The 55,855-nt window shown below is 67.9% G+C and carries 54 protein-coding genes and 2 tRNA genes (2 of these 56 only partly in view); 32 read left to right on the forward strand and 24 right to left on the reverse strand.

The genetic code is table 11. The features are described from left to right. A protein-coding gene (gene pknB, locus BN1193_RS15980; RefSeq protein WP_195907886.1) for a Stk1 family PASTA domain-containing Ser/Thr kinase crosses the window boundary here: on the forward strand, positions 1–404 show its 3' end. It extends 1,309 nt beyond the left edge of the window; 404 of the gene's 1,713 nt are visible here — the last part of the coding sequence; its start codon lies off the left edge, out of view; it ends in the stop codon at positions 402–404. Positions 405–411: 7 nt separating this feature from the next. On the opposite strand, the gene BN1193_RS15985 is transcribed toward pknB, so the two are convergent. The 6 genes from BN1193_RS15985 to BN1193_RS16005 form a co-directional block, all read right to left on the reverse strand. Then, entirely contained in the window at positions 412–1,056 is a 645-nt protein-coding gene (locus BN1193_RS15985) for an anthranilate synthase component II (RefSeq protein ID WP_040167934.1), read from the reverse strand. Beyond that, entirely contained in the window at positions 1,040–1,195 is a 156-nt protein-coding gene (locus tag BN1193_RS18200; RefSeq protein WP_040167935.1) for a hypothetical protein, read from the reverse strand. Before BN1193_RS18200 ends, BN1193_RS15985 begins: the two co-directional genes overlap by 17 nt. Further along, on the reverse strand, positions 1,195–1,980 hold the full coding sequence (locus tag BN1193_RS15990; RefSeq protein WP_040167936.1) for a class E sortase: 786 nt from the start codon (positions 1,978–1,980) through the stop codon (positions 1,195–1,197). The genes BN1193_RS18200 and BN1193_RS15990 overlap by 1 nt, the downstream gene beginning before the upstream one ends. 67 nt (positions 1,981–2,047) lie before the next feature. Then, a complete protein-coding gene (locus BN1193_RS15995; RefSeq protein WP_040167937.1) occupies positions 2,048–2,281 on the reverse strand; it encodes a cell division protein CrgA in 234 nt (77 codons plus the stop codon). A 137-nt stretch (positions 2,282–2,418) separates the two neighbouring features. Then, positions 2,419–3,318: a rhomboid family intramembrane serine protease gene (locus BN1193_RS16000; protein WP_040167939.1), complete on the reverse strand. Its 900-nt coding sequence runs from the start codon at positions 3,316–3,318 to the stop codon at positions 2,419–2,421. A 7-nt stretch (positions 3,319–3,325) separates the two neighbouring features. Then, entirely contained in the window at positions 3,326–3,883 is a 558-nt protein-coding gene (locus BN1193_RS16005; protein WP_040167941.1) for a peptidylprolyl isomerase, read from the reverse strand. A 114-nt stretch (positions 3,884–3,997) separates the two neighbouring features. On the opposite strand from BN1193_RS16005, the gene BN1193_RS16010 reads away from it, so the two are divergent. The 3 genes from BN1193_RS16010 to BN1193_RS16020 all read left to right on the forward strand — a co-directional run bounded on the left by BN1193_RS16010 (position 3,998) and on the right by BN1193_RS16020 (position 6,588). Next, complete coding sequence (locus BN1193_RS16010) at positions 3,998–4,519, forward strand: hypothetical protein (RefSeq protein ID WP_040167942.1); 522 nt, start codon at positions 3,998–4,000, stop codon at positions 4,517–4,519. Then, complete coding sequence (locus BN1193_RS16015) at positions 4,516–4,998, forward strand: aminoacyl-tRNA deacylase (protein WP_040167944.1); 483 nt, start codon at positions 4,516–4,518, stop codon at positions 4,996–4,998. The genes BN1193_RS16010 and BN1193_RS16015 overlap by 4 nt, the downstream gene beginning before the upstream one ends. Positions 4,999–5,307: 309 nt before the next feature. Next, positions 5,308–6,588, forward strand: coding sequence for a malic enzyme-like NAD(P)-binding protein (locus BN1193_RS16020; protein ID WP_040167946.1), 1,281 nt, complete (start codon positions 5,308–5,310; stop codon positions 6,586–6,588). Positions 6,589–6,680: 92 nt separating this feature from the next. Here BN1193_RS16020 and BN1193_RS16025 read toward each other — a convergent pair. Then, positions 6,681–6,753, reverse strand: a tRNA-Ala gene (locus BN1193_RS16025). A gap of 12 nt (positions 6,754–6,765) precedes the next feature. Further along, positions 6,766–6,839, reverse strand: a tRNA-Ile gene (locus tag BN1193_RS16030). Positions 6,840–6,955: 116 nt separating this feature from the next. Between BN1193_RS16030 and BN1193_RS16035 the strand changes: the two genes are divergently transcribed. Then, positions 6,956–7,672 carry a VIT1/CCC1 transporter family protein gene (locus tag BN1193_RS16035; RefSeq protein ID WP_040167947.1) on the forward strand — a complete coding sequence of 239 codons (717 nt, stop codon included), beginning with the start codon at positions 6,956–6,958 and terminating at the stop codon, positions 7,670–7,672. Between the two features lie 45 nt (positions 7,673–7,717). On the opposite strand, the gene BN1193_RS16040 is transcribed toward BN1193_RS16035, so the two are convergent. The 7 genes from BN1193_RS16040 to dnaA form a co-directional block, all read right to left on the reverse strand. Continuing rightward, positions 7,718–8,119 (reverse strand): DUF3566 domain-containing protein, encoded by a 402-nt coding sequence (locus tag BN1193_RS16040; RefSeq protein WP_040167951.1) that lies wholly within the window; start codon positions 8,117–8,119, stop codon positions 7,718–7,720. Continuing rightward, the gene (gene gyrA / locus BN1193_RS16045; protein ID WP_040167953.1) at positions 8,119–10,683 is read right to left on the reverse strand and encodes a DNA gyrase subunit A; all 2,565 of its coding nucleotides are present in this window, start codon (positions 10,681–10,683) and stop codon (positions 8,119–8,121) included. Before gyrA ends, BN1193_RS16040 begins: the two co-directional genes overlap by 1 nt. A 39-nt stretch (positions 10,684–10,722) precedes the next feature. Continuing rightward, positions 10,723–12,774 (reverse strand): DNA topoisomerase (ATP-hydrolyzing) subunit B, encoded by a 2,052-nt coding sequence (gene gyrB / locus BN1193_RS16050; protein ID WP_040167955.1) that lies wholly within the window; start codon positions 12,772–12,774, stop codon positions 10,723–10,725. 119 nt (positions 12,775–12,893) lie between these two features. After that, on the reverse strand, positions 12,894–13,370 hold the full coding sequence (locus BN1193_RS16055; protein ID WP_040167956.1) for a DUF721 domain-containing protein: 477 nt from the start codon (positions 13,368–13,370) through the stop codon (positions 12,894–12,896). Continuing rightward, entirely contained in the window at positions 13,363–14,514 is a 1,152-nt protein-coding gene (gene recF / locus BN1193_RS16060; RefSeq protein WP_040167957.1) for a DNA replication/repair protein RecF, read from the reverse strand. The genes BN1193_RS16055 and recF overlap by 8 nt, the downstream gene beginning before the upstream one ends. 90 nt (positions 14,515–14,604) lie before the next feature. Then, positions 14,605–15,744, reverse strand: coding sequence for a DNA polymerase III subunit beta (gene dnaN, locus BN1193_RS16065; protein ID WP_040167958.1), 1,140 nt, complete (start codon positions 15,742–15,744; stop codon positions 14,605–14,607). A 583-nt stretch (positions 15,745–16,327) separates the two neighbouring features. Further along, on the reverse strand, positions 16,328–17,740 hold the full coding sequence (gene dnaA, locus BN1193_RS16070; RefSeq protein WP_040167959.1) for a chromosomal replication initiator protein DnaA: 1,413 nt from the start codon (positions 17,738–17,740) through the stop codon (positions 16,328–16,330). 318 nt (positions 17,741–18,058) lie between these two features. Between dnaA and rpmH the strand changes: the two genes are divergently transcribed. The 10 genes from rpmH (at position 18,059) to BN1193_RS16120 (ending at position 25,934) form a co-directional block, all read left to right on the forward strand. After that, positions 18,059–18,196: a 50S ribosomal protein L34 gene (gene rpmH, locus BN1193_RS16075; protein WP_056123502.1), complete on the forward strand. Its 138-nt coding sequence runs from the start codon at positions 18,059–18,061 to the stop codon at positions 18,194–18,196. A gap of 8 nt (positions 18,197–18,204) precedes the next feature. Next, positions 18,205–18,540 carry a ribonuclease P protein component gene (rnpA, locus tag BN1193_RS16080; protein ID WP_040167961.1) on the forward strand — a complete coding sequence of 112 codons (336 nt, stop codon included), beginning with the start codon at positions 18,205–18,207 and terminating at the stop codon, positions 18,538–18,540. Beyond that, positions 18,537–18,902, forward strand: coding sequence for a membrane protein insertion efficiency factor YidD (gene yidD, locus BN1193_RS16085; RefSeq protein ID WP_052460877.1), 366 nt, complete (start codon positions 18,537–18,539; stop codon positions 18,900–18,902). Before rnpA ends, yidD begins: the two co-directional genes overlap by 4 nt. Positions 18,903–18,907: 5 nt before the next feature. Next, positions 18,908–20,026, forward strand: coding sequence for a membrane protein insertase YidC (gene yidC, locus BN1193_RS16090; RefSeq protein ID WP_268259563.1), 1,119 nt, complete (start codon positions 18,908–18,910; stop codon positions 20,024–20,026). Continuing rightward, positions 20,023–20,517 (forward strand): Jag family protein, encoded by a 495-nt coding sequence (locus BN1193_RS16095; protein WP_040167965.1) that lies wholly within the window; start codon positions 20,023–20,025, stop codon positions 20,515–20,517. The genes yidC and BN1193_RS16095 overlap by 4 nt, the downstream gene beginning before the upstream one ends. 1 nt (position 20,518) lies before the next feature. Beyond that, complete coding sequence (gene rsmG / locus BN1193_RS16100) at positions 20,519–21,148, forward strand: 16S rRNA (guanine(527)-N(7))-methyltransferase RsmG (RefSeq protein WP_040167967.1); 630 nt, start codon at positions 20,519–20,521, stop codon at positions 21,146–21,148. A gap of 2,114 nt (positions 21,149–23,262) precedes the next feature. Further along, positions 23,263–24,177: a ParA family protein gene (locus tag BN1193_RS16105; RefSeq protein WP_040167969.1), complete on the forward strand. Its 915-nt coding sequence runs from the start codon at positions 23,263–23,265 to the stop codon at positions 24,175–24,177. Further along, entirely contained in the window at positions 24,177–25,202 is a 1,026-nt protein-coding gene (locus tag BN1193_RS16110) for a ParB/RepB/Spo0J family partition protein (protein ID WP_040167971.1), read from the forward strand. Before BN1193_RS16105 ends, BN1193_RS16110 begins: the two co-directional genes overlap by 1 nt. Positions 25,203–25,244: 42 nt before the next feature. Then, positions 25,245–25,583 carry a hypothetical protein gene (locus BN1193_RS16115; protein ID WP_040167973.1) on the forward strand — a complete coding sequence of 113 codons (339 nt, stop codon included), beginning with the start codon at positions 25,245–25,247 and terminating at the stop codon, positions 25,581–25,583. A gap of 30 nt (positions 25,584–25,613) precedes the next feature. Next, the gene (locus BN1193_RS16120) at positions 25,614–25,934 is read left to right on the forward strand and encodes a cupin domain-containing protein (protein ID WP_040167975.1); all 321 of its coding nucleotides are present in this window, start codon (positions 25,614–25,616) and stop codon (positions 25,932–25,934) included. A 58-nt stretch (positions 25,935–25,992) separates the two neighbouring features. On the opposite strand, the gene trxA is transcribed toward BN1193_RS16120, so the two are convergent. From trxA to BN1193_RS16140, 4 genes are all read right to left on the reverse strand, one after another. Continuing rightward, positions 25,993–26,316 carry a thioredoxin gene (gene trxA, locus BN1193_RS16125; RefSeq protein WP_040167976.1) on the reverse strand — a complete coding sequence of 108 codons (324 nt, stop codon included), beginning with the start codon at positions 26,314–26,316 and terminating at the stop codon, positions 25,993–25,995. 64 nt (positions 26,317–26,380) lie between these two features. Continuing rightward, positions 26,381–27,337, reverse strand: a complete 957-nt coding sequence (gene trxB / locus BN1193_RS16130; RefSeq protein WP_040167977.1) for a thioredoxin-disulfide reductase — start codon at positions 27,335–27,337, stop codon at positions 26,381–26,383. 69 nt (positions 27,338–27,406) lie between these two features. After that, on the reverse strand, positions 27,407–29,026 hold the full coding sequence (gene murJ, locus BN1193_RS16135) for a murein biosynthesis integral membrane protein MurJ (RefSeq protein WP_040167978.1): 1,620 nt from the start codon (positions 29,024–29,026) through the stop codon (positions 27,407–27,409). Continuing rightward, on the reverse strand, positions 29,019–31,136 hold the full coding sequence (locus tag BN1193_RS16140; RefSeq protein WP_141396712.1) for a DUF6049 family protein: 2,118 nt from the start codon (positions 31,134–31,136) through the stop codon (positions 29,019–29,021). The genes murJ and BN1193_RS16140 overlap by 8 nt, the downstream gene beginning before the upstream one ends. 98 nt (positions 31,137–31,234) lie before the next feature. Here BN1193_RS16140 and BN1193_RS16145 point away from each other — a divergent pair, with 98 nt between their 5' ends. The 8 genes from BN1193_RS16145 to BN1193_RS16180 all read left to right on the forward strand — a co-directional run bounded on the left by BN1193_RS16145 (position 31,235) and on the right by BN1193_RS16180 (position 39,927). After that, on the forward strand, positions 31,235–32,761 hold the full coding sequence (locus tag BN1193_RS16145) for a DUF7059 domain-containing protein (RefSeq protein ID WP_040167982.1): 1,527 nt from the start codon (positions 31,235–31,237) through the stop codon (positions 32,759–32,761). Beyond that, positions 32,758–33,186, forward strand: coding sequence for a hypothetical protein (locus tag BN1193_RS16150; RefSeq protein ID WP_052460878.1), 429 nt, complete (start codon positions 32,758–32,760; stop codon positions 33,184–33,186). The genes BN1193_RS16145 and BN1193_RS16150 overlap by 4 nt, the downstream gene beginning before the upstream one ends. A gap of 27 nt (positions 33,187–33,213) precedes the next feature. Beyond that, positions 33,214–34,215, forward strand: coding sequence for a phosphotransferase (locus BN1193_RS16155; RefSeq protein WP_040167986.1), 1,002 nt, complete (start codon positions 33,214–33,216; stop codon positions 34,213–34,215). A gap of 44 nt (positions 34,216–34,259) precedes the next feature. Then, the gene (locus tag BN1193_RS16160) at positions 34,260–34,904 is read left to right on the forward strand and encodes a GNAT family N-acetyltransferase (RefSeq protein ID WP_040167988.1); all 645 of its coding nucleotides are present in this window, start codon (positions 34,260–34,262) and stop codon (positions 34,902–34,904) included. Positions 34,905–34,952: 48 nt separating this feature from the next. Then, positions 34,953–36,380, forward strand: coding sequence for a CCA tRNA nucleotidyltransferase (locus BN1193_RS16165; protein ID WP_040167990.1), 1,428 nt, complete (start codon positions 34,953–34,955; stop codon positions 36,378–36,380). 24 nt (positions 36,381–36,404) lie between these two features. Beyond that, on the forward strand, positions 36,405–37,391 hold the full coding sequence (locus tag BN1193_RS16170) for a malate dehydrogenase (RefSeq protein WP_040167992.1): 987 nt from the start codon (positions 36,405–36,407) through the stop codon (positions 37,389–37,391). A gap of 79 nt (positions 37,392–37,470) precedes the next feature. Next, positions 37,471–38,529 (forward strand): magnesium and cobalt transport protein CorA, encoded by a 1,059-nt coding sequence (locus BN1193_RS16175; RefSeq protein ID WP_040167994.1) that lies wholly within the window; start codon positions 37,471–37,473, stop codon positions 38,527–38,529. A gap of 78 nt (positions 38,530–38,607) precedes the next feature. Further along, positions 38,608–39,927, forward strand: coding sequence for a GAF domain-containing protein (locus BN1193_RS16180; RefSeq protein ID WP_040167996.1), 1,320 nt, complete (start codon positions 38,608–38,610; stop codon positions 39,925–39,927). 20 nt (positions 39,928–39,947) lie between these two features. Here the strand turns inward: BN1193_RS16180 and yczR are convergent, their stop codons facing one another. Beyond that, a complete protein-coding gene (gene yczR / locus BN1193_RS16185) occupies positions 39,948–41,342 on the reverse strand; it encodes a MocR-like transcription factor YczR (RefSeq protein ID WP_040167998.1) in 1,395 nt (464 codons plus the stop codon). Positions 41,343–41,436: 94 nt separating this feature from the next. Between yczR and yczE the strand changes: the two genes are divergently transcribed. The 3 genes from yczE (at position 41,437) to BN1193_RS16200 (ending at position 44,300) form a co-directional block, all read left to right on the forward strand. Beyond that, positions 41,437–42,102 carry a membrane protein YczE gene (gene yczE, locus BN1193_RS16190; RefSeq protein WP_052460879.1) on the forward strand — a complete coding sequence of 222 codons (666 nt, stop codon included), beginning with the start codon at positions 41,437–41,439 and terminating at the stop codon, positions 42,100–42,102. A gap of 182 nt (positions 42,103–42,284) precedes the next feature. Continuing rightward, positions 42,285–43,829, forward strand: a complete 1,545-nt coding sequence (gene exaC, locus BN1193_RS16195; protein WP_040168000.1) for an acetaldehyde dehydrogenase ExaC — start codon at positions 42,285–42,287, stop codon at positions 43,827–43,829. Positions 43,830–43,907: 78 nt separating this feature from the next. Next, the gene (locus tag BN1193_RS16200) at positions 43,908–44,300 is read left to right on the forward strand and encodes a DUF779 domain-containing protein (RefSeq protein WP_040168002.1); all 393 of its coding nucleotides are present in this window, start codon (positions 43,908–43,910) and stop codon (positions 44,298–44,300) included. Positions 44,301–44,385: 85 nt separating this feature from the next. Here the strand turns inward: BN1193_RS16200 and BN1193_RS16205 are convergent, their stop codons facing one another. After that, positions 44,386–45,516 (reverse strand): hypothetical protein, encoded by a 1,131-nt coding sequence (locus BN1193_RS16205; protein WP_040168004.1) that lies wholly within the window; start codon positions 45,514–45,516, stop codon positions 44,386–44,388. A gap of 224 nt (positions 45,517–45,740) precedes the next feature. On the opposite strand from BN1193_RS16205, the gene BN1193_RS16210 reads away from it, so the two are divergent. The 6 genes from BN1193_RS16210 (at position 45,741) to BN1193_RS16235 (ending at position 53,234) form a co-directional block, all read left to right on the forward strand. Next, complete coding sequence (locus tag BN1193_RS16210) at positions 45,741–47,387, forward strand: ABC transporter substrate-binding protein (protein WP_040168006.1); 1,647 nt, start codon at positions 45,741–45,743, stop codon at positions 47,385–47,387. A gap of 73 nt (positions 47,388–47,460) precedes the next feature. Continuing rightward, complete coding sequence (locus BN1193_RS16215; protein ID WP_040168008.1) at positions 47,461–48,543, forward strand: ABC transporter permease; 1,083 nt, start codon at positions 47,461–47,463, stop codon at positions 48,541–48,543. 1 nt (position 48,544) lies between these two features. After that, a complete protein-coding gene (locus BN1193_RS16220) occupies positions 48,545–49,537 on the forward strand; it encodes an ABC transporter permease (protein WP_040168010.1) in 993 nt (330 codons plus the stop codon). Next, the gene (locus tag BN1193_RS16225; protein WP_040168011.1) at positions 49,534–51,225 is read left to right on the forward strand and encodes a dipeptide ABC transporter ATP-binding protein; all 1,692 of its coding nucleotides are present in this window, start codon (positions 49,534–49,536) and stop codon (positions 51,223–51,225) included. The genes BN1193_RS16220 and BN1193_RS16225 overlap by 4 nt, the downstream gene beginning before the upstream one ends. 124 nt (positions 51,226–51,349) lie before the next feature. Next, complete coding sequence (locus BN1193_RS16230) at positions 51,350–52,021, forward strand: hypothetical protein (protein WP_052460880.1); 672 nt, start codon at positions 51,350–51,352, stop codon at positions 52,019–52,021. A 19-nt stretch (positions 52,022–52,040) separates the two neighbouring features. Next, complete coding sequence (locus BN1193_RS16235; protein ID WP_094770580.1) at positions 52,041–53,234, forward strand: bifunctional GNAT family N-acetyltransferase/class I SAM-dependent methyltransferase; 1,194 nt, start codon at positions 52,041–52,043, stop codon at positions 53,232–53,234. A 27-nt stretch (positions 53,235–53,261) separates the two neighbouring features. On the opposite strand, the gene BN1193_RS16240 is transcribed toward BN1193_RS16235, so the two are convergent. The 3 genes in view from BN1193_RS16240 to BN1193_RS16250 are tightly spaced (at most 20 nt apart) and all read right to left on the reverse strand, a layout consistent with a single transcriptional unit that may run on beyond the window. Then, entirely contained in the window at positions 53,262–54,224 is a 963-nt protein-coding gene (locus BN1193_RS16240; RefSeq protein ID WP_040168484.1) for a hypothetical protein, read from the reverse strand. Between the two features lie 20 nt (positions 54,225–54,244). Further along, positions 54,245–55,318 carry a phosphotransferase family protein gene (locus BN1193_RS16245; RefSeq protein ID WP_040168012.1) on the reverse strand — a complete coding sequence of 358 codons (1,074 nt, stop codon included), beginning with the start codon at positions 55,316–55,318 and terminating at the stop codon, positions 54,245–54,247. Further along, positions 55,315–55,855: the final stretch of an acyl-CoA dehydrogenase family protein gene (locus BN1193_RS16250; protein WP_052460882.1), read on the reverse strand. Its footprint extends 668 nt past the window's final position; only the last 541 of its 1,209 coding nucleotides appear in the window; the start codon falls outside the window, past its right edge; its stop codon occupies positions 55,315–55,317. The genes BN1193_RS16245 and BN1193_RS16250 overlap by 4 nt, the downstream gene beginning before the upstream one ends.

Raw genomic sequence — 55,855 nt, forward strand, 5'->3', positions numbered from 1 at the left:
AGTTGGTCGGACTCGCCTCCGCCGACGCCACGGCGGCTCTGGCGAAGGCCGGACTCGCGCTGGGCCGCATCGACAACCGCAACGACCCCAACACGGCGGCGAACATCGTCCTGGAGGCCAGTGAGGACGACGGTTCGAGCGTCTCCGAAGGCGAGGAGCTGCTCGCGGGTGCCACGATCAACCTCGTCGTCGCCAGTGGAAAGGTCACGGTCGAGAACGTCGGCGGCTTCACGGTCGAGGCCGCGACCACGAAGCTCACCGATCCGGAGACGATGGGCCTGACGGTCACCACGAAGAACGACACCAACCCGGACTGCAGCAAGGGCACCGTCACCGGTCAGGACAAGATCGGTGACGTGCCGATCCATTCCACGGTCGAGCTGACCGTGTGCCCGGCCGGCTGAGTTCCGTTCAGACCACGTGCGGTCGCAGGAGTGCGCCGCGCTCCGGTGCCGCGGTGTCCCCGAGCATCGCCAGCCAGTTACCGAGCAGGCGGTAGCCGCCCTCGGTGAGCACGCTCTCCGGGTGGAACTGCACGCCGTGAATCGGCGCGGTGCGATGACTGATCCCCATCACGACCCCGTCCTCCGCGCGGGCGGTGACGTGCAGCGTGGACGGCAGCGTCCGCTCGTCCACCGCCAGAGAATGGTATCGCCCGACCATCAGGTCACCGGGGAGGCCGTGGAAGAGCCCGCGTCGGTCATGGCGGATCATCGAGCATCGCCCGTGCATGGGTTCCGGCGCGGTGCGCACGATCGCGCGGAACGTCACCGCGATCGCCTGATGCCCCAGACACACGCCGAGGAGCGGAGTGCCGGACCGCTCCGCCGCGAGGACGAGGGCGACCGACGCGCCGGCCTCCTGCGGGGCCCCGGGGCCGGGCGAGAGCATCACGCCGTCCACGCCGGCAAGACTCTCCTCCGGGTCGGCGATCTCGTCGGATTCCACGACGCGCACGTGCGCGTCGAGCTCACGAAGATAGCCGACGAGGGTGTGGACGAAACTGTCGTGGTTGTCGACGACGAGGACGTGTCGTCCGCTACTCGACGGTGACATCCTGCGGCGAGATGAACGTGCTCGCCCACGGGAAGACGTACCAGAACAGGCCGTACAGGATCGCCGCGACCACGATCAGAACGATCAGCAGCCGCACGAACCACGGTCCGGGCAGCAGCCGCCAGAGTGCGCCGTACATCAGGCCCCCTTCGCCAGCACGGTGGACGCCGGAACCTTGCCGTCCGCTTCCCGCGGCGTGAATGATTCGAACACGCCGTAAGCGATGAGCCGCTCGCTGAACCCGTACCGGGGCGAGCACGTGGTCATCGTCAGGTACCGTCCGGAAACGCCGGCGGCGGCGTCCTGCGGCGTCGGGAGAAGGACGTCGACCGAGTCCGGGGTGACGTACTCCAGGCTGCGGAAACGGTAGGTGTACCAGCCGGCCTGGGTCTCGATCACGATCGCGTCGCCGGCGTGCAGCTGCGGGAGATTCTCGAACGGCGCGCCGTGGCTGCCGCGGTGGCCGGCGAGCGCGAAGTTGCCCTCTTGACCGGGCATGGCGTTATCGACGTAGTGACCGACCATCTCGCGGTCCAGGCTCTCGTACGTCGCCGTGCCCTCCGCGATCGGGAACTTGTCGATCCCCAGTCGCGGAATGATGATGTTCGCGATGTACTCGCCGCGTCCCGGCTCGACCATGGCGGGTGGGTCTGCGGTCAGCGTGTTGTACGGCGACTCGGGGCTGGATTTCGGCAGGTCCCCGTTCCGGGATGCCTCCTGGCTCCACTGCTGCGACTTCTCATTGCCGGCGGCCGAGGCCTGCGCGCCCATGATCCAGTCGCCGACCCACATCTGCCAGACGACGTACAGCAGGACGACCAGGCCGACGGTGATCAGCAGCTCGCCCAGAACTCCGGTGAACGTGACGCGCGAGCGCTGACGAGCACGGCGCGCGGAACGGCGGGAGACTGTGGCGGAGGTCACAAGGGGAGCCTATCCGCGCATGCTGAGAACGCGCCCCCGACCAGGGACGCGTTCAGGGTCGGTGCGCTCAGCGCCACCGCATCGTCATCAGGAAGCCGATGAACGCGATGCCGAAGCCGATGACGAGATTCCAGGCACCGATGCCCGGGATCGGCCACGCCTCAGAGCTCAGGTAGTAGGTGATGACCCACGCGAGTCCGATCAGCATGAATGCGACCATGACCGGCTTGAACCAGACGGGGTTCGGGCTCGGATCGAGATTCGCGGTCTCGCGCTCGTCCGACTTCTCAGGGCGTGCCATGTCAGCCATCCTACCGAGCCGACGCCGGATCGGCGATCCGAGATGCGCTACCCGGCCGCCGCTGGGGAATTACATGCGTGTAATCCATCCCCAGTTGTGCACAACTCTGTGGATAACTCTCCACATCTGTCCACAGGTCAGTTCAGGGCGAAGGGGTGCAGGACCGGGATGAGGAACGTGGCGAGAATCAGGACGACGACGAAGCCCGCGAGAAGTCCGATCTGCAGACCCCGCTTGCTGCGCTGCCGCGTCGCGGCGTAGATCGCACCCACCACGAGGCCACCGATGAGCCCACCGACGTGCGCCTGCCACGCGATGCTCAAGCCCGGGAAGAAGCCGATCACGAGGTTCAGGCCGACCACGATCAGGATGCCGCGGATGTCACCACCCAGGCGCCGCGTGATGACGATGATGGCACCGAGCGTTCCGAAGATGGCACCGGAGGCTCCGACCACGACTTGGTTCGGATCGATCAGCGCCGTGACGACGGATCCGGAAAGGCCCGCGATGAGGTAGAGCGTCAGGAACCGCCCGCGCCCCAGCATCGGCTCGAGGATTCGTCCGATCATCCACAGGCTCAGCATGTTCAGACCGAGGTGGATGATCCCGCCGTGCACCAGCAGAACGGTCAGCGCGCGCCAGGGTTCGAGGATCGAGGGCAGACCGGGGTCGATGCGCCAGCCCTGGAACGCGAGGAAACTCGTGATCGTGTCGCCGAACCCGCCCGGGATCATCTGCAGCAGTGAGATGACGACCGTGACCGCGATGATCGTGTACGTCACCGGTAGCCCGCGGAACCCGGACGCCGCGACGGCGTCCGGTCCACGAGTCCACCGACGCTCCGCCTTCTTCTGCGCGGGGGTGCGCGACTGCTTCTGCTCCTTCATGCACTCGGGGCACACGACGCCCACCGGACCCGGGGTCTGGCATTCGTGGCAGATCGTGCGCAGACACCGCTGGCACAGCACGAAGCTCACCCGGTCCGGGTGGCGGTAGCAGTAGTTGTCGCTGTTTCGCGAGAAGTCGGCGGAGCTCACGCGCGGCTCAGGCGGCGGCGATGTCGATCGACGAGATGACCACCGGCTCGACCGGGCGGTCGCCGGCACCGGTCCGGACGGCGCCGATCTCGTCCACCACGGCGCGGGATGCGTCGTCGGCGACCTCACCGAAGATGGTGTGCTTGCCGGTCAGCCACGGGGTCGGGTCCGTGGTGATGAAGAACTGGGAGCCGTTGGTTCCCTCCGGCTGCCCGGTGATGGCGTTGCGGCGCAGTCCGGCGTTGGCCATCGCGAGCAGGTACGGCTTGGAGAAGTCGAGCTCCGGGTGGATCTCATCGTTGAAGTTGTAGCCGGGGCCGCCGACGCCCTGACCGAGCGGGTCCCCGCCCTGGATCATGAAGTTCGGGATGATGCGGTGGAAGATGACGTCCTTGTAGAGCGGTCCGTCGCCCTTCGCGCCCGTTCGCGGGTCGGTCCACTCCCCCGATCCGTCGGAGAGGCCGATGAAGTTCTTGACGGTCTGCGGCGCCTGGTCGCCGAAGAGGTTGACGACGATGTCGCCGTGGTTGGTGTGGATGGTCGCGACTGCGGAGTGAAGAGGCATGTTCAGATTCTCGCAGAGTTCGCCGTGAAGGCGTCCCTCGCACCAACCGGACCAGGTTGTTTTCTGACGAGTTCTGGCAAGATGGTGCGTGTTCGCACGAGAGGGAGGCCACGGATGAACCTCAGCCGAAAGCGCCGTAAGGAACTGCACCAGCTGCAGAAGTCGGCCAACCAGCTCTGGCACGATCAGCAGCACCTGGCGGAGAACGCCGCCGTCATCGCCCGCGAAGCCGGGCGACAGATCGGGAACTTCAACCGCGAGACTCTGGTGCCGACCGTTCAGAACGCATACGAGTCGAACGTCGTCCCGGTCGTCGACCGCGGGGTGAAGGCGTCCAAGAAGTTCGTCGAGGGCACCGTGGTTCCGGCCGTCGGTGGCGTCGTCGGCACGGCGCTGTCCGCTTGGGACCACGCCACCGACACGCGCACGCGCCTGTCCGGCCCCGCAGGAAAGTACGTCCAGCACCTGGTCGAGGTCGCTGAGCCGAAGAAGAAGGGCATCGGCGCCGGCGGCGTCATCGCCATCATTCTCGGTGCGGCCGCCGCCATCGGCGTGCTCTACGCCGCGTGGCAGACGCTCCGCGCCGACGACGAGCTCTGGGTCGCGGATGACCCGCTGTCCGCGCCGGAGGCGTGAGCACCACCGACACTGATCGAGTCCGAGCGGCGGCTTCCGCCCTCGGACTCGATGTCGTCGTCCGGGAGCGCCCGGAGGCTCGCTCGCTGACGGAGGCGGCCGAGCTGCTCGGGCTCCGACCCGAGGACATCGTCAAGACGCTGGTCGTCAAGCGCAGCGATGACACTTTCCTGTTCGCCCTCATTCCAGGCGACAAGGCCATCTCCTGGCCGAAGCTCCGCGCCGTCGTCGGCGTCAACAAGCTGCAGATGCCGGCCCCGGACGTGGCCCTCGCCGCGACCGGGTACGACCGCGGCACCATCGTTCCACTCGGTTCCAGCACCGCCTGGCCGGTCTTCGCGGATGAATCGATCCTCGGACGCCGCATCGCGATGGGGGCCGGCGCCCACGGCTACAGTCTGTTCGTCGACGCGGACGCCCTGATCGCGGCGCTCGATGCCACGGTCGCCGACATCTCGGCGCCCGCCCCGCAGCGCTGACGCCGCCCGCCGCCGGTTCACCCTCCGAGTGGGTTCTCGCGTCGACGGCGACCGTACGGTAGGTTGTGAACTCTCTTGTGTTCTTGATGCGACCGCATCGTTCACGGAGACGCTCCCCGGCCGAGGGCTCGCACCACCCGTGCAGACCCGCAGAGCCCGGTATCACCGGCTCGGGCATTCTCAGGCGGGAGTCGTTCACACATCGGCCGGCCCGTGCGCCCCGATGTGCTCAGCCGTACACGCGGTCGGGCGGCGCTCGACCGTGCAGGATTCACCGTGCACTGTCGCGCGGTGAGAAAGGTCTCCACCATGACGACGTCCACCGGGACTTCCCTCCACCAGGCCGCTCTCGACTACCACGAGCAGCCACGCCCCGGAAAGCTCGCGGTCACGCTGACGAAGCCGGCGGACACGGCGCACGACCTCACTCTGGCGTACAGCCCGGGCGTCGCGGCACCCGTCCGCGAGATCGCAGCGGACGCCGAAACCGCGTACCGCTTCACGAACAAGGGCAACCTGGTCGCGGTGATCAGCAACGGCACCGCTATCCTCGGCCTCGGCGACCTCGGCGCGCTCGCCAGCAAGCCGGTGATGGAGGGCAAAGGACTGCTGTTCCGCCACTTCGCGGGTGTGGACGTGTTCGACATCGAAACCGACGTCACCGACGTGGACGCGTTCGTCGACGTGGTCGCCGCGATCGCCCCGACGTTCGGGGGGATCAACCTCGAGGACATCTCGGCCCCGGCCTGCTTCGAGATCGAGCGCAAGCTCATCGAGCGGTGTGACATCCCGATCTTCCACGATGACCAGCACGGCACCGCCGTGATCGCCACCGCCGCGCTTTTGAACGCGCTGGAGATCCAGGGCAAGGCGATCGAGGATGTCCGAATCGTCTGCGCGGGCGCCGGGGCAGCCGGTATCGCCACGTTGCTCATGCTCCGCACGGTGGGCGTCCGCGACGAGCAGATCACCCTCGTGGACAGCCGTGGTGTCGTCCACACCGACCGCGACGACCTGCCCGCGTACAAGCGGGACTTCGCCCGTGCGACCGAAGCGCGGACGCTGTCCGACGCGATGCACGACGCAGACGTCTTCCTCGGCGTCTCGGGCCCGGGCATCCTCACCGAGGACATGGTGCGCGCGATGGCCGAGCGGCCGATCATCTTCGCCATGGCCAACCCCGACCCGGAGATCCTGCCTGAGACGGCGCACGCGATCCGATCCGACCTCGTGATGGCCACCGGACGCAGCGACTTCCCGAACCAGGTCAACAACGTCCTCGGTTTCCCGTTCATCTTCCGCGGGGCACTGGACGTGCGTGCCACCGTCATCAACGACGAGATGAAGGCCGCCGCCGTCTACGCTCTGCGTGATCTCGCGCGAGCGAGCGTCCCGGCCAGCGTGACGGATGCGTACGAGGGTGTCGAGTTCGCGTTCGGACGTGATTACATCATCCCGAAGCCGGTGGACCCGCGCCTGCTCGGCACGGTGGCGGCCGCCGTCGCCCGCGCGGCCGTCGATTCCGGCGTCGCACGTCGTCCGTATCCGGAGCATTATCCGCTGCGGTCACTGGAGGACATCCGCTACTGAGCGGTCGGACCGGTCACCTTCGGGTGGCCGGTCGCGCTCACCGGTGCCCGGAAACGAGGAAACCCCCGGCCGAGGGCCGGGGGTTGTGACTGTGGAGCCTAGGAGATTCGAACTCCTGACATCCTGCTTGCAAAGCAGGCGCTCTACCAACTGAGCTAAGGCCCCGAGATTCAGGAGTGGGGGTACCAGGACTTGAACCTGGGACCTCTTCATTATCAGTGAAGCGCTCTAACCGCCTGAGCTATACCCCCGCTGCGGGCTATCACCCGTCAACCTTGTAGAGCTTACCCGACGGGACCGCGCAATGTGAAATTCGGCCTGCCTCACCATCGTTGCCGGGCGCGTCGTCCCACGCGAGACTGGCGCCATGACATTCACACCGCATGCGGGAGAGTCACACGGGATGGGCATCGGAGCGCGCCTGAACTGGCTACGGGCCGGCGTCCTGGGCGCGAATGACGGCATCGTCTCCATCGCCACGCTCGTCGTCGGCGTCGCCGGAGCGACCGCAAGCGTCGGTGCGCTGGCCACCGCGGGCGTCGCGGGTCTCGTCGGCGGAGCGATCTCGATGGCTCTCGGCGAGTACGTCTCCGTGTCCAGCCAGCGCGACAGCGAGAAAGCACTCATCGCGAAGGAGCGGCACGAACTGACCGAGATGCCGGAGGAGGAACTCGCTGAGCTCACTCAGCTGTACCGAGCGCGCGGGCTGAGCGCCGAGACGGCCTCGCGCGTCGCCGAAGAGCTCACCGCCCATGACGCTCTCGCCGCCCACCTCGAGGTGGAACTGCACATCGACCCGAACGACCTCGTCAATCCGTGGCACGCGGCGCTGTCGTCCGCGCTGTCGTTCACGATCGGTGCGCTCCTCCCGCTCCTCGCCATTCTGCTCACGCCGGCGGAGGTCCGAGTGCCGGTGACGTTCGCCGTCGTTCTCCTGGCGCTCGCCGTCACCGGGACGATCTCCGCGAAGGTCGGTTCCAGTCGCGTCGGTCGGGCCGTCACCCGCCTGATCGTCGGCGGTGGGCTCGCGCTCCTGGTGACGTGGCTGCTCGGGACACTGCTCGGTGCGACCGGCGTCTTCTGAGAACGACGAAGCCCCGGACCGATCGGTCCGGGGCTTCGACGATTGTCAGTTGGAGGTGAATCCGACCAGCAGACCGCCGGTGATCTTCACGGCCAGGTTGTAGATCGCCGCGGCGACCGCACCCAGGACCGTGCCGACGATGAGGTTCAGGATCGCGACCACAGCCGCGAACGCCATGACCTGAGGCAGCCCGATGATCTCCTCGAGGTTGACCTCGGGCGAGATCGCCTTCACGAGGTCGGACACCTGCCCGACCACACCGGTCGTCGAGACGACCATGTAGATCAGGAAGAACGACACCACGGTGACGATGGCCAGCGCCACCGCCGCCAGGAACGACAGCTTCAGTGCCGACCAGAAGTCGATGTAGACCAGCCGCAGCCGAACCTGCTTGGCGCTGCGCTTGCTGCTGGATTTCTTGGCGAGCTTGTCAGCTACCGTGCTCATCACTCCGTGGCCTCCCCGGTGTTCTCGGTCGAGCCTTCCGACTCATCGTTCTCGTCCCCGAGCCCACGCTCGGAATTGCGGGCGATCGCGAGGATCCTGTCATCCTTGCCCAATCGTGCGAAGACGACGCCCATGGTGTCGCGTCCCTTCGCCGGGACCTCAGCCACGGCAGAGCGTACCACCTTGCCGCTGGCAAGAACCACGAGAACCTCGTCGTCCTCGTCCACGATCAGGCCGCCCGCCAGGTCGCCACGGTCATCGCTCAACTTGGCCACCTTGATGCCGAGTCCGTTGCGGCCCTGGACGCGGTACTCGCTGACCTCGGTGCGCTTGGCGAAGCCGCCCTCGGTGACGACGAACACGAAGCTCCCCGGCGTCACGACCGACGCCGACAGCAGGCTGTCGTCGCCACGGAACTTCATGCCACCGACGCCTTCCGTGGTCCGACCCATCGGGCGGAGCGTCTCGTCGTTCGCCGTGAACCGAACGGACATGCCGTGCCGGCTGATCAGCATGATGTCGTCGTCGCTGTTCACCGCGAACGCCGACACGACCTCATCGCCCTCGCGCAGGCGGATGGCGATGACGCCGGCCTGGCGGTTGGTGTCGTAGTCGCTCAGCGCGGTCTTCTTGATCCGACCCTCGCGCGTGGCCAGGACCAGGTACTCGGCACCCGCGTAGTCGCGCAGGTCGAGGATCTGGGCGATCTGCTCGTCCGGCTGCAGCGCCAGCAGGTTGGCGACGTGGTTGCCCTTCGCGTCGCGGCCGGCCTCCGGGATCTCGTAGGTCTTGGTCCGGTAGACCCGACCCTTGTCGGTGAAGAACAGCAGCCAGTGGTGCGTCGTCGTCACGAAGAAGTGCTCCACGACATCGTCGGCGCGCAGCTGGGCGCCCTTGACGCCCTTGCCGCCGCGGTGCTGCTGACGGTAGTTGTCGCTGCGCGTGCGCTTGACGTATCCGCCGCGGGTGACGGTGACGACCATCTCCTCCTCGGGGATGAGGTCCTCGATGCTCATGTCGCCGTCGTAGCCGGGCAGGATGTGCGTGCGACGCTCGTCACCGAACTTGTCGACGATGCCGGTGAGCTCCTCGGAAACGATCGCGCGCTGCCGTTCGGGCTTGGCGATGATGTCCTTGTAGTCCGCGATCCGGATCTCGAGCTCGGCCGCCTCGTCAACGATCTTCTGGCGCTCCATGGCGGCCAAGCGTCGCAGCTGCAACGCGAGGATGGCGTCGGCCTGGTCCCAGTCGATGTCGAGGAGGTTCTGCAGACCCTCGTTCGCCTCCGCAGTGGTGGCGGATCGACGGATCAGGGCGATCACCTCATCGAGCGCGTCGAGCGCCTTGAGGTAGCCCTCGAGGATGTGCATGCGCTCTTCGGCCTTGCGCAGACGGAAGATCGTGCGCCGGACGATGACCTCGATCTGATGCGCGACCCAGAGCGAGATGAACGCGTCCAGCGGCAGCGTGCGCGGCACGCCGTCCACGATCGCGAGCATGTTCGCGCCGAAGTTCTCCTGCAGCGAGGTGTGCTTGTAGAGGTTGTTCAGCACGACCTTCGCGACGGCGTCGCGCTTGAGCACGACGACGAGGCGCTGACCGGTACGGTCACTGGACTCGTCGCGGATGTCCGCGATGCCGGTGATCTTGCCCTCGCGGGTGAGGTCGCCGATCTTGACGGCGAGGTTGTCCGGGTTCACCTGGTACGGCAGCTCGGTGATGACCAGGCACGTGCGACCTTGGATCTCCTCGATGTCGACGACGGCGCGCATCGTGATCGAGCCGCGGCCGGTGCGGTACGCCTCGCGAATGCCCTTGGTACCGAGGATCTGCGCGCCGGTCGGGAAGTCCGGACCGGGGATGCGCTGCATGAGCGCCTCGAGAAGCTCCTCGCGGGACGCGTCGGGGTGCTCCAGCGCCCACAGCGCGCCGGCCGAGACCTCGCGCAGGTTGTGCGGCGGGATGTTCGTCGCCATGCCGACGGCGATGCCGACCGAACCGTTGACCAGCAGGTTCGGGAACCGCGCCGGCAGGACCGTGGGCTCCTGGGTCTGTCCGTCGTAGTTGTCCTGGAAGTCGACGGTGCCCTCTTCGATGTCCCGCACCATCTCCAGGGCGAGCGGGGCCATCTTGGTCTCGGTGTACCGCGGGGCGGCGGCACCCATGTTGCCGGGCGAACCGAAGTTGCCCTGACCGAGCGCCAACGGGTAACGCAGCGACCACGGCTGCACGAGGCGAACGAGGGTGTCGTAGATCGCCGAGTCACCGTGCGGGTGGTACTGACCCATCACCTCGCCGACGACGCGCGCGCACTTCGAGAACGACTTGTCCGGGCGGTAGCCGCCGTCGTACATGCCGTAGATCACCCGGCGGTGCACCGGCTTCAGTCCATCGCGGACGTCCGGGAGCGCGCGGCCGATGATGACCGCCATCGCGTAGTCGAGGTAGCTGCGCTGCATCTCCAGCTGCAGATCGACCTGGTCGATCTTGCCGTGCTCGTGCGCGTCCGAGATATCCTGCACACCCTCGTTGGTGGTGATCTCTTCGCCGTTGTCGTCAGTCATGTTCGCTTCTCAGTCTTCGATTCGTGTCGGTTCCGTGGATCAGATGTCCAGGAACCGGACGTCCTTGGCGTTGCGCTGGATGAAGTCGCGGCGGGACTCGACGTCCTCGCCCATCAGGACCGAGAAGATCTCGTCCGCGGCGGCCGCGTCGTCGATGGTCACCTGACGCAGGGTGCGCGTCGTGTGGTCCATCGTGGTCTCCCACAGCTCCTTCGGGTTCATCTCGCCGAGACCCTTGTAGCGCTGGATGCCGGCGTCCTTCGGGAGCTTGCGACCGGCGGCCTGTCCGGCGGCCAGGCGCGCGTCGCGCTCCTCGTCGCTGAAGACGTACTCGTGCTCGCCCTGGGTCCACTTGAGGCGATACAGCGGGGGCATGGCGAGGTAGACGAATCCGGCCTCGATGAGCCCGCGCATGAATCGGAACAGCATGGTCAGCAGCAGCGTGGTGATGTGCTGGCCGTCGACGTCCGCGTCGGCCATCAGCACGATCTTGTGGTACCGCGCCTTGTCGATGTTGAAGTCCTCGCCGATGCCCGTGCCGAAGGCCTGGATCATCGCCTGGACTTCCTTGTTGGCCAGAGCCTTGTCCAGGCGCGCGCGCTCGACGTTGAGGATCTTCCCGCGCAGGGACAGGATCGCCTGGGTGTGCGGGTCACGTCCCTGCACTGCGGAACCACCGGCGGAGTCACCCTCCACCAGGAAGATCTCCGAGATGGACGGGTCCTTGCTGGTGCAGTCCTTGAGCTTGTCCGGCATCGCTGCGGACTCGAACACGCTCTTGCGACGCGCGGTCTCGCGCGCCTTTCGCGCCGCCATGCGGGCGGTCGCGGCGTCAATCGCCTTGCGGATGACGTTCTTGGCCTGCACGGGGTTGCGCTCGAACCAGTCCCCCAGCTCCTCACCGACGATGCGCTGCACAAACGCCTTCGCCTCAGTGTTGCCGAGCTTGGTCTTGGTCTGGCCTTCGAACTGCGGCTCGGAGAGCTTGACCGAGACGACGGCCGTCAGACCTTCACGGATGTCCTCACCGGTGAGGTTGTCGTCCTTCTCCTTGAGGAGGTTGTTGGCCCGGGCGTAGCGGTTGACCAGCGTGGTCAGCGCGGCGCGGAAACCCTCTTCGTGCGTCCCGCCCTCGTGGGTGTTGATCACGTTGGCGTAGGTGAAGACGTTCTCCGTGTAGGAGTTGGTCCACTGCATGGCGACCTCGAGCGAGATCTTGCGGACGCTGTCCTCGGATTCGAAGTCGATGATCTCGTCGTTGACGACCTCGGCCTTGCGGACGCGGTTCAGGTACTCGACGTAGTCGACGAGACCGCGCTCGTAGTAGAACTCGTCGGAGCGCTGCACCATCTCGGTGCTGCCGTCCTCCTTGGTGTGCTCCATCACGGCGGACGCGCGCTCATCCCGCAGCGCGATGCGCAGGCCCTTATTCAGGAAGGCCATCTGCTGGAAGCGCGTGCGGAGCGTGTCGTAGTCGAACTCGACCGTCTCGGTGAAGATCGTCGGGTCCGGCCAGAAGGTGATGTCCGTGCCGGTGCGGTCGGTGCTCTCCCCCGGCGTCAGCGAGCCCTGCGGCTCACCGCCGTCAGCGAAGGTCTGGCTCCAGACGCGCCCCTTCTGGCTGACGTTCACTTCGAAGCGCGTGGACAGCGCGTTCACGACGGACGAACCGACGCCGTGCAGACCACCGGAGACCGCGTACGCCCCGCCACCGAACTTGCCGCCGGCGTGCAGGATCGTGAGAACGACCTCGACGGTCGACTTCGTCGGGTCGGACGAGTGCGGGTCCACCGGAATGCCTCGACCGTCGTCGACGACCCGGACACCGCCATCGGCGAGGATCGTCACATCGATGCGGCTGGCGTAGCCGGCCAGCGCCTCATCGACGGAGTTGTCGACAATCTCCTGCACGAGGTGGTGCAGACCGCGCGGACCGGTGGAACCGATGTACATGCCGGGGCGTTTGCGGACGGCTTCCAGACCCTCGAGGATCTGGATGTCATCAGCGCCGTAGTGACTCTCCGGGGTACCGCTGTTCCCCTGGTCGTCGGTGCTCTTCGTGGGCCCGTTGTCAGGGGTGTTCGACGTCATCGCTCAGCGTGCTCCAGATCTTCCAAAGGCAACCTCCACCCTATCAAACAACGGTGGAGGAAACGCCGTGAACGGCCCTGTGCGACGCTGAAACAGCTCGACAGGTTCTCGGAGATGTCTCACCCGTAGGTATCGCGCGGGCCCCGCCCTGGAGCCGTTCTGGGGCCCCATTTCCAGGAGGGGACGTCCGGCCCCACAAAACGCACCGCGTCCACGCCCGCCTGCGGGTGACGTGTGGCGATCTGGGTCATGATCTGCGCGCGCATGAACTGCAGCTGCTTGGTCCAGGCCGTCGAATCGCACCGGATCGTGAGCGTGCCGTCCACCAATGAGACCGGCGTGGTGTGCGCCGCGGTCTCCGGGCCGGCCACCTCCGCCCACTGCAGGAGGAGGTCCTCCTGCGCGAGCTGCGAATCCCAGCCCGCCTGCTTGGTCACCTCGGCGAGGGCGTCGCCGAGCCCGCGGGGGTCACGACCGGATGTGAACGGTGCGTTCTCATCGTCATCGGTTCGACGGGTGCGCCGGCGCCGCTGCGGAGCCTTCAATCCACGCAAGCGCAGATAGGTCGCGAGAGACTCCGGGATCTCGTCACTCATCAACGCCCACGATCGTGCCGTGCTCCACGCGTACCGTCCGCGCTCGCAGCGCGGCGGGCACATCCTCCTCGACCGCCGACGTGACGATGACCTGCTCGTAGTCGGCGGCGATCGCGGACAGACGCGCCCGTCGATCCGCGTCCAGTTCTGCGAAGACGTCGTCGAGGATGAGGACGGGATCGCCCACCCCGGTCTCCTCGCGCAGCAGTTCCGCAGAACTCAACCGCAGCGCCAACGCGACCGACCAGGACTCCCCGTGCGAGGCGTATCCCTTCACCGGCAGTCCCCGCACCCGCAGAAGCAGGTCATCGCGATGCGGTCCGACGAGAGTCAGTCCCCGGTCCAGTTCGGCGGATCGCCGGTTCGCCAAAGCGGTCCGGAAGAGATCCGCGGTGGAGAGGTCTCCGGTGTCCGCGCGGTCGTCTTCGCCGTCCTCCGGGTCGACACCGTGCACGGACAGCGCCCAGGCCAGTTCCGGGGCGTGGTCCGCGCCCGCGATCGCGGCGTACGCGGTGGAGAGCGGCGCCGCCAACTCCGCGGCGAGAGCCACCCGTGCGTCGATCAGCTGCGAACCGAGGCCGACCAGCTTTTCGTCCCACACCTCCAGTGTGGACAACCCTTCCCTGCGGATGCCGCGTGCGCGCGCGGATTTCAGCAGTGCGTTGCGCTGGCGCAGAACGCGGTCGTAGTCAGCGATGACCGACGCCAGGCGCGGGCGCCGCTGCACCAGCAGCTGATCGACGAACCGGCGACGCGAGGACGGATCCCCTCGGACGATCTGCAGGTCTTCCGGGGCGAACAGGACCACGTGGGCGTATCGCGGCAGCTCCGCCGGCTTCACCGGGGATCCGTTGATGCGCGCCTTGTTCGAACCCTGCTTGTTCAGCTGCAACTCAAGCTGGACTCGACGGTCCCCGTGAGCGAGGCGTGCGCGGACGAACGCCGCATCCTCCCCCTCGCGGACCATCGGCGCGTCCGTTGACACCCGGTGTGATCCGAGCGTCGCGAGGTACGCGATCGACTCGGCCAGATTCGTCTTGCCCTGACCGTTACGGCCGACGAAGACGTTCGGTCCGGGCCCGAGCGGCACATCCGCCGCGGCGTAGTTGCGGAAATCCGTGAGGCTGAGGTGCTCGACGAACATCCTCACTCCCCCACGATGCACGCACGCGTGCCGCGGCGTGAGCCCTCGTCCGTCACGCCGCCGAAACCATCTCGACGCGCCGACATCCGGTCAGCGCAGCAGCAGGTTGGGCTGCAGCAGGTACTTGAAGTTGTCGCCGGCGCCATCGACCGAGGTCTGAGCCGTGACGAGGATCGGGCTCAGCTTGTTCGCGTTGTCCGTCGACGTGAACGTGATGCGCGCGAACTCGCTGCGCACTGCGCCGAGCGCCTCCAGGAGGTACTGGGGGTTCAGGCCGATCGTGACGTCGTCCCCACCGGTCAGCGTGGCGTCGACGGACTCCGAGGCGCGCGCCTGCTCGTTGCCCGACGCGTCCATCGTGACGGCTTCGCCGGTGAACGTGAAGCGCAGGGGTGCCGAGCGGTCAAGCACCAGGGCCACACGGCGCACGGCTTCGGCCAGATCCGCCGTGTTGACCACGGCGTAGTGCTCCGTCTGCTCCGGGAACAGCCGCCGCACGGGCGGGAAGTTGCCCTTGATCAGCAGCGAGGTGACGGTCTTGTTGCCGGCGGTGAAGGCGATGATCTCGCGGTCCGAGGATCCGGAGAAGGCCACGGAGATGTTCTCGTCGTGAGCGAAGGTCTTGCCGACCTCCTGCAGGGTGCGAGCAGGGACCAGCGCGCTGGTGTCCGTCGCCTCCCCGTCCCAGTTGATGTCGCGCAGCGCGACGCGGTAGCGGTCGGTGGCCACGAGGCTCAGCTCCGTGCCGGACACCTCGAGCAGCACGCCGGTCAGCACGGGAGTCACATCATCGCGCGATGCGGCGAAGGCGACCTGGGCGATGGCCGTCGCGAACTCATCCGCCGGCACGAGCCCCGACTGCCCCGTCACCTCCGGGATTGCGGGATATTCCGCTACCGGCATGGATGCGAGGGTGAAGCGTGCCGATCCGCACGTCAGGACGATCGCGCCGTCATCCTCGACGGCGATCTGGATCGGAGCGTTCGGCAGGCGGCTGGCGATGTCGGACAGCAGACGCCCGTGCACCAGAATCGTGCCGGGCTCGTCGACGGTCGCTTCGATCGTGGTGCGGGCCGACGCCTCGTAATCGAAGGCGGACAGGGACAGACCTGCGTCGCCGGCTTCGATGAGCACGCCGGCCAGGATCGGCTGGGGGTTCCGCTGCGGCAGCAGCTTGACGACGAATGAAACCGCGTCGCTGAAGACATCGCGATTGACGTGGAACTTCACGGCCGCTCCCTTTGGATTCGTGCCCGAGACCGTCGAACCTGGCCCGGACTGACCATCGTAGTGCCCACGTCCGTCCTGTCCATGTCTGAGTCCCGCCGAGGTCGCTCAAACGGGCTCTCATCCAGAAGGTGATGGATTGGCCCATTTCAGAGAGAGATCTGGTTAACGGTGTTAACGCCTGTGGAGACTGTGGATAACCCTGTGGAACCCAAGGGGCGCAAGGGAACTACAGGTGTGTGACTTGTGGAGACCCTTGGGATTACGCGGAAGAACGGGGTGAGTCGAAATTCGGTTAACCGCGGAGTTGTCCACAGCCGGATCGATTTCCCTCACATCCATCCACGCTCTGAGTGGCGTTATCCACAACTTATCCACATGGGGATTGTGGCGCGATCCTGCGGCGTGTCGGAGCGTTCGCGAGAACGCGCTGAGGCGCCGAACGGCGGGTCCGAGGGGATTTTCGAGGTCGCTGACGGCACGGTCGTGGAGCGGGACGCAGTGCCGTCCCGGGAGCTTCGACCGCGGGGCGCGGGGCTGTTAACAACCCTGCGGGTCGCGTGTTAACCGCGTGGAGGTCGTCGGTTCAGCGCCGACCGAGCTGAGTCGTGATCTCGGTGACCTGGTTGTAGATCGAGCGACGCTCCTTCATGAGGTCGCTGATCTTCTTGTACGCGTACATGACCGTCGTGTGGTCGCGGCCGCCGAACAGCTGCCCGATCTTCGGCAAGGACAGGTTCGTCCGCTCACGGCACAGGTACATCGCGATCTGACGGGCCGTGGCGATCGCCTGCGACCGGCTGGAACCGTAGAAGTCGTCGACCGTGAGGTTGAAGTACTGCGCGGTGGCGTTGATGATGTCCGTCGGCGACACCGCGTTCGTGTCGGACTGGTCGATGATGTCGCGCAGGACGGTCTGGGCGAGGGTGATGTCGAGGTTCGAGCGGTTGAGGCTGGCGAACGCGGAGACGCGGATGAGGGCGCCCTCGAGCTCACGGATGTTCGCGGAGACGACCGTCGCGATGTACTCCATCACCTCGTCCGGGATGAGCAATCGCTCGCTCTGGGCCTTCTTGCGCAGGATCGCGATGCGCGTCTCCAGGTCCGGCGCCTGCACGTCGGTGATCAGGCCCCATTCGAACCGGCTGCGCATGCGGTCCTCGAACCCGGTGAGCAGCTTCGGCGCGACGTCGGAGGTGATGACGACCTGCTTGTCGTGATCGTGCAGGGTGTTGAACGTGTGGAAGAAGGCTTCCTGGGTCTCTGCCCTGCCCTGGAGGAACTGGATGTCATCGATGAGCAGGATGTCGACGTCACGGTACCGAGCCTGGAACGCGGCACCGCGGTTGTTGGCGATCGAGTTGATGAAGTCGTTCGTGAACTCTTCGCTGGATACGTAACGGACGCGAACTCCCGCGTACATGCTGATCGCGTAGTCGCCGATGGCGTGCAGGAGGTGGGTCTTGCCGAGGCCGGAGTCGCCGTAGATGAACAGCGGGTTGTACGCCTTGGCGGGCGCCTCGGCGACCGCGACCGCGGCGGCGTGCGCGAAACGGTTGGACTGGCCGATCACGAAGTTGTCGAACGTGTACTTGGGGTTCAGCCGAGTGTCGCTGCGCGACGTGAACGACGGTGCCGGACCAGCTGTCGTCGTGGGTTCCACGACCGTTCGTTCCGGCTCGGGTGCGCTGATCGTGACCGGCACGGGGAAGGTCTCGAGGTCGGGATTCACCACGATGCGGAACGAATTCGCCTGCTGATCCTCCGGCAACTCCGCGCCGGCACCGGCGAGAGATTCCAGGATCGACGTTCGCACCCGTTTGATCTGCGCGGCGGTGAGGTCGTTGGGCACGTCGAGGAAGAGAACACCGTTCATCACGCCCTGCGCGATGGCGAGGTTCAGAAAGCCCTGAACCTGCGGCGAGACGTTCTGATCCGTCTCGAGGCGTTCCAGGACGGCCCTCCAGACGGGTACATCCGGCAGTTCGGCCTGTGACATGGGGTCCCCTCGGTACGACGAAAGAAGCGAGCTCAGCCGCCTCGGATCGGGAAACCCGTGGTTGTGGATAACTCGCGTATCAGACACGCTAGACGAGTGCGCGATTAACGCGCAAACCCCACTGTGGACACGGCGGGCGCGTCGCGGCACGGTCTGAGCATCGCCTGGGGATAATGTTCCGTTCGGCACTCTCGGTTTGCGTTGACCCACCCCGGGGTCGTAGCCTAAATCGGTTGACTTGTGCCTGTTCCGGCGCAAGCCCCTGTCCGCACGTCTCCGGCCGCAGCGATCCCGGTGACAGCATTTCCGGAGTACATCATGACTAAGCGCACTTTCCAGCCGAACAACCGCCGTCGCGCCAAGAAGCACGGCTTCCGCGCCCGCATGCGCACCCGCGCCGGCCGCGCCATTCTTTCGGCTCGCCGCGGCAAGGGCCGCACCGAGCTCTCGGCGTAACACCCGCGGTGCTCGCGCGTCCGCATCGACTCACCCGCGGTGGCGACTACAAGTCCGTCGTCCGCGGGGGAGGTCGATGCGCGGGCGGGTCGATCGTGACCTACGTCGTTCACTCCGGTGAGCACCGTGAGGCGCGCTTCGGCTTCATCGTGAGCAAGCAGGTGGGCGGCGCGGTGGTTCGTAATACCGTGCGGCGCCGACTGAAGGCCATCTGCGCGGAGGCGCTGCCCTCTGTGCGCTCGGGCGCGGATATCGTCATCCGCGCCCTTCCGTCGTCTGCGACCGCCGAGTTCGCCGACCTGCGGTCGCAGGTCGTCCGGTGTCTGGAGAAGCGCGCATCATGAGCACCACGCTCCCCGCCGCATCGGTCGGGACGGCGCATCTGCGATCGCACCAGATTCCGGCGTCTCTGCCGCTGTGGCCGCGCAATGTCGCGATCGGCCTCCTCACCGCATATCGGGCGGTGATCTCGCCCCTGTACGGTGATGTCTGTCGGTACTACCCGTCGTGCTCCGCCTACGGTGTGGGCGCGGTACAGCAGCACGGTGCCGTGAAAGGCTCGGCTCTTGCGCTGGCACGGATCCTCCGTTGCCACCCGTGGGCGGCCGGCGGTGTGGATGATGTCCCGCCGCACAAGAACTTCCGGTACGCATTGACCCCCCGCGGGTTCGTCGTACCGTCCCCCTCAGAAAGGACGGATTCGTGACGAGTCTGCTGATCGCCGCGACCACCTCGCCCTCGCCGACGTCGTCTTCGTCGGGCGGGTTCGATCTCTTGAGCACCATCCTGTGGCCGCTGAAGTGGCTCGTCGAGATGATCCTCGTGGCCTGGCACTGGTTGCTCACGGCCGTCGGGCTCGATCCCGCGTCGGGTCTGACCTGGGTGCTCTCCATCATCGGCCTGGTCGTCGTGGTCCGCGCCGCGATGATCCCGCTCATGGTCAAGCAGATCAAGAGCCAGCGGCGCATGATGGAGATCGCGCCGCAGATGAAGAAGATCCAGGACAAGTACCGGGGCAAGCGCGATCAGCTCTCTCGTGAGGCGATGAGCCGCGAGACGATGGCCCTGTACAAGAAGAACGGCACTTCGCCCGTATCGGGCTGTCTGCCGATCCTCGTGCAGATGCCCGTGTTCTTCTCCCTCTTCTCGGTGCTTCGCGACGTGAAGGCTCACGCCGAGAGCGGTGTCGGTGGTGTCGGTCTGCTCAACGCGCATCTGACCGCCGAGTTCTACGACGCCAAGCTCTTCGGTGTCGCCTCCCTGCACGATGACCTGGTCACGGCGTGGACGCAGCACACCGACGGTTGGCAGACCACGGTGACGATCCTCGTGATCCTCGTCGTCCTCATGATCTCGTCGCAGTTCTTCACCCAGTTGCAGATCATCTCGAAGAACCTGTCGCCCGAGGCCAAGACCGGCCAGGCGTATCAGATGCAGAAGATCATGCTCTACATTCTGCCGTTCGCCTTCGTCTTCTCCGGCGTTTTCTTCCCGCTCGGTGTCGTCATCTACTGGTTCGTGTCGAACCTGTGGACGATGGGTCAGCAGTTCGTCGTCATCCGTGAGATGCCCACGCCCGGTTCCGAGGCCGCGAAGGCCCGTGAGGAGCGTCTCGCGCGAAAGGGCAAGGCGATCGATTCCAAGGGCAAGGTCGTGCCGATGGCCGTCTACCGCGCGGAGCAGGACCGCCTCCTCGATGAGGCGCAGAAGAAGAAGGCCGCCGCACCCAAGCGCGAGCAGCCGATGGGCAAGTCGCGCGCGAAGAAGCAGTCCCAAAAGGGAAGCCCGAATCCGGGAACCGCCAACGGATCCGACAAGGACAACGCATGACTGGCACCACGCACGACGAGCGCATCCCGGTGACCGTGGCGGAACTCGAGCAGGAGGGTGACGTCGCTGCCGACTACATCGAGGGTCTGCTGGACATCGCCGACATCGAGGGGGACCTCGAGCTGGACGTCCGCCAGGGACGTGCGTACGTGTCCGTCGAGTCCTCGGACCCGTCGCTGCGCGTGCTGTCCGACCCGGACACGGTTCAGGCACTGCAGGAGCTGACGCGCCTGGCGGTGCAGAATCGCACGGGTCGATTCTCTCGCCTGATCCTCGACGTCGGTGGCTCGCGGGACACGCGTCAGCAGGAGCTCTCGCAGCTGGTGGACCGCGCGGTGGCGCGGCTCGACGAGGGCGCTACGCAGGCGTCTCTGCCATCGATGTCGTCCTACGAGCGCAAGCTGGTCCACGATATCGTCGCCGAGCGTGGGCTCGTGTCGGAGTCGTACGGTGACGGTGCGGACCGTCACACCGTGATCCGTCGCGCCTGAGATGAGCGAGCTCGAGATCGAGCCGGCGGCCGCCGCCACGCTGTTCGGTGACGCTCTGGGAACCGCGCGGGCGTTCACGACGGCCCTTGCCGAGCAGGGTGAAGAGCGTGGGCTGATCGGCCCGCTGGAGCTTCCGCGGTTGTGGACGCGGCACGTCCTCAACAGCGCGATCGCGGCTCCGCTGTTCACGTCCGGTTCTCGCGTGGGCGACGTGGGGTCCGGATCAGGCCTTCCCGGACTTGTCCTCGCGATCGCGCGTCCCGACGTCGACTGGGTTCTCATCGAGCCGATGGAGCGTCGCATCGCCTGGCTGACGGAGCAGCGGGATGCTCTCCGGCTGGAGAACGTCACGATCCTGCGCGCTCGTGCCGAAGAGTGGTCCGAGGGTCCCGTGCTTGATGCCGTGACGGCGCGAGCGGTCAGTGCGCTGCGCACGCTCATCCCGATCACCGCTCCGATGGTCCGCGAGGGCGGCGAGCTCATTCTGCTGAAGGGCATGTCCGCGCCGAACGAGATCACGGCCGCCGAGAAGGCGATCCGGAAGTACCGGCTCAGGGACGTACGGGTCGAGGTGCTCGGCGAAGGCCTTCTGGCGGAGTCGACGCGGGTCATTCGAGCCAAGGTGCGTTAAAACTAAGTCTGACCTGGGGTTTATCTGGTCGGCGCTCTTGTATTTGTCGGCACAACGGGTGTTGCGGACGGACGTCCATGCGCACCGACGCGACTTCAGAGCAGGAGGCGTGTCCGCTGAACGATGGCGTTCCCTCGATCGGCAGCGGACGTGCTGGCGGGCCACGCTTGCTGACTTTCGATCGTTCATGGAATCGGTGTCCCCCGCGATCCGGGAAGTTGCCGTCCGCCGCCGAGAGATTGATCGTGAGACGGACGAGGTCACGCGAATAGGCTTCGCCGCGCGGGTGCGCCGCCCGGACGTGGTGCGAATCGACGCTCCCGCTGACGCAGCGCTCAGACTGCTTCGGTGGATCTGGCCGGCGGCGTCCTGGGCCCAGTAGGCCAGTCGAATGCGGTGGGGCGTCACTGTGTCGGCGGGTGCGGGTTCGTTCCACTGAAGGCGGTGAGATTGATCATTGCGGTCTCGGGTATGTCGCGGAGCTCGTCATGAACAGGCCGGGATGAATACGCCGCCTGTGTTTCACGTGGAACAGTGTCGTGCGTGCTATTGCGGGTCCCGTCGGCTCTGCGCGATCAAGAGTCCTTCGGTGGGACGCTCCTTCGTCCCATTTCGGGTGAGTCGACGCCTGGTGTCAGTTCCAGCGACCGTTTCCGGTGGATGTTTCACGTGAAACCTGTTTCTGAGAACAAATTCGTCTTCGGCGGCGTCCCGCAAGGACTGGTCTGCAGGCGAGGCGAGGCGCTGTGGTGCACACGGAGACGATTTCTCGAAGGTCATCCAATGTGAACTGGCTAGAACCGTATTCACGACGGCGTGTCCAGGCGGAGTGCCCTGTTTTGGACGCCTCAGAAACGCGTGAGATTGGTGCCACCTGCGAGCGGTGCATGCCGCCGCTGTCGCGGGTCGGCGGTGCCGGTTGAGTTGTTTCACGTGAAACGTGATGATTGTCGCGGACCTTGGCGCATGTAGACCGGGTTGTGAGCCCCTCCGCACGGATTGGTGCGCATTATCGCTTGCGGAATAGTCGGCTCGCCGGCCGCCCATACAAGGTGGCGGAGGTCTGTCCGGCTCGACTTGTGTCTGCGACGTGTGTGCGGCGTGATCTGAGAGCGTAGGGCGGGATGGACGCTCTTGTTTCACGTGAAACAGAATGATGCCAGCTGAGAGTATCGGAGGAGACGGTCCGGCAATCAAGCGCCGGTTCGGGTTGCCCTAACGAGCAGCCGCTGCGATCTGTGTTCGTTGAACGAGGAGCGAGCAAGGTGAACCGCCGGATCGCCGTGTTGTGGGTACCGCCATGTTTCACGTGAAACAGATCCGAATGCCCAGGAGGCGGTCCGACGTGAGTGAGTGGAGTAGGCGAGACTGCTAGAGATGTGACCGTATTGACTTGCTGTCAACAAGTTGCGCCACGCGATGGGCTGTCAGCCGACGGGACGACATGCAGGCATTCATCCAACACGTCACGGTAATGTGCTGCGGGGTTCGGCCGCCGCTCGAGGGGGGTCGGCTTGGGTCGGTTGTTTCACGTGAAACAACCACCCGTGTCGTGGCGGCGTGCACCAGCGGGGCGCGCCCGATGACGTTCGCCGCCAACAGCCGCGCGCGGCGGGACAGAATTTGTGGCCACCCTTTGCGGCTTCCGCGATCATGGCGTGCCGCCTGCCGGTGGCAGTGAGGGCGACTGGTGGCGCAGCGAGCGGGATTGTTTCACGTGAAACAGGCCGTCGACGGGGATGTGTCGCGCCTCGGCGTCGGCGCCGGATGCCCGCCCTGTTTGTCCGTGCCCGCGAGGGAGCGGGTGGGTGGGAGGCGTTCGCGGAGAGCCGGAATGACACTCTCCCGGCGACCGAAGTCATCCACAGGCAGCCTGTGGATGACTGGTGGGGAGAATTGTCCTGTGCACACCAAAAACCACGGAATAACGCGGAAGTCGCGGTGTCTGGAGACGCTGGCGAGCCTGTGGATAGCGACGCGCCCGGGCTCCGGCGGACGACCGACTCGGTGGATCGAATCTGGTGTCGGACACCCCGAAGGCGTCGGGAATCGCCTAGAGTAGAGGGGTCCGTCCCGCGCATCCAAGGAGTGTGTTTCACGTGAAACAGTCCCCGATGACCGGAAGTCCGGATGCATTCGGGGAAGACACCCCACTGGCGCGGGAATTGGCTGATCTGAGTTCCCGCCGCCGCTCGCTGGAGGCAGCTGACGTTTCCTTCTCCGGTGAGACGCGCATCCTGACGGTCTCGAATCAGAAGGGCGGCGTGGGCAAGACCACGACCGCTGTCAACGTCGCGGCGGCGATCGCCGCGGTGGGCGGGCGTGTGCTCGTCGTCGACCTCGACCCGCAGGGCAACGCGTCCACCGCGCTGGGTATCCCGCACAGCTCCGACGTGAAGTCCATCTATGACGTTCTGATCAATGAGTATCCGATCGAGAAGGTCGTGCAGCAGAGCGCTGAGTCGCCGAATCTGCTCTGCGTGCCGAGCACGATCCACCTCGCCGGTGCCGAGATCGAGCTCGTCTCACAGGTCGCGCGCGAGCACCGCCTGCGCACTGCGTTGAACGCCTATCTGGAACGCGCTGAGGCGCCCGTGGACTTCGTGATCATTGACTGCCCACCATCGCTGGGCCTCCTGACGATCAACGCCTTCACGGCTGCGTCTGAGGTCTTCATCCCCATCCAGTGCGAGTACTACGCGCTGGAGGGGCTGAGCCAGCTGCTCGGGAGCGTGCAGATGATCCAGAAGCATCTGAATCCGCAACTGCACGTTTCCACGATCCTGCTCACGATGTTCGATGGACGGACGCGTCTCGCGCAGCAGGTTGCCGAGGAGGTGCGCACGCACTTCGCGGGCCAGGTGCTCAACACCGTGATTCCGCGGTCCGTCCGCGTCTCGGAAGCCCCCAGTTTCGGACAGACGGTGGTCGAGTACGACCCCCAGTCAGCCGGAGCGATCGCATACCGCGAAGCAGCGGTCGAAATCATCAACCGCTCGGAGCGGTCGAACGAGGAAGGAACGCGCTGATGGCGAAGCGTACGGGACTGGGACGTGGGATCGGGGCCCTGATCCCCACGGTGGAGCCCTCGGCGTCTCGCCCAGTGGACGTGTTCTTCCCGGACACGAGCAAGGACAAGGCGAAGTCCGAGTCGGACGTGGCCGGCACCGCGGAGAAGAAGCCGGCGGCGCGCGCCAAGTCCGCGGCATCGCGCAAGGAGAGTTCCGCGGAGGAGCTGGTCTCCGTTCCCGGGCTCACGCTCATCCAGGTCGATCCGAAGAAGGTCGTCCCCAATCCGCGCCAGCCGCGCAGCGTCTTCGACGAAGAAGAGCTCGGCGAGCTCGTTCATTCGGTCCGCGAGTTCGGTGTTCTTCAGCCGGTCGTCGTACGGACCGCGAAGAACGGCACATACGAACTGATCATGGGGGAGCGGCGCACGCGTGCCGCTCGTGAGGCCGGTCTGGACACCATTCCGGCGATCGTCCGTGAGACGGACGATGAGAACCTGCTGCGGGACGCGTTGCTCGAGAACCTGCACCGGTCTGAGCTCAATCCGCTGGAAGAGGCGTCCGCTTACCAGCAGCTTCTCGATGACTTCGGGATCACGCACGAAGAGCTCGCTACGCGCATCGGTCGCTCGCGGCCTCAGGTGAGCAACACTCTGCGCCTGCTGAAACTGCCCGTGACGGTGCAGCAGCGCGTCGCGGCGGGTGTCCTTTCGGCCGGGCATGCGCGCGCGATCTTGTCGCTCGGGACGCCGGAGGCGATGTCGCGCCTGGCTGACAAGATCATCAACGAGGATCTGTCGGTCCGCGCGGCCGAGGCGGCCGCGAAGACCATCGACGGTTCCACGTCCCGTGCACCCCAGGCCCACCCGGGTGCGCGCCGGGCTTACCTCGACGATGTGGCCTCACGCCTGGGGGACCGCCTGAACACCCGGGTCAAGGTGAACCTCGGCGCAAGAAAAGGCCAGGTCAGCATTGAATTCGCCAGCATCCAGGACTTGAATCGCATTCTGTCCGAGATCGGTGAGTCAGAGTTCGGCTCCCATTGACGGCCGCGCGGGGGCGGGCAAGCGTGCGCGTAACCTGGAACCGTGACCACCACGGATGATTCTCCGCGTCGACGCGCCAGCCTCGAGCTGCTGCGCGCCGAGGCGCTGGACGAGCTCAGCGTGCTGATCACGGAGCGCATTCGGGCCGGCGAGGATCCGTGGGAGTTCATGGAGGAACTGCCGACGGTCGATGAGCTCGTGATCCTGCTGCTGCGGGCGGAGAACATCGCGGCGAACAACGGCGAACGACCAACGGCCGCCCGCAATTATCGGGTGCTGCGCCAGATCGCCCTGGACTACCCGCCGCTCACCTCGGCGGTGTGGAAGCTTCTGGACGAGAGCACGACCTACCGTCGCTGGGACCCATCGGTCCGCAGCTGAAGTCATCGGGTCGACGGGCAGGAGCATGTCATGGACATCACGACGCCGAGGCGCTCGATCGTCAGCGACTACGGAAGTCATGACGCGACGGTGAGCGCGATCGCGCGCACGACGACGACCGCTCACGTGCACGCCATCCACATCACGACCGGAGGAGAGCTCGGTGAGCACGTCGCGCCGACGGATCAGATCCTCGTCGCTCTCGTCGGGCGCGCACACGTCAGCACGAACGGCGACAGCGCCGTCCTGAACGCTGGGGAACGGATCCGGTGGAGTGCCGGGGACGAGCACCGGACACGGGCGCTGGAGGACTTCCACGGCGTGATCATCGAGAGCGCCGGGATCGCCTGACGGCGGAATCGACGAAGGCCCCGGAGCGAACGCTCCGGGGCCTTCGAACACGGTGAGGTCAGCCGATGTACGCGGCGAGATCTGCCTCGAGCGCGTGCTTCGGCTTGGCGCCGATGATGCTGGTCTCCACCGCGCCGTTCACGAAGACCTTCATCGCCGGAATCGACGTGATCTGGTACTTCATCGCCAGATCGGGGTTCTCGTCAACGTTGAGCTTGACGATCGTGAGCTTGCCCTGGTGCTCGGCCGCGATCTGGTCAAGGATCGGGGAGACCGCGCGGCAGGGGCCGCACCACGCCGCCCAGAAGTCCACCAGAACGGGGCCGTCCGCCTGCAGGACGTCCTGGTCCCACGTCTGCGAGCTGGTCGCCTGTGCAGTCATTCGGATACTCCTTCTACGAGTTCGAGCGAAGTGCTCGGGGATGTCAACCGCGAATAGATCGTTGTTATTCCGCGGCGCCGACGAGGTCCGCGGCACCGGCGGCCTTCGCCGCGAGGTAGTGCTCGGCGTCGAGGGCCGCCACGGTGCCGGATGCGGCAGCGGTGACGGCCTGACGGTAGAACGGGTCGACGACGTCACCCGCGGCGAAGACGCCCGGGATCGACGTGCGCGAGGAGCGGCCGTCGACGGCGATGGTGCCTTCGTCGGTCAGGGCCAGCTTGGAGTGAACCAGGTGCGTGCGCGGGTCGTTGCCGATCGCGACGAAAAGGCCCTGGATGTCGAGCTCACGCAGCGTGCCGTCCGTGGTGTCGCGCAGGGTGACGCCGGTGACTTCGCCGTCACCGTGGATGTCGGCGACCTCGGCGTTCCAGATGAACTCGATCTTCGGATTCTCCTGGGCGCGCTCCTGCATGATCTTGGAGGCACGCAGGCTGTCCCGACGGACGATCACGTGGACCTTGTCCGCGAAGCGGGTGAGGAAGGTCGCCTCCTCCATCGCGGAGTCACCACCACCGACGACGGCGATCGTGCGCTCCCGGAAGAAGAAGCCGTCGCACGTGGCGCACCAGGACACGCCGTAGCCGCTGAGGCGGTCCTCCGCCTCGAGCCCGAGACGGCGGTAGGCGGAGCCGGTCGCGTAGATGATCGTCTCGGCCTCGTGCTCGGTGCCGTCGCCGAGCACGACCTTCTTGACCGGGCCGTCCAGCTGCAGGTCCTCGACGTCGTCGTAGACGACCTCAGCACCGAAGCGCTCGGCCTGCTTCTGCATCAGGTCCATGAGGTCCGGACCCATGATGCCCTCGGGGAAGCCGGGGAAGTTCTCGACCTCGGTGGTCTTCATCAGTTCACCACCGGCCTCGACGGCGCTTGCGATGACGAGCGGGGCGAGCCCGGCGCGAGCCGTGTAGATGGCGGCCGTGTAGCCGGCGGGGCCCGAGCCGATGATGATGACCTGACGCACGTTTCCTCCTGGGATCTGATGTCTCAACACATGGTAATCCGGCGGCATTCCCGTCCGCCGGGAGGGCGCTCAGCGGCGCACGAGCTTGCGCACCGCGTTGATGCCGAATGTCAGTTCGGGGGCGCGCAGCAGCGCCAGCACCGCGACGTACACCACGGCGCACACCGCGCCGATGATCAGAACGCCCGCGACGCCGGAGAACTGGGCGCCGAGGCCGGTTCCACTCGAGACGATCCAGCTGCCCGCCCCGCCCATCAGCAGATACACGCCCCATCCGGCCAGCCCCGCCGGGATTCCGGCGAGAGCGAAGCGGCCGTACGCGGTGAGCCAACTGCGGGAGTGGAGGGTGCCGATACGGCGCCGCAGCAGGATGATCGCCACCACGGTCTGGATGATCGTCGCGAGGGTCTGTCCGGCCGCCACCGCCAGCGCGAGGTACTCCAGCGGAACGAACCAGCTCGCCGCCAGGGCGGTGATGATGATCACGGACCCCTGCAGGACGGTGAACCAGAACGGCGTGCGGGTGTCGCCGTACACGTAGAACGTGCGCTGGATGATGAACAGGATCGCCACCGGGATGAGGTTGGCGAGGTACGCCAGCAGCACGAGCGACGCGGCCTCCGCGCTCGACGGCGACGACGTGAAGATGCGGCTCGCCGGAACGGCCGCAGCGGCGACGACGGCGGTGGCCAACACGATGAAGACGCCCAGGGTGCGGATCGAGCTGTCGATGTCTTTCAGCAGTTCTTCCTTGCGGCCAGCCGCGGCATGCTCGCTGATGCGTGTGAAGTACGGCGTTCCGATGGAGAGGACGATGATCGAGTACGGCAATACGTAAACGAGCCAGGCGTTGTTCATGATCGTCTGGGCGGGGAAGTTCTCACCGGCGCCCGAGGCCTTAGAGACGATCTGGGACTGCACGAGGCCGGCCACTTGAGCGACGATCACCATCAGGAATGTCCACCCGGCGAGCTTGACGACATTGCCGAGCCCGACACCGCGCCACCGGAAGTCCGGTCGCAGTGAGAGCCCGGACCGCCGCCAGAACAGCAGCAGCACGAGGAACTGCGCGACGATGCCGGCGGTGGCGGTGGCTCCGAGCAGAGCGATGCGTCCCGCGTCCCAGTCCACGAGGTCCGTGAGCGGTGTCTTGAACAGTACGAGGAACGCGACCAGACCACCGATGGAGACGATGTTGTTCACGATCGGCGCCCAGGTGTACGGGCCGTACACGTTCTTCGCGTTGAGCGTCTCGCCGACGAGCGCGAACAGACCGTAGAAGAGCACCTGCGGGATGCACCAGTACGCGAACGCGACGGCGAGGGCGATCTGACCGGCGGAGAACTTCGATGCGTAGAGCTGGACGAGGAACGGTGCACCGATCGTCGCGATCACCGTCACGATGACCAGCACGACGGCGGACAGGGTGAAGAGCTTGCTGACGAAGGCGTTGCCGCCATCTCGATGGCGCGCGGACTTGACGATCTGCGGAACGAACACGGCGGTGAGCAGGCCCGCCGAGATGAGGTTGTAGATCGTGTTCGGGATGTTGTTGGCGACGGCGAACGCGTCGCCGACGAGGTGCTCGCCGAGAACGGTGACCAACAGCATCGTGCGCACGAGTCCGAGGACCCGGGAGGCCATCGTGCCCGCCGCGATCAGGGCGCTGGAGCGGCCGATGCTAGCCATGCGTCTCCTTCTCGGCGTCTTCCGCCGGGGTGGTCGTGCGATAGTCGGCGCGGGACTGCCGTCGTGAGGGCCGGGACTCGTCCCCGCGGCGCCGCCGGCGAATGGTCCGGAACAGTCCGATGCCGATGAACAGCACGGCGAGCGTACCGATGACGATGAGGCCGATGCGCTCCCAGTCGGCGCGCACGGACAGCTCCGCGTACTGCACGGCCCCGAGCATGGTGCCATCGGATGCGCGCATCTGCATGCTGATCTCGACGTCACCGTTGCTCACGCCCGCCGTGACGGGGATGGGAACCGAGGTGTTGGCATCGGCAGCCGCCCGCACGCTGGTGACGGGTTCGACGCGGACCCGGAGATCCAGCGGCTGGGCGACGACGTCCACCTGCGCCGGGAACGGGAGGTCGTTGCGCACGAACACCGGAATCTTCGACCCCTGGGAAACGAGGGTGACCTTCGGCGGTTGGACGATGCGGATGGAATTGCGCAGATCAATCGCCCGCGCGTGCTGGGCGTCCATGGCCGTCGCCCACGCTGTCTCGTCCCGCCACCCCACCGCGAGCAGCTGCTGCTCACGCGCTCGCTCGCGACCGGTGAGCAGATCGGGCTCGACCAGGAGACGGGCGAACCGGGAGACGGCGTCCGCGTCGTCCAACATCTGTTCGACGAGCGGTACCCGGTTCTGGTCGACGGATGCGGCGGACAGGGTGGCGGTCACGGGTTCCCCCGTCAGCAGATCGCCACCGGAAACGGTCGTCGCGCCCGGAATCGTGGTGACGGTCGCGAGCGTCGCGCTCAGGGCCGACTCGTCGACGGTGGTGGTCCGCGACATCGCCACCAGGACCGGATGACCCGATGCCGTCGCCGTGTCCAGGGACAGCAGGGCGCTCGCGGTCGCGAGCGACCGTCCCCGGACCGCTGAGTCCGTCTCACCGACGGCCTCAGCCAGAACGTCGCCGAGCCGACGGTCGTAGACCAGGGCGGTGCGTCCGGACACCGAGACGTGCGCGGCCGTGGTGCCGACCTGCGCCGACGGGATCATGACCGTGGCGTTCGCCGATGCGTCCATCACAGCGGCGGTGACGGTCGATGGCCACCAGATCTCGCCGATGGTCGAGCCGATGTCCAGGAGCTGCTCGGTGGTGGGAGCGACCCCGGGGCCGGTGTCCGTCGGATCCGGGGTGGCATTGTTCTCACCGGAGTCGGTGAGGTCGACGTAGGCGGTCAGGTTCGTCGGCTTCAGCGGAGATGTCAGTCCGGCCGCGAACTGCAGCGCGACGTCCGCATCGCCGTATTGGAGCGCGACGCGCGGGTTCGGCATGTTCTCCAACCGCGTCAGCCAGTCGGTCGCCGACGTCGGAGCGGTGCGGCCGAGCGCGCGGACCGTGGCGACGATCGCCGGATCGATCGCGAGCACGACCTCCGGGGAGCTGATGCCGGCGAGCAGGGCGGTCAGGGCACCGTCCGGGGCCGTGAGCTGCGCCAGACGATCGGCCGAGATCATTCCGTCCGCCGTCGGGCCCGCGGTGACCGGCACCACGACGGAGACCGTCGGTGCGGTCTTGCCGAGGACCGTGATGACGCCCGTCGAGGTCAGCTCACCGTCCGCGGTCGAATACGTGACCTCGAACGGGTAGACCCCGGGTGCTCGGGACTTCAGCGCGGCCGCGGTGGGCTGGACGGCGAGGGCGCCCTCGAGCGAACCCTGCGCCGGGACCGTCGTGAGGACGGAGGTCGCGACCTGGGTCAGTTCCGGAGTCGTGGAACCGTCGAGCCAGTCGAGGATCTCGTCGGCGGTCCGCAGCGGCTGAGGCCCGAGGCCCAGCGTCGCTTCGGTCGCGGGCAGCGCCTGGTTCGTGGGGTTGTCGACACGGACCGTGACCCGGAGCACGTCCGCCGACCGAAGGACGCCCGACGCGGACGGCGACGCGTGCAGGCTCGGCTGCGCGCTCACCGTCGGTGAGGGTGACGGCGTGGCGGCGGCATGAGCCGGGATCGGCAGGCCCGTCAGCAACGCCCCGAGCATGATCGCCGTCGTCGCGATCGCACGCCATGGACGGCGTCGGCGCGGGGTCCGCGGCGCAGCGGGCTGAGGGGTGTTCACGGTCATGGCGGCTGTGGGCTGCACGGAAACGGACCGCTCACCCTCGCCCGATTCTAGGTGCGCCGTCCGCGCGTCCCCTGGGGGCGCGCTTGAATGGACGGGTGATGGTTCATCCCGATGCCGCTCTCATCTCCCGGCTGGCCGCCGATCTCCGTTCCGCTGACTTCCACTCCGCGCGCATCCGTGCGGCGTGGGGCGAGTCCGCCGACGACGCGTTCGGACGTGGCACGCGGGTGCCCGCGCTGCGCGAACTGGGGGACCGACGCGATCCGCTCGCCGTGCTCGCCCGGCTTCTCGTCCTCGGTGTCGCCCAGCCGACGACCGAGGTCGCGGACGCCGTGCCGACCCTCACGACCGACGGACTCGTCGCGCTCGGTCTCGGGGAGGTGTCCGGTGATGAGATCCGTCCGCTCGCGCTGATCCGTCCGCAGTCGTACGTCGACGACAGCGGTGTCGGCGGATGGTGGGTGGCGAGTGATCTGGACGAGACCGCCCTGGGGGGTCCGTTGCCCGATGACCACGTCCTCGGGGTCGGGGGCGCATCCCTCACGTTGGCGGGGCTGCAACTCACGTCGCCGGCCTCGCGGGTGCTGGATCTGGGCACCGGGTGCGGCATCCAGGCCCTCCGCGCGCGGCGTTACGCCGACGCCGTCGTGGCCACGGACATCTCCGCGTCGGCGCTCGCGTACGCCGACTTCAACGCGCTGCTGAACGGCATCGACGGGATCGAGACCCGGATGGGCAGCCTGTTCGAACCCGTCGTGGGGGAGACGTTCGATCGCATCGTCTCGAACCCGCCGTTCGTCATCACGCCGCGCCGCGACGATGTTCCCGCCTACGACTACCGCGACGGGGGGATGCAGGGAGATGACCTGGTCTCGGCGGTGATCGCCGGTGTCGGCGAACATCTCTCGCCCGGCGGAATCGCGCAGTTCCTGGGCAACTGGGAGTACGTCGGCGACGGGGACGGACTGGATCGGGTGCGGGCGTGGATCGAGGCGTCGCCGGTGCCCCTGGACGCGTGGATCGTGGAGCGGGAACAGCTGGATCCGGCGGAGTACGCGGCCCTGTGGATCCGCGACGGTGGCACGGTGGCGGGGTCCGGTGCGCATGAACGTCTGCTGGACGCCTGGCTGGACGACTTCGCGCACCGTGACGTCACGCGCATCGGCTTCGGCTACGTGCTGCTGCGCCGAGCCGTCGGCGAGCCCACGCTGCACCGCTACGAACGTGTCGGGACACCGATCCCCGCGGAAGGGTCCCTCGGGTCGCACCTTGTCCAGGTGCTCGCGGCTCACGACCGGCTCGCGACGATGTCGGACGCGGATCTCGCGGCCGCTCGCCTGCTGGTCGCGCCCGATGTGACCGAGGCGCGACACCATCTGCCGGGGCAGGAGGAACCGACCGTGATCGAGCTGCGGCAGGGAACCGGATTCGGGCGGGCACTGTCGGTCGACCCCGCACTCGCCGGACTCGTCGGAGCGTGTGACGGCGACCTTCCGGTGGGCTCGCTCAGCGACGCGATCGCACAGCTGCTGGAGGTCGACCCCACCGCGCTGCGCACCGACCTGCTGCCGCGGGTCCGCGAGCTGTTGATCGACGGCTTCCTGCGATTCCCGGAGCAGGCATGACGACGCCGCGGAGCCTGGAGTTCCTGCCTGAGGTCACGATGGAGATCTCGACCGACATCATCGCGTTCTCGCCCGAGCACGCCCGGACGATCACCGACGAGTATCGCCATCCCCGCTACTGGGAGTCGCTCGAGGTTGACACGCGCTGGTGGTTCGTCGGTGAGAACGGTCAGGGTGATCGGTGGTTGTTGGGTCCGGACGGCGGAATCTGGCTGTTCGATCACAACCACGGCGAGTTGGCCACGCACCTGTTCGAACCGCTGCGCATCGACGTGACGGAGTGGCTGATCCTCGGTCACGCCCTGCGCGCCTTCGAGCGCCTGGGCGATCCCACCGACGATGACATCGCCCGCCTGGACGCGGTCGTGGAGTCGATCTCTCCGGGTCTGGCCGAGCGCTACCCCTACGAGCTGCCGTTCGTGTGAGGTCTCGCGCTCTGACAGCATGAGGTGATGACGACCTGGACGGACCGACTGACCTGGCACGAGTTGCCGCTTCCGGTGCGCCAGCGGGTGGAAGCGGCGGTGGGATCGCACGTGGTGGACGCGGTGAGCCAGCCCGGCGGCTTCACCGGCGGCACCGCCGACCGCGTGCGATTCGCTGACGGAGCGCGGGCGTTCGTGAAGGCGATTCCGGAGCACCGCAATCCGGGGGCGCACCGGATGCACCGTCGCGAGGCCGCGGTGATGCGCACCCTCCCGGTGGCGGTGCCGGCGGCGCCCTTCATCGCCGCCTTCGATCTGGCGGTCGTCCCGGCGGACGGCGGCCGGCCCGCCGCTCTGTACACCGGTGACGCGGCCACGGAGGACGCCGTGCTGGAGCGCTGGACGGGGCTGATCCTCGGTGACATCCAGGGACGTCATCCCGTCGCCCTCGACGCGACGCGTGTCCTGGATGCACTCGCGGAGATGTCCGCGATCACCCCGCCGGCGGGGCTGCCCTCCGCTTCGGACGAACTCGCGCCGGACTCGTTCGGGTGGGAGCACCTGGTGCGAGATCGCGCGCTGTCGACCGTTCCTCGCGAGCACGCGCCCTGGGTCGGCGACAATCTGGAGCGCCTGCGTGCGACCTCACTGCGCATGCCGGCCGCGGTTGCGGGCACGGCACTCGTGCATCTGGACTGCCGTGCCGACAACATCCTGATCGACACCTCCGGTGCGGCCCGGCTGGTCGACTGGCCGTGGGCCGGCGTCGGCGCGCCCTGGGTCGACGCCCTCACCTACCTGGTCGATCTGCAGCGGACCGAACCGAGTTCCGACCCCCTCGAGCTGCTCCGGCATCCGGTGTTCGCAGCGGCGAGCGTGGACGACGTGGACGCGCTGCTGTCGGCGCTCGGGGGCATGTGGTTCGACCGTGCGCGCACGCCCCCGCCTGCCGGACTCACCCACCTGCGCGAGTTCCAGCGCGTCGAGGCCATCGCGGCCCTCGAGCTCCTCCGCCAGCGCTGGGCCTGACCCGCCGTCCCGCGTCGGACGGCTGGCGATGGCAGGATGGCGCGATGGACCTGACGACGATCTGGCCTCTGTTCGGACTCGAACTGCGCACGCCGCGCCTCGTGCTGCGCCCGACGCGCGACGACGACTTCCCGGGACTGGTGGACGCCGCGGTCGCCGGGGTGCACGATCCGGCGGTCATGCCGTTCTCCGCCCCGTGGACCGACCAGGACCCGCAGACGCTGGCGCGGGAACTGGCGCGTTGGCACTGGAGTCACCGCGCCGGTACGCGACCGGAGGACTGGACGATCATCTTCACCGTCCTCCGGGACGGCGTGCCCATCGGCGCGCAGGACGTCAGCGCGAAGAACTTCCCGGTCATCCGCGAGGTCTCGAGTGGTTCCTGGCTGACGCGTTCGGTGCACGGTCGGGGGCTGGGCAAGGAGATGCGGGCGGCGGTGCTCTCCTTCGCGTTCGATCATCTCGGCGCGACTCAGGCGGTCTCCGCCGCGGCGGAATGGAACGCGTCCTCACTCGGCGTCTCCCGCGCCCTGGGATATGTCGATGACGGCATACAGCCCGTGGAGGCCCGCGCCGGCGAGGTCACGATGCACCAGCGCGTCCGCCTGACGGCGGATGCCTTCGTGCGTCCGCCCTGGCGCCTGGACACCTCCGGTGTCGCCGCCGCCCGCTCTTTCCTCGGCCTGTAGCGCCGCCTCGCGAAGGGAGCGCGGGAGACCCCCGGTAAACTGGGGAACATGCTGAACATGGCGGAAGGTGTCGCTCGCCTGAGCGCCATCGCAGCATCCCCGGTCGTCGCCCGTGTCGCGAAGGCCTTCCAGGACGCCGGTCACGACCTCTCGCTGGTCGGCGGCCCGGTGCGCGATGCACTGCTCGGTCGTCCGGTGCACGACTTCGACTTCACCACGGACGCGACGCCGGACGAGATTCTCGCGATCGTGGAGCCGATCTCCTCGACGCAGTGGGACATCGGCCGCGCGTTCGGCACGATCGGTGCGCGGGTGCAGGGCGAGAACGTCGAGATCACCACGTACCGGGCGGACGAGTACGACGGCGCGACCCGGAAGCCGGTCGTGGCGTTCGGCGACTCGCTCGAAGCGGATCTCACCCGCCGCGACTTCACCGTGAACGCCATGGCGCTGCGCGTGCCGCAGGTGCAGCTGGTCGATCCGACCGGTGGTGTCGAAGACCTGGTCGCCGGAATCCTGCGTACCCCGATCGACCCGAAGATCAGCTTCGGCGACGACCCGCTGCGGATGCTCCGCGGCGCCCGGTTCGCTTCGCAACTGGAGTTCGAGGTGGCCCCGGACACCCTCGCCGCCATCGCCGAACTGCGCGAGACGCTGGCGATCGTCTCGCCGGAGCGCGTGCAGTCCGAGCTGGTCCGGCTGCTCGAGACGGATGACCCGTCCCGTGGCCTGCGCATCCTCGTCGACACCGGACTGATCGAGCAGTTCCTGCCCGAGATCCCGGCGCTGAAGCTGGAGACCGACGAGCACCACCACCACAAGGACGTCTACGAGCACTCGCTGACCGTGCTGGCGCAGGCGATCGCCCTGGAGAAGGCGCGGTTCGGCACCGCGTCGCCGGACATCGCGCTCCGCCTCGCCGCGCTGCTGCACGACATCGGCAAGCCCCGGACCCGCAAACTGGAGGCCGGCGGCGCGGTGAGCTTCCACCACCACGACATCGTCGGGGCGCGCATGGCCCGCAAGCGCCTGCAGGCTCTGCGGTTCGACAACGACACCGTCGCCGCCGTCAGCAAGCTGATCGAGCTGCACCTGCGCTTCTTCGGGTACGCCGAGGGGGCCTGGACGGACTCGGCCGTGCGCCGGTACGTGCGTGACGCGGGAGACCAGCTGGCGCGACTGCACATCCTCACCCGGGCCGACGTCACCACGCGCAACAAGCGCAAGGCCGCCCGGCTCGCCGGCGCGTACGACGACATCGAGCGTCGCATCGACGAGCTCGCCGAGCAGGAGGCCCTCGACTCCCTGCGCCCGGCCCTGGACGGCAACCGGATCCAGGAGATCCTCGGCATCGGACCCGGTCGGGAGATCGGTGAGGCGTACCGCTTCCTGATGGAGGTCCGCCTGGACGAGGGCATGATCGACGAGGCCGACGCGGAGCAGCGGCTGCGCGACTGGTGGTCGGCGCGGTCCTGAGACCCGCGGAGTAGCGTGGGCGGCATGACCGCACCCACGCCCGTTCGCATCGCCGTCACCGGAGCCGCCGGGCAGATCGGCTACAGCCTGCTCTTCCGCATCGCCGCCGGGGATCTGCTCGGGGACCGACCCGTCGAGCTGCGTCTGCTGGAGATCGAGCCGGCTCTGCCCGCGCTGGAGGGTGTGGTCATGGAGCTGATGGACGGTGCGTTCCCGCACCTGCACGGCGTTGAGATCGGCGCGGACCCGCGGACGGTCTTCGACGGCGCGAACCTGGCCCTGCTGGTGGGGGCCCGACCGCGCACCGCGGGGATGGAGCGCGGTGATCTGCTGGAGGCCAATGGCGCGATCTTCACCGCGCAGGGCGCCGCGCTGAATGAGGTGGCCGCATCCGACATCCGCGTGGGCGTAACGGGCAACCCGGCGAACACGAACGCCCTGATCGCCGCCACGAACGCCCCGGACATCCCGCGGGAGCGGTTCAGTGCTCTCACTCGCCTGGACCACAACCGGGCGATCGCGCAGCTCGCCGCGAAGACCGGTGCCGCCGTGACGGACATCGCACGGATGACGATCTGGGGGAATCACTCCGCGACGCAGTACCCCGACCTCAGCCATGCGACCGTCGGCGGCCGCCCCGCGACGGACCTGGTGCCTCGGAACTGGATCGCCGACGACTTCATCCCGACCGTCGCCCAGCGCGGCGCGGCGATCATCGCCGCCCGCGGATCGTCATCGGCCGCCTCGGCGGCATCGGCCACGATCGACGCGGCCCGGGATTGGCTGACCCGGTCGGCTGCGGATGACTGGGTGTCGATGGCGGTGCCCTCGGACGGTTCGTACGGCGTCCCCGAAGGACTCGTATCCAGCTTCCCCGTGACCACGGCCGATGGTGATTGGCGGATCGTCGAAGGGCTGGAGGTCGATGACTTCTCCCGTGCCCGCATCGACGCCTCCGTCACCGAGCTCTCGGAGGAGCGGGACGCGGTCCGGACCCTCGGTCTGATCTGAGGCGCCGGGGCGTGTCACGCGGCGGCGCCGGGCGCGGCGGGCGCGTACCGTGGTTCCTGCGCGACGAACGGAGGCACCCATGAGCGACCGCACCCGTCCGGGAACCCATCGTCGGGTACCCGTCGTCCGCCGTAATCCCTCCGTGCCGGTCCGCACGCGCGGCCGCCGAGTGATCCACCTGTTCTCCGCGGGCGCGCGGGTGCCGGAGGAGGAGTCGGCGTCGCTGACCCGCGCACTGCGGTACGCCGATGAACCTGGTCATCTCGCCGTTCTCGGCTACGACCTCCCGACACCCGGGCAGATCGATGAGCTGAGCGAGCTGTGGGACCTGCATCCGCTGCTGGTCGAGGACCTCGTCAACGCCGACCAGCGTCCGAAGCTGGAGCGCTACGGTGACGTGCTCTTCCTCGTGGTCCGATCCGCGCTGTACCGGGACCTCACGGAGGAGGTCGAATTCTCCGAGTTCCACGTCATCGCGCGCGGGAACGTCGTCGTGGTGATGTGTCAGGACCGCCCGAAGGACCTCGAGTGGAGCCTGGAGCAGTTCGGCGGTGTGCCGGAGATGCTGGGGCTCGGAACCGAGGCCGTGATCTACACCATCCTGGACAGCGTCGTCGACGGGTACGCGAGCGCCCTCGACGGCCTGGACGTGGACACCGAGCAGATCGAACGTCAGGTGTTCACCGGCGACCGCAACGTCACCCAGCGCATCTACCGCCTGAGTCGCGAGGTCATCGATCTGCAGCATGCGGCGAGCCCGCTCAGCCAGGTGCTCACCGGACTGCGCCGTGGCTTTGACAAGTACCGAGTCCCGGACGAACTGCAGACGCACCTGCAGGACGTCGGAGATCACCTCGGTGGTGTCGGCCAGCGTGTGTCCGATGTCCGATACGCGCTGAATCAGATCCTCTCCGTCAACTCGACCCTGGTCACCGAACGCCAGAACGATGACATGAAGAAGATCTCCGGCTGGGCGGCCATCCTCTTCGCGCCGACCCTCATCGGCGCGATCTACGGCATGAACTTCGATCAGATGCCGGAGCTGCACTGGGCCTTCGGATATCCGATCGCCGTGGGCGCGATGGTGGCGCTCGGCGTGGGCATCTGGGTCGCGTTCAAACGCAAGGGCTGGATGTAGCAGCCGGCGCCCGGATCCCGGACCGCGGGCGCCGCGTTCCGCTTACACTGTCCGGACACCGTCGACGCAAGGGTCCGCATGTCCTCGATGTGGTCACACCGCCGTGATGTCTCACCGGAGACCTCGCGTCTGCTCGTCGCGCGCGCACACGAGGAGTTCGTGGGCGGGAACCCGCAGGACCGCCGGCTCGCGGACGTACGTGCACTCGTGCGCGACTCGTGGGGGCGCTCGCTCTCCCAACAGGTCGGTGCCGAAGCGCTGCCACTGCTGGCGCTGACCGGAGAAGAGCTGGAGGAGTATCGCCGGGCGCACCCGCTCGCCGGTGTCCGGGACATGATCCGCTCACTCCTCCTGCCCGGAACCGTTGAGGACGCCGGGGTCGTCGTGGCCGTCGGCGACGCATCCGGCCGCCTGCTCTGGGTGGACGGTGATCGGCAGATCCGCAGCCTCACGGGCGAAATGGGGTTCGTGGCGGGCGCGGACTGGTCGGAGGGGTCCGTCGGCACGAGTGCACCCGGGACGGCGCTCGCACTCGAACACAGCGTCCAGATCGTGGGCGCAGAGCACTTCAACCGCTTCGTGCAGCCGTGGTCGTGCACGGCCGCCCCGGTCCGCGATCCCGAGACGGGGCGGATCGTCGGCGTCATCGACGTCACCGGTGGCACCGAGGTGATCACCCCGCAGGCGCAGCTGCTCGTGGACGCGACGGCCCGCGCCGTGGAGGGTGAGCTGCTGGTCACGCGCTTGCGCGAACGCCAGGAACGCAAGCGCTCCGGGCGCCGCTCGACGCCGCCGACCGCGCCGGCCCGGACGACCCTGCGGGTGCTGGGACTCGAGCGCGCCGCCCTCGACGTCGAGGGTCCGGCGGGTGCCTCCACCGTTGCGCTCGGTCAACGGCACGCCGAGATCCTGCTGATGCTGACGCAGCACCGGTCCGGGCTGTCGGCGGAGCGTCTCGCCGAACTGGTCTACGGCGACCCGGCAGCGGTCGACACCCTGCGGCCGGAGATGGTGCGGCTGCGCAAGGCGCTGACCAAGGCCGGCTCGGCGGTGACGCTCGCTTCCCGTCCCTACCGGCTTGAGCCGGGGATGGAATCGGACGCGCACCGTGTGCTGTCCCTCGTGGACCGCGGCGCACACCGGGTGGCGCTCGCGGCATTCACCGGGGATGTGCTGACGGACTCCGTCGCACCGGGCGTCGAGGAGTTCCGCGATCTCGTCCGGACCACCCTGCGGGACGCGCTGCTCGCCGAGGCGAACGCGGACGTGCTGCTGGCCTACGCCGATACGGCGGTCGGCGCCGACGACCTCGAGGTTCTGCGCCTTGCGCTGGAGCTGCTGCCGCCGCGCTCACCCAAGCGCACGGCGCTGGTCGCCCGCATCGAACGCCTCGGCTGACGCCGGAGGGCCGGCGGAGCTCAGACGACCGTGAGGTGTCGCACAGCGCCCCGCAGCGGTCCGGTCTCATGAAGGTCGCGCCAGGCGCCGGCGAGGCGGCGCATTCCGTCCGCGGTGACCTCCGGTTCGAGCGTGATGGGGATCCGCAGATAGCGCTCCAGCACCCCGGACGCGGAGAAGCGCGGCCCCGGGGGAATCCGCAGACCGTGCTCGTGGGCGGCCAGCGACAGCGCCGTGGACACCGGCTCCTGGAGGTCGATCCACACGGCGAGTCCGCCCGGGGTGGATGGCATGAGCAGGGGCGGGAGGTGGGTCAGGCCCGACTCGACGGCGTCGCGTCCGGCGGCCAGTCGCGCCGCCATGGCCCGCTGCAGCGCCGGCACGTCCTCGAACAGCTCCATCGTGATGCACTGCTCGAGAGGGGCCGTGCCGAGATCGATCGTGGGGCGGACGGCGAGAATCCGGTCGACGAGTTCGCGGGACGCGCGGATCCAACCCACGCGCAGGCCACCCCACGCCACCTTGGACATCGAGCCGAGCGTGATGACATCCCCGAACGCCGCCATCGGTGACGGGGTGTCCGGGCGATCGATGTTCAATTCCGCGCAGGTCTCGTCCACGACCAGCGTGGTCCCCGCGGCGCGTGCGGTGGCCACCAGACGGTCCCGTTCCGCTTCGGGGAACGTCGCGCCGGTCGGGTTGTGGAAATCGGGCACCAGATAGGCCAGGTGTGGCCGTGACTCCAGCAGCGTCGTCGAGAGATGGCGCGCGTCCCACCCGTCGGGGGAGACCGGTGTCGTCACCAGGCGCTGCCCGGCTCGACGCAGGGCGTCGATCGCATGCGGGAACGTCGGCTGCTCCACCAGGGCGATCCGTCCCGGCCGGGCGAGTGTCGCCAGCACGAGCGCGAACCCGTGCATGGCGCCGGACGTGATGATGATCTCGTCCGCACTCGTCGGGACTCCACGCTCCCGATAGCGGGCGGCGACCCGTTCGCGCAGCTCCGAGAGGCCGGGCAGCGAGTATCCGCTGCCTCCGCGCAGGCTCGCCAGCCGCGGCAGCGCGCGGAGGGTCGCCTCGTGCAGTCCCGGCGTGGACCCGGTGGACGAGATCGTGAAGTCGACCTCCGTCGAGGCGGACGAGGCGACGGGACGCGATGCGTGGGGCAGCGCGACGCGCGTCCCGGCTCCGTGCACGCGGGACACGTAGCCGGCTGCCTCGAGGCGGTCGTACGCGGCAGTGACGGTGGCGCGGGACCGACCGAGTTCGCTCGCCAGGGCCCGCTCACTCGGCAGCCGTTCCCCGACGCTCAGCCGCCCGTCCAGCACAAGGGACCGGACGCCGTCGGCGAGACCGGCGGCCACGGGAGAATTCGCGCGCGCCGGACCGAGCAACTGCACCAGACGAGAACCCATTCGGCCACTGTGACACAGAGTGGACTGGCAGAACCGGGCCACTTCTGTGACAGTGGACCGCCCTCGCGGTCGAAAACGCCGCCACGATGGGAACATGGCTCTCCGCTCGCCCTTCCTGCCGATCACGGCCGTTTCAGCGCGGGACGTCGTCGAGCGCCTGATCCAGCTGGCGGCCGGACTGTTCGCGTACGGCATCGCGATCGCGATGATGATCCGCGGGGGCATCGGACTGTCCCCGTGGGACGTTCTGAGCGTCGGCATCACTCGCCACCTCCCGCTCGGGTTCGGAACCGTGACGGTGCTGGTGTCGATCGTGGTCCTGCTGCTCTGGATTCCGCTGCGACAACGGCTGGGCCTCGGTACTCTGGCCAACGCGCTCGCCGTCGGGCCGAGCGCCGATCTCGGGTTGTCGTTCATCCCCGACATGCCCAATTGGATCGCCGGGGCCGCGCTGTTCGCCGCCGGCATGCTCATCCTGGCCTTCGCCACCGGCGTCTACATCGCCGCGGACTTCGGTCCGGGTCCGCGCGATGGTCTGATGACAGGACTCGTCCGGGTCACGGGGTGGAAAGTGTGGATCGTCCGCACCATCATCGAGGGCAGCGTGCTGCTGATCGGCTTCCTCCTCGGCGGGCCGGTCGGAGTGGGAACGGTGGCGTTCGCCTTCGGCGTGGGGCCGCTGATCGGCCTGTTCCTACCGCGCATGCTGGCCCGGCGCGCGCGCCGCAGCGCCGTCCTGGCGGCTCGCCGCGCTGCGTGATCGGCCGACCCTCCGAGCGCTCCGGCGCGGCGCCGACCCGCCACCGCAGACCTCAGCGAAGCCTGCTGCACGCACGCGCAACCGGGTGCAACGTGGCGCGGACTACCTTCATCGCAAGCGGTCGCTGAGGACGGAGAAGGTTCGCGGCGACGCTGTCCACGCATGACGTCGAAGGAGACCCCATGACCATCGTCGAAGAAGAAGTCCACGCGTACGCCGCCCCCGGTCAGCCCGGCGCCGTCGCGAACTACAAGCCGCGGTACGGCCAGTACATCGGCGGTGAGTGGGTCGAGCCCGCCTCCGGTGAGTACTTCGAGAACGTCTCGCCGGTCAACGGCAAGCCGTTCACCGAGGTCGCTCGCGGAAACGCCGACGACATCGACCGTGCCGTCGACGCCGCCTGGAAGGCGTTCGCGGACTGGCGCAAGACCAGCCCGACCGAGCGCGCCAACATCCTGAACAAGATCGCGGACCGCATCGAGGCGCACCTCGAGGAGATCGCCGTCGCCGAGACGTGGGAGAACGGCAAGCCCGTCCGCGAGACGCTCGCCGCGGACATCCCGCTTGCGGTGGACCACTTCCGCTACTTCGCCGGTGTCCTGCGGGCACAGGAGGGTTCGCTCAGCCAGCTCGACGAGAACACCGTCGCCTACCACTTCCACGAGCCGCTCGGCGTCGTCGGTCAGATCATCCCGTGGAACTTCCCGATCCTGATGGCGACGTGGAAGCTCGCCCCCGCACTCGCGGCCGGAAACTGCATCGTCCTCAAGCCCGCCGAGCAGACGCCGGCGTCGATCCTGTACCTGTTCGACATCATCGGAGACCTCCTCCCGGCCGGCGTCGTGAACATCGTCAACGGTTTCGGCATCGAGGCGGGCGCCCCGCTCGCGCAGCACAAGCGCATCCGCAAGGTGGCCTTCACGGGTGAGACCACCACCGGTCGCCTGATCATGCAGTACGCCTCGCAGAACCTCATCCCGGTCACGCTGGAGCTCGGAGGCAAGTCGCCGAACGTGTTCTTCGATGACATCGCCGCGCAGAACGACGCGTTCTACGACAAGTCGCTCGAGGGCTTCACGATGTTCGCGCTGAACCAGGGCGAGGTCTGCACCTGCCCGTCGCGCGCGCTCATCCAGCGCGGTATCTACGACACGTTCCTCTCCGACGGACTGGAGCGCGTCAGCAAGGTGGTCCAGGGCAACCCGCTCGACCCGCGCACGATGATCGGCGCGCAGGCCTCCAACGACCAGCTCGAGAAGATCCTGTCCTACATCGACATCGGCAAGGCGGGCGGCGCGAAGCTGCTCACCGGCGGCGAGCGCGTCGATCTCGGCGGGGACCTCTCCGAGGGCTACTACGTCGCCCCCACGGTGTTCGAGGGCACCAATGACATGCGGATCTTCCAGGAGGAGATCTTCGGTCCGGTGCTGTCGGTGACGTCCTTCTCGGACTTCGACGACGCCATTTCGATCGCCAACGACACGCTGTACGGTCTTGGCGCCGGCGTGTGGAGCCGCTCCGGCGACACCGCGTACCGGGCCGGCCGTGCGATCGAGGCGGGCCGTGTCTGGACGAACACGTACCACCAGTACCCGGCGCACGCGGCGTTCGGTGGGTACAAGCAGTCCGGTATCGGACGCGAGAACCACCTCAAGATGCTCGAGCACTACCAGCAGACCAAGAACCTCCTGGTCTCCTACGCCGAGGGGCCCATGGGCTTCTTCTGATCCCCACGCCCGGGCACGTCCGCGACGCTCATCTCCCGTCCCGGACGTGCCCGGAATTCTCCCGCGAGAGGAGCGGTCATGAGTGAACAGTTCGCCCGTGTAGAAGTGTCGGACGCGGCCTCGGACCTGCTGCGGGAGCTCGCCGCGAAACACGGTCCCCTGATGTTCCACCAGTCCGGTGGGTGCTGCGACGGCAGCTCGCCCATGTGCTATCCGGTCGGCATGTTCCTCACCGGGCCGAGCGATGTCCATCTCGGCACCCTCACGGTGGACGGCATCGATCCGATCGAGGTCTACATGTCGGAGTCGCAGTTCGAGTACTGGAAGTACACCCACCTCACGATCGACGTCGTGGACGGACGTGGGGCCGGGTTCAGCGTCGAGGGCCCGACCGGCAAGCGCTTCCTCATCCGTTCGCGCATGCTGACCGATCCGGAGCTGGCGCACTTCGGCCTGATGCCCGAGGTCTGACCGCGAGACACCCAGGCACGTCCGAGAAACCCCGCAACGCGGGGCGTTTGGGACGTGCCTGGGTGTCTCGGGAGGCGGCGACGGTTCAGGGAGCGAAGACGCGCAGGATGGCGGGCAGGAATTCGCGCAGCAGGAAGAACGCCGCGACCGCTCCGGCGAACACCCAGGTGCCCCAGTTGACGCCGCGGCGCAGACGCTGGCCCTGCGGCGCCACGCCCATCGGCCGCCCGGAGGGGATCGGCGGCAGGACGTTCCCGGCGCCGACGGCCGCAGGCGCGACGGCCGCGAACGCCTGCGGCGCCGTCGGGGTGGCCGGGGTGGACATCCGGTCGTCCCGCCACCGCTCCCACTGCTCGACCTTCGTCACCAGTGCGTGCACGGCCTGGAACTGCCAGGCCCAGGACGCCGCATCCAGCGGATTCGGCCGCGCCTGCGTGTAGAGGAAGACCCAGTCGTCGACGATCTCGACGTCGAACGCCCCCACAGCGTCGATGAAGTTCGCCATCACGTCCGGAGTGAACAGATACAGGGCGTCGGCCTCGTACCCGGTGGGGCAGTACAGCCGGAAGTGTCGGTCGAAGTCGCCTTCCAGGGAAAGGTGCTGGTCCCGGTGGAAGTGCGCGGGCAGGTTCGACCCGAGGAAGGAGTTGTTCGCCTGGGCGTCCAGGACGATGTTCGGCAGGCGGTTGTTCAGCCGCACCGCCGCATAGTGCCATCGGTGCGTCTGCCGCTCCTTTCCGGACCCGGTCGTGTACTGGTAGTCGGCGTACTCGACGAACCGGGGGGCGGTTGCGCGGAGCAGGACGGAGGCGCTGCGGGCGGAGCCCTGTCCGAAGACCATGCCGGGCAGTGCCGGGTCCGCCAGGCTCGGGAGGTACTCCATCGCGTTGGCCGTCGCGAAGCGCGAGAGCCGGTAGTCCCGGCGGGTGCGGCGACCGCGGCTCACGAAGAAGAACACGGCGGCGGCGACGATGACCAGCAGCACCACGACGGGTATCGGATTGCGTCCGCTGCGTCCCGAGAAGAAGGCGATCATGGTCGGAATCAGACCCGCGAGGACGACGACGACCGTGACGACGGGGACCACGATGCTGACGATCTTCGCCCCGGACGGTGAGCTCCGCGCGAAGGGTGGATTCGCGCGGAACGCCTTCAGCGCCGCCGGGTCGATCGGATCGGTCAGCGGTCGTGCGTCAAACGGCACCATCGTGCTCATGATTCCCCCCTCGCGGACCGAACCCGTCCGCTCGACCGATGGTAGCCGGGGGTGTGGAATCCGTCCGCTGCCATCACCGTGGATCGTTAGCATGCCCGGGTGCCGATATCAGTCTCGTCACGATGCGTCCTGTCGTCTTCTGCGTGAACGGGTCGCACCGCGAAGATATCGACATTCGTCCGTGTCCCCGACGCGGATCAGCACCCGTACACAGAGGTAGCACTATGTCACTGCACAGCAAGCGGAGCCGTCTGGCTCTGGCCGTCGGCGCACTCAGCGCCGCGGCGATCGTTCTCGCCGGTTGCGCCACGAGCTCGACGGGCGGCGGAGAGTCGACCGGCGGAACCGGCGGCGCCGCCAAGGGCGGCGACGTCGTCGTCGGCACCACGGACAAGATCACCAAGCTCGACCCGGCCGGTTCGTACGACAACGGCTCCTTCGCCGTGATGAACCAGATCTACCCGTTCCTGATGAACAGCAAGTACGGCACGGCGGAGGTCACTCCGGACATCGCCGAGTCGGCCAAGTTCACCAGCCCCACCGAGTACACGGTGAAGCTGAAGTCGGGTCTGACCTTCGCCAACGGCCACAAGCTGACCTCGTCGGATGTCAAGTTCAGCTTCGACCGCCAGATCAAGATCAATGACGCGAACGGTCCGGCATCGCTGCTGTCGAACCTGGACAGCGTCGAGACTCCGGATGACACCACGGTCGTCTTCAAGCTGAAGACCGCGAATGACCAGATCTGGCCCCAGATCCTCTCCTCGCCGGCCGGTCCCATCGTCGACGAGGAGGTCTTCTCCGCGGACGCCGTGACCAGCGATGACGACATCGTCAAGGGCAAGGCGTTCGCCGGCCAGTACGAGATCTCCTCCTACAAGTTCAACGAGCTCATCAACTACGTCCCGTTCGCGGACTACAAGGGTGAGCTGGGTGCGGCCGAGAACGACTCCGTCACGGTGAAGTACTACGCCGACGCATCGAACCTGAAGCTCGCGATCGGCAACGGCGACATCGACGTGGCGTTCCGCAGCCTCTCCGCGACCGACGTCGAGGATCTGTCCAAGAACGACAAGGTCAAGGTCGTCGACGGTCCCGGTGGTGAGATCCGCTACATCGTCTTCAACTTCGACACCATGCCGTTCGGCGCCAAGGCTGCCGACGCCGACCCGGCCAAGGCGCTCGCCGTCCGCCAGGCGATGGCATCGCTGATCGACCGCGCCGCGGTCGCGAAGGACGTCTACAAGGACACCTACAGCCCGCTGTACTCCTTCGTCGCCGAGGGGATGACCGGCGCGAACGAGGCGCTGAAGGGTCTGTACGGCGATGGCAACGGTGGACCCTCCGTGGACAAGGCCAAGGAGATCCTGACCAAGGCCGGCGTCACGACTCCGGTCACGCTGAACCTGCAGTACAACGGCGACCACTACGGTCCGTCCTCGGGCGACGAGTACGCGGCGTACAAGTCGCAGCTGGAGGAGGGTGGTCTGTTCACCGTCAACCTGCAGCAGACCGAGTGGGTGCAGTACTCCAAGGACCGCACCGCTGACGTCTACCCGATGTACCAGCTCGGTTGGTTCCCGGACTACTCCGACGCGGACAACTACCTCACCCCGTTCTTCACCGCCAACAGCTTCCTGAAGAACCACTACTCCAACGCCGAGGTGGAGAAGCTCATCGGTCAGGAGGCGACCGAGACGGACGCCGCCAAGCGCACCGAGGAGATCGGCAAGATCCAGGACCTCGTCGCCGCGGACCTGTCCACGATCCCGCTGCTCCAGGGCAAGCAGGTCGCGATCGTCGGCAAGGACGTGAAGGGCGCGACGCTGGACGCGTCGTTCAAGTTCCGGTACGCACCGCTGACCAAGTAAGTCGATCATGAGCCGGGGATCTCGCCACGCGTGGCGGATCCTCGGCTCATGGCGTTCCCAGTAAGGTTCACGCATGGTCACAGCCGTCGACGACCCGATCTCCGTCGCCGCCGCCAAGCCCGTCAAGGCGCAGGGCGGCGGACTGTGGCGGTACATCGTCGTCCGCCTCCTCCTCATCATCCCGACCGTCTTCATCCTGGTCACGACGGTCTTCTTCCTGATGCGCATCACCGGTGACCCCATCACCGCGGCTCTCGGTGGGCGTCTGACGCCCGACCAGCTCGCCGAGCGCATCCACCACGCCGGGTATGACCGGCCCCTGATCACGCAGTACTTCGAGTACCTCGGGCATCTGCTGGTCGGTGACTTCGGCACGACCCTCACGGACGGTCGTCCGGTGATCGAGATCCTGCTGCAGTACGGCTCGGCCACGTTGGAGCTCGCGATCTACGCCGTCATCGTCGCGCTCGTGATCGGCATCCCGTTCGGCATGATCGCCGCCTACAAGCGCGACAAGTGGCCGGACGCGGTCGCCCGCATCCTGGCGATCCTCGCCTACGCCACGCCCATCTTCTTCGTCGGCCTGCTGCTGAAGCTGATCTTCGCCGTGTGGCTCAACATCCTCCCGGTGTCCGGGCGCGCCGGCACTCGTACCGAACTGCTGATGAGCGGTGTGAACACCCCGACTGGCATCTACCTGCTGGATGCGATCCGCCTCGGCAACGGCGACGCGATCCTGGACGTTCTGTGGCACGCCGTGCTGCCCGCACTCGCTCTTGGACTGCTCACTGCCGGCGTCTTCCTGCGCCTGGTGCGCACCAACATGATCGGCACCCTGGGCCAGCAGTACGTGACCTCCGGCCGGTCCCGTGGTGTCGCGGAATACCGCCTGGTCACCAAGCACGCCTTCCGCCCCGCCCTGATCCCGATCATCACGGTGATGGGCATGCAGATCGCGATGCTGCTCGCCGGTGCGATCCTGACGGAGACGACCTTCGAGTGGAAAGGTCTCGGCTTCATGCTCTCCGAGTACCTGAAGGCGCGCGATTTCGTGGCAGTCCAGGGCATCGTCGTGATGATCGCCGTGATCGTCGCGCTGACCAACTTCATCGTCGACATCGTCGCGGCCATGATCGACCCGCGGGTGAGGTACTGAGATGACCCAGCCGGCTCGAGACCTGCCCACCCCGTCCACCGCCGCGCTCGCGGTGCAACCGCCGCCGCGCAAGAAGCTCGTCGACCGTCTGCCGGTGATCGCTCAGCTGCGGCAGAGCGTCGGCCTGCAGCGCGCGATGCTCATCATCGGCCTCGTCATCGTCGTGGTCTTCGTTCTCGTCGCGATCTTCGCCCCGCTGCTGGCGCCCTACTCGTGGGCGCAACAGAAGGCGGACGGCGTGACCTTCGGCACCCAGCAGCCGCCGAACGCGACCAATCTCCTCGGCACCACGGTGTCCGGATTCGACGTCCTCTCCCGCGTGATCTGGGGAGCCCAGACCGCGCTGCTGGTGATCCTGGCCGCGATCGCGTGCTCGATCTTCGTCGGCATCGCGCTCGGCCTGCTCTCCGGCTACTTCGGCGGGTGGCTGGACCGCATCCTCGTCGTCGTCTGCGATGCGATCTACGCCTTCCCGTCGCTGCTGCTGGCGATCGTCATGTCGATCGTGATCAGTCGTGGCCAGTCCACGCTGTGGGGCGGGATCATGGCGACCGCGATCTCGATCACCGTCGTGTTCGTGCCCCAGTACTTCCGCGTGATCCGCGCCGAAGTGGTGCGCGTGCGGCAGGAGCCCTTCGTGGAATCGGCGAAGGTCATCGGCGTCCCGACGGGCCGCATCCTGCTGCGCCACGTGCTGCGCAACTCGACGCGCTCGCTGCCCGTGGTCATCACCCTGAACGCCTCCGAAGCGCTCCTGACCCTCGCGGGCCTCGGCTTCCTGGGCTTCGGCATCGAGGCGACGAAGGCCGGTGAGTGGGGGTACGACCTGAACCGTTCCGTGGCCGACGTCACCAGTGGCATCTGGTGGACGAGCGTGTTCCCCGGTGTCGCGATCGTGCTGGTGGTGCTCGGCATCACCCTCCTCGGGGAGAGCCTGAACGATCTGAGTGATCCGCGACTGCGCACGCGCCGTCGCGCGGGAGGTGTGGCATGAGTGATGTCGCGGAGATCCACGACCTGAAGATCGCGTTCGCGACGGACGGCGAGCCGGTCCAGGCGATCAACGGCATCTCGTTGGCCGCGCACGCCGGTGAGGTTCTGGCGATCGTCGGTGAGTCCGGGTCCGGCAAGACCGTGACGGCGAACACGCTGCTCGGGCTGCTGCCGGAGACGGCGACCGCCTCCGGTGCGGTCATCATCCGGGGCCGGGACGGCGGCGAGACCGACGTCGTGCACGCCACCCACAAGCAGTTGCGCGCGATGCGCGGCCGGGACGCCGCCATGGTCTTCCAGGAGCCGTCCACGGCGCTGAATCCCGTCTACACGGTGGGGTGGCAGATCGCGGAGGGCCTGCGCGCGCACACGAAGATGTCCCGCAAGGAGGCACGGGCGCAGGCGATCGACGTCATGCGCAGGGTCGGCATTCCCGACCCGGACAAGCGCGTCGACGACTTCCCGCACCAGTTCTCCGGAGGACAGAAGCAGCGCGTCGTGATCGCGATGGCCCTCGTCCTGAACGCCGGTCTGATCATCGCCGATGAGCCCACCACGGCGCTCGATGTGACCGTGCAGGCGGAGATCCTGGAGCTGCTGCGGCAGTGCCGCGATGAGTTCGGCGCGACGATCGTGCTGATCACGCACAACATGGGCGTGGTCGCGGACCTCGCTGACCGTGTCGTGGTGATGTTCCGCGGCGACATCGTCGAGGAGGCGCCCGCGCAGCAGCTGTTCGCGGAGCCGCGCGAGGACTACACGAAGGAGCTGCTGGCCGCCGTCCCGCACGTCGGTCGCGGCAAGTCAGCGCGCCAGGACCCGAACGCGGCGGCGCCCACCGCGCCGCCGGAGGGCAGCCTCGTCGTCGCCGAGAAGGTGGAGATCGGCTACCCGGGTCGCTTCGGTCGCACCGGGGTGATCGCCGTGCACGGCGTGGACTTCTGGATCGGGCCGGGCGAGGTGCTCGGCCTCGTCGGCGAGTCCGGATCGGGCAAGACCACGATCGGCCGGGCGATGGTCGGGCTCACGTCCGTCGTCGGCGGGTCGCTGCGGGTGCTCGGGCAGGAGATGCGCGGCGTGAAGTCGCGCCAGCTCACCGCGAACCGCGCCGATGTCGGATTCGTGTTCCAGGACCCGGCGACGAGCTTCAACCCGCTGCTCAGCATCGGGGAGTGCGTCGCGGAGCCGCTGGTGGTGCACCGTCCGGACATGAGCGATCGGGATCGCCGCGCGCGGGTCCTCGAGTTGCTGGATGCCGTCCGGTTGCCGGAGAACTTCGCGAACCGGTATCCGCACGAGCTGTCCGGCGGTCAGCGTCAGCGTGCGTCGCTGGCCCGTGCCCTGGCGCTCGATCCGAAGCTGCTGATCGCCGACGAGCCGACCAGCGCGCTGGACGTGTCGGTGCAAGCGAAGGTGCTCGAGCTGTTCGTGCAACTGCAGCGGGACCTGGGTTTCGCGAGCCTGTTCATCAGTCACGACCTCGCCGTCATCGACGAGGTCTCGGACCGGATCGTCGTGCTGCGGCAGGGCCGCATTCAGGAGCAGGGCACGACCGCCCAGGTGCTCGGCAACCCGCAGGACCCGTACACGCGGGAGCTGCTGGCCTCGCTGCCGGTACCGGACCCGATCGCGCAGCACGCCCGGCGTGAGGAGTGGAAGGCCGCTCGCGCCGCCTCGCGCGGAGCGTGAAGCCTCCGCGCCATCGCGTAGCGACGATGCTCCGTTTCGTCCGGTGCGATCACTCTGACGAACCTCCCTGGGAAGGGCGTGCTCGCGCGGGCGGCTGGTCCGTGCCGCATAGAATCCGTTCGTCATGGCAACACGCACCACCCCGGGGAAACGGCGGAAGAAGCGCTCGCGCAAGCGTCCACGTCTCTCTGCGGCGCGTCGACGTGCCCTCCGCGAGCGCCGGTTCCGCGCCGTCATCGTCTCCGCCTTCGTCGTGCTGGGAGTGACGACGGCGGCGATGATCGGAGTGGTCGGAAATCGGCAGTGGGACGTCGATCCGGCCGCACCCGGCGTGACGGCGGCCGCGGTGTCCGCGGATCATCCGGCCGTCGACGGATGGGATGCGGAGCAGCTGGCGAACGCGAAAGCGATCCTCGACGCGGGCAACGAGCTCGGTCTCGGCGAACGTGATCAGACGATCGCGGTGATGACGGCGATGGGGGAGTCCTCGCTGCGCAACCTCGATCACGGGGACTGGGAGACCAGCGGGGTGAAGAACCCGGACGGCACGCGCACCACTTCGCTCGGGCTGTTCCAGCAGCAGGACTGGTGGGGCACGCGAGCGGAGCGGATGGATCCCCGACAGGCCGCGCTCCTGTTCTACCGGGCGATGCGGCGCGCGGTCCCGGACGCCGAGCGCGGGTCGGTCTCGCCGACGCTCATCGCCCATCGCACGCAGCGCAATGAGGAGCCCGAGCACTACGAGCCCTACTGGCGTGACGCGGTCACGGTCGTGCGAGCGCTCTCCGGGCAGTGACCTCTGACAGACTCGCGGTGTGCAGATCGAGTTCCGTCCCACCACCGCTGATGACCTCGATTACGTCGTGGAACTCAAAGCACGATCCATCCGCGAGGATCTCGAGCGGCACGGACGCTGGCACCCGGACCGCTCGCGGGAGTGGGTCGCGCGCAGCTTCGCGCCCGAGTGGACCCGACTGATCCACCTGGACGGCCACCTCGCCGGCACCGTGTCGCTGCGCCGGGCGCCGGATGCACTGTGGCTGGAGCTGTTCTATCTGGAGCCGGGGCTGCGCGGCCGCGGGGCGGGGACCGCCGTGCTGCGCCGGATCCTCGCCGATCACGGTCACGAGCGCATCCGCCTGGACGTGCTGTCCGGTTCCCGCGCGCGAACGCTCTACGAGCGGGAGGGGTTCGTGCTGGAGTCCGTCCATGAGATCGACGAGATCCTCGTCCGCGAGCCCACCGCGCGCGGAGACGGCAGCGCCGGCGACGCCGACTACGGCGCCATCGGGTCGGGCTATACGAACTACCGGCAGCCGGAGCCTCGCTTCCTCGCCGCGATCACGGACGCCTTCGGCGACGCCCGCACGGTCATCAACGTGGGCGCGGGGGCGGGCTCGTACGAACCGGCGGACCGCGAGGTCACCGCCGTGGAACCGAGCGCGGCGATGCGCGCGCAACGTCCGGGCCGCCTCTCCTCGGCGATCGACGCGTCCGCCGAGGACCTGCCGTTCGCCGACGACGCATTCGATGCGGCGCTGGCGTCCTTCACCGTGCACCAGTGGGCCGACCTGGCCGGCGGCCTGCGCGAACTGCGGCGAGTCACCACCGGCCCGGTCGTCGTCCTGACGTGTGACCCGGCCACGCTGACGCGGTTCTGGCTGAACGAGTACGCGCCGGAGGTCATCGCCACGGAAGCCCGGCGCTACCCGGCGCCGGAGGTCATCGCGGACCTGCTCGGCGGGGCCGTCACCGTGACCGAGGTGCCGATTCCGCTGGACTGCACCGACGGGTTCAGTGAGGCGTACTACGGCCGTCCCGAGGCGCTGCTGGACCCCGGCGCACGGCAGGCGAACTCGGCGTGGAGCTTCGTCGCGCCCGAGGTCGCCGAGAGATTCGTCAGCGCGCTGTCCGCCGACCTCGCCTCCGGCGCATGGGACGCCCGTCACGGACACCTGCGCACCCGGCCGGAGTTCCGCGGCTCCCTGGTGCTCATCGTCGCCCGCTGACCCCGGCGTCGGGGTCAGATCGGCGCGTCACGCGTTGACGGTGTCGGCGTCCCAGCCGAGGTCGGCGTCGGCGGGCAGGGCCAGCGCCTCCAGATGCGGGTCCGTGATCAGCGCGTCGATCAGCGCGACCGACCCTCCCACGACGGTCGAGTCCAGGTCGATGTCCGTGACGAGGATCCACGAGCGATCCGCCGGCCACAGCAGGTTGGGGGAGATGGTCGCGGTTCCGAGCGGCGTGTCCGGCTCGCGCCACGGGACGTGATCGCTCCAGTCCGGGTCGGTGAACAGCGTGAGATCGCCGGAGAACAGCACGTGCTCCCTCTCGCTGACCGTGAGGCGAGGACCGGCGGCGACCTCCGCGGACAGGATCCCGTCCTGCCACTCGGGCTCGCGGTAGGGGCTGTTGAACGGATCGTGGATGCTCGCACCGAGCATCCGGGCGTGGCGCTCGGCGACCTCGTCGTCCGCGACCCCGTCCGCCGGGAGGAACGTGCGGTAGCCGCGCCCGTGGTCGTCGTACCCACCGAGCAGTCCGCTCCAGCCGTCCCAGAGGGTGGCGTATCCGGGGGTGGGCTTCCCGCCGGTGGCGGTCGCGACGATCGCCGCCAGCGGCTCCGGGAAGAGCTCTCCGGGAGGCGGGGCGAAGAACTCCCGGCCGTCCGGGCTCATCGCCGGCACGGCGTCGCGGACCAGGGTGTGCCACTGCGCGGACGGGTGACGGGTGGTTCCGAACGCGTGGGCCGTCTCCGCCCAGGTGGCGTGCGTGTCCACGATCCGCGACAGCAGGGCGTCGCGCTCGCGGTCGGACAGCCGCCGCTCCTCGGCCTCCGTGGGTACATGTCCGCCCGGAATGCTCCGCACCCCGGCGGGGTGCAGAACGCGCGCGTACGCCGCGAAACCGCGCGGTGCGATGCTGTGCAATCGTTCCCCGTCGGCCTCCAACGCCTTCTTGATCCAGTCCCCGGCCCCGGTGTCGCTGTCCCACTCCATGCCGTCAGGGTAGCGGCTGGTCACAGCCGCAGGCGGGCCGCCTCCAGCAGAAGCGGGACGCCGTCGGCGAGAGCCGGACCGAACGTGTCGCCCGGACGCTCACCGTCGACCCAGCGCGTGTAGATCGCCTCGCAGAACACCGCGGCCTTGAACAGCGCGAGCGCCTCGTACCAGTCCAGCCGCGTGACGTCATCGCCGTGTCGTGCCGCGTACCGCGAGACGAGCTCGTCGCGCTCCGGGAAGCCGTCCAGCCGCGTGACCGGCGTCAGCTCCAGCGGCGTCGCGGTCACTCCCGGTCGAGCGTAGGTCGCGGTGAAGTAGCCGAGGTCAGCGAGCGGATCGCCGAGCGTCGCCATCTCCCAGTCCAGGATCGCCGCGACTCGGGCGGGAGCCCCGGGGGCGTACATGAGGTTCCCGATCCGGAAGTCCCCGTGCACGACGGCGTGACGCTGGGTGCGGGGCATCGTGGCGCGCAGGCGTGATGCGAGATCCGCCACGACCGTCCCATCGCGACGGGACACCATCGCCCACAGACCGGCGAACCGGGAGACCTGACGCTCGAGGTACCCGTCCGGACGTCCGAGGCGGGCCAGCTCGCCCTGGTCGACCGTCACCGCGTGCAGCTCGGCAAGGGTGTCGATGGCGGCGAATGCGATCCCCGCGCGCCCGGCCGCGGTGTCCAGCGCGGTCGGAATCGCGTCGGTGACGACCTCGCCCGTGATGTGCTCCATCACGTAGAACGGAACGCCGAGCACGGTGTCATCCGCGCAGACGGCGAGGATCTGCGGCACTCGAATGCCCGCGGCGGCGAGCTGCCGTTGCACGCGCGCCTCGCGCACCATGTCGTGCGCCGACGGGGGCAGCGGCGGTCGGGGCCCCCGACGCAGCACGACATCGCGGTCACCGACGCGGAGCGCGTACGTGATGTTCGACTGCCCGTCGCCGATGCGCTCCCAGGAGAGGGGACCGGTCCCGATCCCGGCGGACGCGAGGAACTCGGCGACGGCATCGAGCACGAGCAGCGGGGGCCGCTGCAGCGCGGCGGCATCGGTGGCCGTGGCGACGACCTCCACGCCGTCCGGACGGTCGATCATTCGGCCGGATCCGGGTCGACGACGTCCAGGCGGTGTGCACCGGCGGCGACCTCGCGCGTGCGCGCGGACGAGGCGCGGCGGGCGATCGCCCAGCGGTGGGTCTCGCTCGAGCCGTCGTAGATGCGGAACGGCCTGACCTCGTTGAGGTACTGGATCAGTCCGAGTCCGTCGGTGACGCCGTCCCCTCCGCAGAGTTGGACGGCGCGATCGATGATGCGGAAGATCGCCTCCGAGCAGTGCACCTTCGCGATGGAGGACAGCGCCTCGCCGGCCCGCGCATCCGTCTCCAGCAGCGCCGCGGTGCGCTCGATCATGGCGTCCGAGGTCGCGAGGTCGATCTCGCTGTCCGCGAGCAGAGCCTGCGCGACCCCCAACTCTCGCAGCGGTGAGCCGAACAACGACCGGGCCGCCGCGCGGTCCAGGGCGGTGTCCTGCGCGCGGCGGGCGAGGCCGAGCCAGCGCATGCAGTGGGTCAGGCGAGCCGGACCCAGGCGCATCTGGGCGTACCGGAATCCCGCGCCCGGCTCGCCCAGCACT

The sequence above is a fragment of the Microbacterium gorillae genome (assembly GCF_000826185.2).
Classification (GTDB): Bacteria; Actinomycetota; Actinomycetes; order Actinomycetales; family Microbacteriaceae; genus Microbacterium; species Microbacterium gorillae.

Bases quoted from the DNA above. Each gene is read 5' to 3' on its own strand.
- trxA (WP_040167976.1), bottom strand. From the start codon at position 26,316: ATGACTGCACAGGCGACCAGCTCGCAGACGTGGGACCAGGACGTCCTG.
- recF (WP_040167957.1), bottom strand. From the start codon at position 14,514: ATGTTCGTCGAGCACCTCAGCCTCACGGATTTCCGCAACTACGCCGCG.
- BN1193_RS16105 (WP_040167969.1), top strand. From the start codon at position 23,263: ATGACCGGAAGTCCGGATGCATTCGGGGAAGACACCCCACTGGCGCGG.
- BN1193_RS16230 (WP_052460880.1), top strand. From the start codon at position 51,350: ATGGCAACACGCACCACCCCGGGGAAACGGCGGAAGAAGCGCTCGCGC.
- BN1193_RS16035 (WP_040167947.1), top strand. From the start codon at position 6,956: ATGACATTCACACCGCATGCGGGAGAGTCACACGGGATGGGCATCGGA.
- BN1193_RS15985 (WP_040167934.1), bottom strand. From the start codon at position 1,056: ATGTCACCGTCGAGTAGCGGACGACACGTCCTCGTCGTCGACAACCAC.
- BN1193_RS16010 (WP_040167942.1), top strand. From the start codon at position 3,998: ATGAACCTCAGCCGAAAGCGCCGTAAGGAACTGCACCAGCTGCAGAAG.
- BN1193_RS16140 (WP_141396712.1), bottom strand. From the start codon at position 31,136: ATGACCGTGAACACCCCTCAGCCCGCTGCGCCGCGGACCCCGCGCCGA.
- BN1193_RS16205 (WP_040168004.1), bottom strand. From the start codon at position 45,516: ATGAGCACGATGGTGCCGTTTGACGCACGACCGCTGACCGATCCGATC.
- gyrB (WP_040167955.1), bottom strand. From the start codon at position 12,774: ATGACGTCGAACACCCCTGACAACGGGCCCACGAAGAGCACCGACGAC.
- BN1193_RS16245 (WP_040168012.1), bottom strand. From the start codon at position 55,318: ATGATCGACCGTCCGGACGGCGTGGAGGTCGTCGCCACGGCCACCGAT.
- BN1193_RS16020 (WP_040167946.1), top strand. From the start codon at position 5,308: ATGACGACGTCCACCGGGACTTCCCTCCACCAGGCCGCTCTCGACTAC.
- BN1193_RS16210 (WP_040168006.1), top strand. From the start codon at position 45,741: ATGTCACTGCACAGCAAGCGGAGCCGTCTGGCTCTGGCCGTCGGCGCA.
- rpmH (WP_056123502.1), top strand. From the start codon at position 18,059: ATGACTAAGCGCACTTTCCAGCCGAACAACCGCCGTCGCGCCAAGAAG.
- BN1193_RS18200 (WP_040167935.1), bottom strand. From the start codon at position 1,195: ATGTACGGCGCACTCTGGCGGCTGCTGCCCGGACCGTGGTTCGTGCGG.
- BN1193_RS16095 (WP_040167965.1), top strand. From the start codon at position 20,023: ATGACTGGCACCACGCACGACGAGCGCATCCCGGTGACCGTGGCGGAA.
- BN1193_RS16165 (WP_040167990.1), top strand. From the start codon at position 34,953: ATGCTGAACATGGCGGAAGGTGTCGCTCGCCTGAGCGCCATCGCAGCA.
- BN1193_RS16040 (WP_040167951.1), bottom strand. From the start codon at position 8,119: ATGAGCACGGTAGCTGACAAGCTCGCCAAGAAATCCAGCAGCAAGCGC.
- yczR (WP_040167998.1), bottom strand. From the start codon at position 41,342: ATGGGTTCTCGTCTGGTGCAGTTGCTCGGTCCGGCGCGCGCGAATTCT.
- BN1193_RS16155 (WP_040167986.1), top strand. From the start codon at position 33,214: ATGACGACCTGGACGGACCGACTGACCTGGCACGAGTTGCCGCTTCCG.
- yczE (WP_052460879.1), top strand. From the start codon at position 41,437: ATGGCTCTCCGCTCGCCCTTCCTGCCGATCACGGCCGTTTCAGCGCGG.
- BN1193_RS16240 (WP_040168484.1), bottom strand. From the start codon at position 54,224: ATGGAGTGGGACAGCGACACCGGGGCCGGGGACTGGATCAAGAAGGCG.
- BN1193_RS16170 (WP_040167992.1), top strand. From the start codon at position 36,405: ATGACCGCACCCACGCCCGTTCGCATCGCCGTCACCGGAGCCGCCGGG.
- murJ (WP_040167978.1), bottom strand. From the start codon at position 29,026: ATGGCTAGCATCGGCCGCTCCAGCGCCCTGATCGCGGCGGGCACGATG.
- BN1193_RS16180 (WP_040167996.1), top strand. From the start codon at position 38,608: ATGTCCTCGATGTGGTCACACCGCCGTGATGTCTCACCGGAGACCTCG.
- BN1193_RS15995 (WP_040167937.1), bottom strand. From the start codon at position 2,281: ATGGCACGCCCTGAGAAGTCGGACGAGCGCGAGACCGCGAATCTCGAT.
- BN1193_RS16215 (WP_040168008.1), top strand. From the start codon at position 47,461: ATGGTCACAGCCGTCGACGACCCGATCTCCGTCGCCGCCGCCAAGCCC.
- gyrA (WP_040167953.1), bottom strand. From the start codon at position 10,683: ATGACTGACGACAACGGCGAAGAGATCACCACCAACGAGGGTGTGCAG.
- exaC (WP_040168000.1), top strand. From the start codon at position 42,285: ATGACCATCGTCGAAGAAGAAGTCCACGCGTACGCCGCCCCCGGTCAG.
- rsmG (WP_040167967.1), top strand. From the start codon at position 20,519: ATGAGCGAGCTCGAGATCGAGCCGGCGGCCGCCGCCACGCTGTTCGGT.
- BN1193_RS16055 (WP_040167956.1), bottom strand. From the start codon at position 13,370: ATGAGTGACGAGATCCCGGAGTCTCTCGCGACCTATCTGCGCTTGCGT.
- BN1193_RS16175 (WP_040167994.1), top strand. From the start codon at position 37,471: ATGAGCGACCGCACCCGTCCGGGAACCCATCGTCGGGTACCCGTCGTC.
- BN1193_RS16145 (WP_040167982.1), top strand. From the start codon at position 31,235: ATGGTTCATCCCGATGCCGCTCTCATCTCCCGGCTGGCCGCCGATCTC.
- BN1193_RS16120 (WP_040167975.1), top strand. From the start codon at position 25,614: ATGGACATCACGACGCCGAGGCGCTCGATCGTCAGCGACTACGGAAGT.
- dnaA (WP_040167959.1), bottom strand. From the start codon at position 17,740: ATGTCACAGGCCGAACTGCCGGATGTACCCGTCTGGAGGGCCGTCCTG.
- BN1193_RS16220 (WP_040168010.1), top strand. From the start codon at position 48,545: ATGACCCAGCCGGCTCGAGACCTGCCCACCCCGTCCACCGCCGCGCTC.
- BN1193_RS16225 (WP_040168011.1), top strand. From the start codon at position 49,534: ATGAGTGATGTCGCGGAGATCCACGACCTGAAGATCGCGTTCGCGACG.
- BN1193_RS16150 (WP_052460878.1), top strand. From the start codon at position 32,758: ATGACGACGCCGCGGAGCCTGGAGTTCCTGCCTGAGGTCACGATGGAG.
- BN1193_RS16110 (WP_040167971.1), top strand. From the start codon at position 24,177: ATGGCGAAGCGTACGGGACTGGGACGTGGGATCGGGGCCCTGATCCCC.
- BN1193_RS16005 (WP_040167941.1), bottom strand. From the start codon at position 3,883: ATGCCTCTTCACTCCGCAGTCGCGACCATCCACACCAACCACGGCGAC.
- BN1193_RS16200 (WP_040168002.1), top strand. From the start codon at position 43,908: ATGAGTGAACAGTTCGCCCGTGTAGAAGTGTCGGACGCGGCCTCGGAC.
- yidD (WP_052460877.1), top strand. From the start codon at position 18,537: ATGAGCACCACGCTCCCCGCCGCATCGGTCGGGACGGCGCATCTGCGA.
- BN1193_RS16160 (WP_040167988.1), top strand. From the start codon at position 34,260: ATGGACCTGACGACGATCTGGCCTCTGTTCGGACTCGAACTGCGCACG.